This window comes from Rhodanobacter sp. FW102-FHT14D06 (genome assembly GCF_043950705.1).
Classification (GTDB): Bacteria; Pseudomonadota; Gammaproteobacteria; order Xanthomonadales; family Rhodanobacteraceae; genus Rhodanobacter.
The window spans coordinates 2,388,446-2,445,170 of sequence record NZ_CP170722.1; the positions used below are offsets into that span (position 1 = coordinate 2,388,446).

At 64.3% G+C, this 56,725-nt stretch carries 47 protein-coding genes (2 of these 47 cut by a window edge); 25 read left to right on the plus strand and 22 right to left on the minus strand.

The annotated features are described in order from the left end of the window. The 3 genes in view from ACFCQI_RS10700 to ACFCQI_RS10710 are tightly spaced (at most 43 nt apart) and all read left to right on the plus strand, a layout consistent with a single transcriptional unit that may run on beyond the window. Positions 1 to 65: the end of an aromatic ring-hydroxylating dioxygenase subunit alpha gene (locus tag ACFCQI_RS10700; RefSeq protein WP_395116493.1), read on the plus strand. 1,006 nt of this gene lie to the left of the window's left edge; the window shows 65 of its 1,071 coding nt (coding positions 1,007–1,071); the start codon falls outside the window, past its left edge; the stop codon is at positions 63 to 65. Positions 66 to 108: 43 nt separating this feature from the next. Then, positions 109 to 1,419, plus strand: a complete 1,311-nt coding sequence (locus ACFCQI_RS10705; protein WP_395116495.1) for an amino acid permease — start codon at positions 109 to 111, stop codon at positions 1,417 to 1,419. Between the two features lie 4 nt (positions 1,420 to 1,423). Further along, a complete protein-coding gene (locus ACFCQI_RS10710) occupies positions 1,424 to 3,484 on the plus strand; it encodes an FAD-dependent oxidoreductase (protein WP_395116497.1) in 2,061 nt (686 codons plus the stop codon). An 84-nt stretch (positions 3,485 to 3,568) separates the two neighbouring features. Here ACFCQI_RS10710 and ACFCQI_RS10715 read toward each other — a convergent pair whose 3' ends face one another. The 5 genes from ACFCQI_RS10715 to rfbB all read right to left on the minus strand — a co-directional run bounded on the left by ACFCQI_RS10715 (position 3,569) and on the right by rfbB (position 8,667). Continuing rightward, positions 3,569 to 4,981: a mannose-1-phosphate guanylyltransferase/mannose-6-phosphate isomerase gene (locus ACFCQI_RS10715; RefSeq protein ID WP_395116499.1), complete on the minus strand. Its 1,413-nt coding sequence runs from the start codon at positions 4,979 to 4,981 to the stop codon at positions 3,569 to 3,571. 248 nt (positions 4,982 to 5,229) lie between these two features. After that, complete coding sequence (gene rfbD, locus ACFCQI_RS10720; protein ID WP_395116501.1) at positions 5,230 to 6,180, minus strand: dTDP-4-dehydrorhamnose reductase; 951 nt, start codon at positions 6,178 to 6,180, stop codon at positions 5,230 to 5,232. Then, positions 6,177 to 6,734: a dTDP-4-dehydrorhamnose 3,5-epimerase gene (rfbC, locus tag ACFCQI_RS10725; RefSeq protein ID WP_395116504.1), complete on the minus strand. Its 558-nt coding sequence runs from the start codon at positions 6,732 to 6,734 to the stop codon at positions 6,177 to 6,179. Before rfbC ends, rfbD begins: the two co-directional genes overlap by 4 nt. Further along, positions 6,731 to 7,621 carry a glucose-1-phosphate thymidylyltransferase RfbA gene (gene rfbA, locus ACFCQI_RS10730; protein WP_395116506.1) on the minus strand — a complete coding sequence of 297 codons (891 nt, stop codon included), beginning with the start codon at positions 7,619 to 7,621 and terminating at the stop codon, positions 6,731 to 6,733. Before rfbA ends, rfbC begins: the two co-directional genes overlap by 4 nt. After that, on the minus strand, positions 7,618 to 8,667 hold the full coding sequence (gene rfbB / locus ACFCQI_RS10735) for a dTDP-glucose 4,6-dehydratase (RefSeq protein ID WP_395116508.1): 1,050 nt from the start codon (positions 8,665 to 8,667) through the stop codon (positions 7,618 to 7,620). Before rfbB ends, rfbA begins: the two co-directional genes overlap by 4 nt. A 190-nt stretch (positions 8,668 to 8,857) precedes the next feature. Here rfbB and ACFCQI_RS10740 point away from each other — a divergent pair, with 190 nt between their 5' ends. The 6 genes from ACFCQI_RS10740 (at position 8,858) to ACFCQI_RS10765 (ending at position 16,911) form a co-directional block, all read left to right on the plus strand. Beyond that, positions 8,858 to 10,021, plus strand: coding sequence for a trans-sulfuration enzyme family protein (locus tag ACFCQI_RS10740; protein ID WP_395116510.1), 1,164 nt, complete (start codon positions 8,858 to 8,860; stop codon positions 10,019 to 10,021). After that, positions 10,021 to 10,878 carry an ABC transporter permease gene (locus ACFCQI_RS10745; RefSeq protein ID WP_395116512.1) on the plus strand — a complete coding sequence of 286 codons (858 nt, stop codon included), beginning with the start codon at positions 10,021 to 10,023 and terminating at the stop codon, positions 10,876 to 10,878. The genes ACFCQI_RS10740 and ACFCQI_RS10745 overlap by 1 nt, the downstream gene beginning before the upstream one ends. Beyond that, complete coding sequence (locus ACFCQI_RS10750) at positions 10,868 to 12,262, plus strand: ABC transporter ATP-binding protein (RefSeq protein WP_395116514.1); 1,395 nt, start codon at positions 10,868 to 10,870, stop codon at positions 12,260 to 12,262. The genes ACFCQI_RS10745 and ACFCQI_RS10750 overlap by 11 nt, the downstream gene beginning before the upstream one ends. Positions 12,263 to 12,370: 108 nt before the next feature. After that, entirely contained in the window at positions 12,371 to 14,089 is a 1,719-nt protein-coding gene (locus ACFCQI_RS10755; RefSeq protein ID WP_395116516.1) for a sulfotransferase, read from the plus strand. A gap of 247 nt (positions 14,090 to 14,336) precedes the next feature. After that, positions 14,337 to 15,902 carry an acyltransferase family protein gene (locus ACFCQI_RS10760; RefSeq protein ID WP_395116518.1) on the plus strand — a complete coding sequence of 522 codons (1,566 nt, stop codon included), beginning with the start codon at positions 14,337 to 14,339 and terminating at the stop codon, positions 15,900 to 15,902. A 193-nt stretch (positions 15,903 to 16,095) separates the two neighbouring features. After that, entirely contained in the window at positions 16,096 to 16,911 is an 816-nt protein-coding gene (locus ACFCQI_RS10765; protein ID WP_395116520.1) for a phytanoyl-CoA dioxygenase family protein, read from the plus strand. A 221-nt stretch (positions 16,912 to 17,132) separates the two neighbouring features. Here the strand turns inward: ACFCQI_RS10765 and ACFCQI_RS10770 are convergent, their stop codons facing one another. From ACFCQI_RS10770 to ACFCQI_RS10795, 6 genes are all read right to left on the minus strand, one after another. Beyond that, entirely contained in the window at positions 17,133 to 17,723 is a 591-nt protein-coding gene (locus tag ACFCQI_RS10770; protein ID WP_395116522.1) for a hypothetical protein, read from the minus strand. A 129-nt stretch (positions 17,724 to 17,852) separates the two neighbouring features. Continuing rightward, positions 17,853 to 18,974 (minus strand): NAD-dependent epimerase/dehydratase family protein, encoded by a 1,122-nt coding sequence (locus ACFCQI_RS10775; RefSeq protein WP_395116524.1) that lies wholly within the window; start codon positions 18,972 to 18,974, stop codon positions 17,853 to 17,855. A gap of 27 nt (positions 18,975 to 19,001) precedes the next feature. Next, positions 19,002 to 20,924 (minus strand): rhamnan synthesis F family protein, encoded by a 1,923-nt coding sequence (locus ACFCQI_RS10780; protein ID WP_395121339.1) that lies wholly within the window; start codon positions 20,922 to 20,924, stop codon positions 19,002 to 19,004. 59 nt (positions 20,925 to 20,983) lie between these two features. After that, complete coding sequence (locus ACFCQI_RS10785) at positions 20,984 to 22,927, minus strand: rhamnan synthesis F family protein (protein WP_395116526.1); 1,944 nt, start codon at positions 22,925 to 22,927, stop codon at positions 20,984 to 20,986. 427 nt (positions 22,928 to 23,354) lie between these two features. Then, positions 23,355 to 24,299: an electron transfer flavoprotein subunit alpha/FixB family protein gene (locus ACFCQI_RS10790; protein WP_395116528.1), complete on the minus strand. Its 945-nt coding sequence runs from the start codon at positions 24,297 to 24,299 to the stop codon at positions 23,355 to 23,357. Between the two features lie 157 nt (positions 24,300 to 24,456). Continuing rightward, positions 24,457 to 25,203, minus strand: a complete 747-nt coding sequence (locus ACFCQI_RS10795) for an electron transfer flavoprotein subunit beta/FixA family protein (protein WP_395116530.1) — start codon at positions 25,201 to 25,203, stop codon at positions 24,457 to 24,459. 225 nt (positions 25,204 to 25,428) lie between these two features. On the opposite strand from ACFCQI_RS10795, the gene ACFCQI_RS10800 reads away from it, so the two are divergent. Together ACFCQI_RS10800 and ACFCQI_RS10805 are read left to right on the plus strand one after the other, a co-directional pair. Continuing rightward, a complete protein-coding gene (locus ACFCQI_RS10800; RefSeq protein WP_395116532.1) occupies positions 25,429 to 26,481 on the plus strand; it encodes a glycosyltransferase family 2 protein in 1,053 nt (350 codons plus the stop codon). Further along, the gene (locus tag ACFCQI_RS10805) at positions 26,474 to 27,406 is read left to right on the plus strand and encodes a glycosyltransferase family 2 protein (protein ID WP_395116534.1); all 933 of its coding nucleotides are present in this window, start codon (positions 26,474 to 26,476) and stop codon (positions 27,404 to 27,406) included. Before ACFCQI_RS10800 ends, ACFCQI_RS10805 begins: the two co-directional genes overlap by 8 nt. 160 nt (positions 27,407 to 27,566) lie before the next feature. Here ACFCQI_RS10805 and ACFCQI_RS10810 read toward each other — a convergent pair whose 3' ends face one another. Next, positions 27,567 to 29,177, minus strand: a complete 1,611-nt coding sequence (locus ACFCQI_RS10810; protein WP_395116536.1) for a 4Fe-4S dicluster domain-containing protein — start codon at positions 29,175 to 29,177, stop codon at positions 27,567 to 27,569. 336 nt (positions 29,178 to 29,513) lie between these two features. Here ACFCQI_RS10810 and ACFCQI_RS10815 point away from each other — a divergent pair, with 336 nt between their 5' ends. From ACFCQI_RS10815 to ACFCQI_RS10850, 8 genes are all read left to right on the plus strand, one after another. Next, complete coding sequence (locus ACFCQI_RS10815; protein ID WP_395116538.1) at positions 29,514 to 30,914, plus strand: amidase; 1,401 nt, start codon at positions 29,514 to 29,516, stop codon at positions 30,912 to 30,914. A gap of 192 nt (positions 30,915 to 31,106) precedes the next feature. After that, positions 31,107 to 32,018: a sulfate adenylyltransferase subunit CysD gene (cysD, locus tag ACFCQI_RS10820; RefSeq protein WP_395116540.1), complete on the plus strand. Its 912-nt coding sequence runs from the start codon at positions 31,107 to 31,109 to the stop codon at positions 32,016 to 32,018. Next, positions 32,018 to 33,886 (plus strand): adenylyl-sulfate kinase, encoded by a 1,869-nt coding sequence (cysC, locus tag ACFCQI_RS10825; RefSeq protein WP_395116542.1) that lies wholly within the window; start codon positions 32,018 to 32,020, stop codon positions 33,884 to 33,886. The genes cysD and cysC overlap by 1 nt, the downstream gene beginning before the upstream one ends. Positions 33,887 to 33,965: 79 nt before the next feature. Next, positions 33,966 to 35,066, plus strand: coding sequence for a glycine cleavage system aminomethyltransferase GcvT (gene gcvT, locus ACFCQI_RS10830; protein ID WP_395116544.1), 1,101 nt, complete (start codon positions 33,966 to 33,968; stop codon positions 35,064 to 35,066). An 84-nt stretch (positions 35,067 to 35,150) separates the two neighbouring features. Further along, on the plus strand, positions 35,151 to 35,546 hold the full coding sequence (gcvH, locus tag ACFCQI_RS10835) for a glycine cleavage system protein GcvH (protein WP_395116546.1): 396 nt from the start codon (positions 35,151 to 35,153) through the stop codon (positions 35,544 to 35,546). 129 nt (positions 35,547 to 35,675) lie between these two features. After that, on the plus strand, positions 35,676 to 35,972 hold the full coding sequence (locus tag ACFCQI_RS10840; RefSeq protein WP_395116548.1) for a hypothetical protein: 297 nt from the start codon (positions 35,676 to 35,678) through the stop codon (positions 35,970 to 35,972). Positions 35,973 to 36,155: 183 nt separating this feature from the next. After that, positions 36,156 to 36,707, plus strand: a complete 552-nt coding sequence (gene metJ / locus ACFCQI_RS10845) for a met regulon transcriptional regulator MetJ (RefSeq protein ID WP_395116550.1) — start codon at positions 36,156 to 36,158, stop codon at positions 36,705 to 36,707. Between the two features lie 331 nt (positions 36,708 to 37,038). Next, entirely contained in the window at positions 37,039 to 38,058 is a 1,020-nt protein-coding gene (locus ACFCQI_RS10850; protein WP_395116552.1) for an energy transducer TonB, read from the plus strand. A 276-nt stretch (positions 38,059 to 38,334) separates the two neighbouring features. Here the strand turns inward: ACFCQI_RS10850 and ACFCQI_RS10855 are convergent, their stop codons facing one another. Further along, positions 38,335 to 39,615, minus strand: a complete 1,281-nt coding sequence (locus tag ACFCQI_RS10855; RefSeq protein ID WP_395116554.1) for a serine hydrolase domain-containing protein — start codon at positions 39,613 to 39,615, stop codon at positions 38,335 to 38,337. A gap of 55 nt (positions 39,616 to 39,670) precedes the next feature. Here ACFCQI_RS10855 and ACFCQI_RS10860 point away from each other — a divergent pair, with 55 nt between their 5' ends. Further along, the gene (locus ACFCQI_RS10860; protein WP_395116557.1) at positions 39,671 to 40,258 is read left to right on the plus strand and encodes a LemA family protein; all 588 of its coding nucleotides are present in this window, start codon (positions 39,671 to 39,673) and stop codon (positions 40,256 to 40,258) included. Positions 40,259 to 40,308: 50 nt separating this feature from the next. Next, positions 40,309 to 42,186, plus strand: a complete 1,878-nt coding sequence (locus ACFCQI_RS10865; RefSeq protein WP_395116559.1) for a M48 family metallopeptidase — start codon at positions 40,309 to 40,311, stop codon at positions 42,184 to 42,186. Positions 42,187 to 42,295: 109 nt separating this feature from the next. Here the strand turns inward: ACFCQI_RS10865 and ACFCQI_RS10870 are convergent, their stop codons facing one another. After that, positions 42,296 to 43,918, minus strand: a complete 1,623-nt coding sequence (locus ACFCQI_RS10870; protein WP_395116561.1) for a GMC family oxidoreductase — start codon at positions 43,916 to 43,918, stop codon at positions 42,296 to 42,298. A gap of 79 nt (positions 43,919 to 43,997) precedes the next feature. Here ACFCQI_RS10870 and ACFCQI_RS10875 point away from each other — a divergent pair, with 79 nt between their 5' ends. Further along, positions 43,998 to 45,263, plus strand: coding sequence for an NTP/NDP exchange transporter (locus ACFCQI_RS10875; protein ID WP_395121340.1), 1,266 nt, complete (start codon positions 43,998 to 44,000; stop codon positions 45,261 to 45,263). A gap of 28 nt (positions 45,264 to 45,291) precedes the next feature. On the opposite strand, the gene ACFCQI_RS10880 is transcribed toward ACFCQI_RS10875, so the two are convergent. Both ACFCQI_RS10880 and mtgA read right to left on the minus strand, forming a co-directional pair. Next, entirely contained in the window at positions 45,292 to 45,720 is a 429-nt protein-coding gene (locus ACFCQI_RS10880; RefSeq protein ID WP_395116563.1) for a CBS domain-containing protein, read from the minus strand. An 84-nt stretch (positions 45,721 to 45,804) separates the two neighbouring features. Continuing rightward, a complete protein-coding gene (gene mtgA / locus ACFCQI_RS10885; protein ID WP_395116565.1) occupies positions 45,805 to 46,533 on the minus strand; it encodes a monofunctional biosynthetic peptidoglycan transglycosylase in 729 nt (242 codons plus the stop codon). Between the two features lie 83 nt (positions 46,534 to 46,616). On the opposite strand from mtgA, the gene ACFCQI_RS10890 reads away from it, so the two are divergent. Continuing rightward, entirely contained in the window at positions 46,617 to 47,516 is a 900-nt protein-coding gene (locus tag ACFCQI_RS10890; RefSeq protein ID WP_395116567.1) for an Hsp33 family molecular chaperone HslO, read from the plus strand. A 9-nt stretch (positions 47,517 to 47,525) separates the two neighbouring features. On the opposite strand, the gene ACFCQI_RS10895 is transcribed toward ACFCQI_RS10890, so the two are convergent. Continuing rightward, positions 47,526 to 50,426 carry an EAL domain-containing protein gene (locus ACFCQI_RS10895; RefSeq protein WP_395116569.1) on the minus strand — a complete coding sequence of 967 codons (2,901 nt, stop codon included), beginning with the start codon at positions 50,424 to 50,426 and terminating at the stop codon, positions 47,526 to 47,528. 275 nt (positions 50,427 to 50,701) lie between these two features. On the opposite strand from ACFCQI_RS10895, the gene ACFCQI_RS10900 reads away from it, so the two are divergent. Beyond that, positions 50,702 to 51,622, plus strand: coding sequence for a hypothetical protein (locus ACFCQI_RS10900; RefSeq protein ID WP_395116571.1), 921 nt, complete (start codon positions 50,702 to 50,704; stop codon positions 51,620 to 51,622). 111 nt (positions 51,623 to 51,733) lie between these two features. On the opposite strand, the gene ACFCQI_RS10905 is transcribed toward ACFCQI_RS10900, so the two are convergent. The 5 genes from ACFCQI_RS10905 to ACFCQI_RS10925 form a co-directional block, all read right to left on the minus strand. Beyond that, positions 51,734 to 52,642 carry a DUF4097 family beta strand repeat-containing protein gene (locus ACFCQI_RS10905; protein WP_395116573.1) on the minus strand — a complete coding sequence of 303 codons (909 nt, stop codon included), beginning with the start codon at positions 52,640 to 52,642 and terminating at the stop codon, positions 51,734 to 51,736. Between the two features lie 20 nt (positions 52,643 to 52,662). After that, positions 52,663 to 53,091, minus strand: coding sequence for a hypothetical protein (locus tag ACFCQI_RS10910; protein ID WP_395116575.1), 429 nt, complete (start codon positions 53,089 to 53,091; stop codon positions 52,663 to 52,665). Further along, the gene (locus ACFCQI_RS10915; RefSeq protein ID WP_395116577.1) at positions 53,088 to 53,633 is read right to left on the minus strand and encodes an RNA polymerase sigma factor; all 546 of its coding nucleotides are present in this window, start codon (positions 53,631 to 53,633) and stop codon (positions 53,088 to 53,090) included. The genes ACFCQI_RS10910 and ACFCQI_RS10915 overlap by 4 nt, the downstream gene beginning before the upstream one ends. Before the next feature lie 175 nt (positions 53,634 to 53,808). After that, positions 53,809 to 55,593, minus strand: coding sequence for a phosphoenolpyruvate carboxykinase (GTP) (locus ACFCQI_RS10920; RefSeq protein ID WP_395121341.1), 1,785 nt, complete (start codon positions 55,591 to 55,593; stop codon positions 53,809 to 53,811). 122 nt (positions 55,594 to 55,715) lie between these two features. Then, entirely contained in the window at positions 55,716 to 56,294 is a 579-nt protein-coding gene (locus ACFCQI_RS10925; protein ID WP_395116579.1) for a TetR/AcrR family transcriptional regulator, read from the minus strand. A 113-nt stretch (positions 56,295 to 56,407) separates the two neighbouring features. Here ACFCQI_RS10925 and ACFCQI_RS10930 point away from each other — a divergent pair, with 113 nt between their 5' ends. Then, positions 56,408 to 56,725, plus strand: the 5' portion of a protein-coding gene (locus ACFCQI_RS10930; protein ID WP_395116581.1) for an alpha/beta fold hydrolase. Its footprint extends 582 nt past the window's final position; only the first 318 of its 900 coding nucleotides appear in the window; its start codon is at positions 56,408 to 56,410; its stop codon lies beyond the right edge, outside the window.

Consider the following 56,725-nt stretch of genomic DNA (forward strand, 5'->3'; position numbering starts at 1 on the left):
GCGTGTGGCATTTCCAGAACCTGTTGCGCGCGGCATACGCGGGACCGGCCGGCGAGTCGGCATGAGCGCGCCGGCCGTGGCGGTGGCGGGATGGAGCAGCTAGCCGCCATGCACGATCGCCAGCGGATCGGCTTCTGGACCTGTACCGCGCTGGTGGTCGGCAACGTGATCGGCATGGGCATCTTCCTGCTGCCGTCCTCGCTGGCGCCGTACGGGTTCAACGCGCTGATCGGCTGGGGCATCACCCTGCTCGGTTGTCTCACCCTGGCGCGGGTGTTCGCGCACCTTTCCGCGGCGCTGCCGGGCGCGGACGGTCCCTACGGCTACGTGCGCGAGACGCTCGGGGACCTGCCAGCCTACATGGCGATGTGGGCCTACTGGGTTTCGCTGTGGCTGACCAATGCCGCGCTGGCCACCGGCGTGGTCGGCTACCTCACCGTGGTGGTGCCCGGCCTCGCGGAGGTGCCGTCGATGGCGTTCGCGCTGGCGCTGGTGTGGCTGTTCGTGCTGGTCAACCTGCTCGGCGTGCGCACCGGCGGCGTGGTGCAGATCGTCACCACGGCGCTGAAACTGCTGCCGATGCTGGCGATCGCCGCGCTCGGCGGCTGGGTGCTGCTCAGCTCGCCGGGCAGCTACGTGGCGCATCCGCCGACCACGCCGGTGAGCTTCGGCGGCGTGATGGCGGCCTCCACCATCGCGCTGTTCGCGATGCTCGGCATCGAATCGGCCAGCATTCCGGCCGAGCGCGTCGACGACCCCGGTCGCACGATTCCGCGCGCGACGATGGCCGGCGCGGTGGTGGTCGCGGCAATCTACCTGGTGGTCTGCGCGGTGCCGCTGCTGCTGATCCGGCAGGACGTGCTGGCCAGCGCCGGCGCGCCGTTCGCGTTGTTGATGGAACAGTTCGGCGCGGCCGGCTCCGGCCGCTGGCTGGCACTGTTCGTGGTGGTCAGCGGGCTTGGTGCGCTGAACGGATGGACCCTGCTGGCCGGCCAGCTGACCCGCACCATGGCTGCCAACGGCGTGCTGCCGTCGCTGCTCATGCGCGGCAACCGGCACGGTGCGCCGACGACCGCGCTGGTGGTCACCGGCGTGCTTGCCTCCGTGATGGTGTGGATGAGCTACAGCAGTTCGCTGGTGGCCGCGTTCACCTTCATCACGCTGCTGGTGACCGCAGCGAACCTGCCGCTGTACCTGGCCTGCGCGCTGGCGCTCGCGGTGTTGTGGCGGCGTGGTGCCGCGCCGTGCCGCGGGCGTGGCGTGCTGCTGGTCGCCGTGATCGCCACGCTGTACGTGGTCTATGCCTTCATCGGCATCGGCGGGGCGCCGTTCGTCTACGCCCTCGGCCTGATCGCGGCCGGGTTGCCCCTGTATTTCTTCATGCGACGTCGTGGCGCGACCGCGGCGACCAAGGCCTGAACCCATGCGCGACCCGCGTTACGACCTCCTGTTCACCCCGCTCAAGATCGGTCCGGTGACCGCGAAGAACCGCTTCTTCCAGGTGCCGCATTGCAACGGCATGGGCCACGCGATGCCGCTGGCGCATGCGGCGATGCGCGAGGTGAAGGCCGAGGGCGGCTGGGCGGTGGTCTCCACCGAGGAGTGCGAGATCCACCCCAGCGGCGATCTCACCCCGTACGTCGAGGCGCGGCTGTGGGACGACCGCGACATCCCCGCGCTGGCGCTGATGTGCGACAAGGTGCATGCGCACGGCGCGCTGGCCGCGCTGGAACTCACCCACAACGGACCCACCGCCTCCAACCTCTATTCGCGCGAGGTGCTGATCGCGCCGTCGCACCAGCCGACCAAGTACGGCTACCCGCACCAGGCGCGGGCGATGACGCAACACGACATCCGCGAGTACCGCCGCTGGCATCGCGAGGCGGCGATTCGTGGCCGGCGCGCGGGCATGGACATCATCTACGTCTATGCCGCGCACGACCTGTCACTGGCCATGCACTTCCTGCAGCGCCGGCGCAACCAGCGCAGCGACGAATACGGCGGCTCGCTGGAGAACCGCGTGCGGCTGCTGCGCGAAGTGCTCGAGGACACCAAGGACGCGGTCGGCGACACCTGCGCCGTCGCGCTGCGCTTCGCCACCGAGGAATTGCTGGGCCCCGGCGGCGTCGAACTGGCCGAGGCGAAGGAGATCGTGGGCATGCTGGCCGAGTTGCCCGACCTGTGGGACGTGAACCTGGCCGCCTGGTACAACGACTCGGTGCCCTCGCGCTTCGCCGCCGAAGGCGCGCAGGAGCCGTTCATCGACTTCGTCAAGCAAACCACCAGCAAGCCGGTGGTCGGCGTGGGCCGCTTCACCTCGCCGGACACCATGGTCTCGCAGCTCAAGCGCGGCGTGCTCGACATGATCGGCTGCGCGCGGCCGTCGATCGCCGACCCGTTCCTGCCGCGCAAGATCGAGGAAGGTCGCGTCGAGGACATCCGCGAATGCATCGGCTGCAACATCTGCGTCTCCGGCGACATGACGATCTCGCCGATCCGCTGCACGCAGAACCCGACCATGGGCGAGGAGTGGCGCAAGGGCTGGCATCCGGAGCGCATCGCGCCGAAGCGTTCGGCGGCGCGCGTGCTGGTGGTCGGCGCCGGCCCGGCCGGACTGGAAGCGGCGCGTGCGCTGGGCCAGCGCGGCTACGAGGTGAGCCTGGCCGAGGCGCGCAAGGAGCTCGGCGGCCGCGTCACCCGCGAATCGCGCATGCCGGGCCTGGCCGAATGGGCGCGCGTGCGCGACTGGCGCGTCGGCCAGATCCGCAAGCTGGCGAATGTGGCCGTCTATCTCGATTCCGCACTCACGGCGCAAGACGTGCTCGACTTCGGCGCCGACCACGTGGTGCTGGCCACCGGCTGCCACTGGCGCCGCGACGGCTACGGCCGCAGCCACGGCGCGGTCATCGACGGCTTCCCCGACAACCCGCGCGTGTTCACGCCCGACGACCTGATGGACGGCCGTCTGCCCGAGGGCCGCGTGGTGGTGTTCGACGACGACGGTTTCTATTACGCGGGCATCGCCGCCGAAACCTTGCGCCTGCGCGGTTGCGAGGTGACGTATCTGACGCCGGAAGACAGCGTCGCGCCGTGGAGCCAGCACACGCTGGACTACCGGCATATCCGCAAACGGATGGCCAAACTCGGCATCGAGGCGATCGTGTCGCACGACATCGTCGACTACGCCGGCTGCACGCTCAGCGTCGAAAACGTGTGGGACCACCAGTGCCGCGACCTGGCCTGCGACGCCATCGTCACCGTGACCGCCCGCCTGCCGGACGATGCGCTGTACCAGCAACTGCTGGAACGCGAAGCGGAATGGCCCGCCGCCGGGCTGCACTCGCTGCGCTGCATCGGCGACGCCGAGGCCCCCGGCCTGATTGCCCATGCGGTCTACGCCGGCCACCGCTACGCGCGCGAACTTGAAGAACCTGTTGCCGCCGGCGTCCCGTTCAAGCGGCACTTCCACGTCGCAGAGACATAGGGGCGCACTTTGTGCGCGTTGCCTTTGCGCACGTGACGAGGAGCATCGCGCACAAGGTGCGCTCTTGCAGAGTCCTGGGTGCCCTCACGCCCGGCCGTAAACGTCGTCGTAGCGCACGATGTCGTCTTCGCCGAGATAACTGCCGGATTGCACCTCGATCAGTTCCAGCGTCACCTTGCCCGGATTGCGCAGACGGTGCTTGCTGCCCAGCGGAATGTAGGTGCTCTGGTTTTCGCCGAGCAGGAACACCTTGTCGTCGCAGGTGACTTCGGCAGTGCCGGAGACCACGATCCAGTGTTCGGCGCGATGGTGGTGCTTCTGCAGGCTCAGCGAGGCGCCGGGCTTGACCTGGATGCGCTTGACCTGGAAGCGCTCGCCCGCCTCCAGCGAGTCGTAATTGCCCCACGGGCGATGCACCACGCGATGCAGCGAATGCTCGCTGCGGCCGGCGGCCTTGAGCTGTTCGACGATCTTCTTCACGTCCTGTGCGGCGTCACGGTGCGCCACCAGGGTGGCGTCCGGCGTGGTCACCACGATCAGGTCGTCGACACCGACGGTGGCAAGCAAGTGGCGATCGTGCGAGCGGAGCAGCGAGTTGCGCGTGTCCACGGTCAGCGTGTCGCCCTCGCGCAGGTTGCCCGCGGCGTCCTTGTCGCCGGTGAGCCACAGCGCCGACCACGAGCCGATGTCGCTCCATCCGCAGCTGACCGGTACCACGGCGGCGCGCGCGGTCTTTTCCATCACCGCGTAGTCGATCGAATTGTCCGGCACCTGTGCGAACGCGTCGCGATCGATGCGCACGAAGTCGAGATCGGCCGTGGCCTTGGCATGTGCTGCGCGCACGGCCTCCAGCATCGCCGGCGCGTGTGCGGCCAGCTCCTCCAGATAGCGTGACGCCCTGAACAGGAACATGCCCGAGTTCCAGTCGTAGCCGCCGTCGGCGAGGTAGGACTCCGCCTTGGCGAGACTGGGCTTTTCGACGAACTGCCCGACGCGGAAACCATGCCCGTCGATCGCCTCGGCACGGCGGATGTAGCCGAAGCCGGTCTCCGGGCGATCCGGGCGGATGCCGAACGTGGCCAGCCAGCCGTCCTTCGCCAATGGCATTGCCTGCGCCACCGCCGCGGTGAATGCGGTAGTGTCGCCGATCAGGTGATCGGCCGGCAGCACCAGCAGCAATGCGTCGGGATCGTGCTGCAGTGCCTGCAGCGCGCCCAGCGCGATCGCCGGCGCGGTGTTCCGTGCCAGCGGTTCCAGCACGATCGTGGCGCCTTCGATGCCTGCTTCCAGCAACTGGTCGGCGGCGAGAAAGCGATGATCCTCGCTGGCCACCACGATCGGCGCGGCCACCTCCGGCAGCGCGCGGGTGCGCGCGACGGTCTGCTGGAACAACGTGCCCTTGCCGGCCAGTTCGAGGAACTGCTTGGGCAGGTTCTTCCGCGATACCGGCCACAACCGGGTGCCGCTGCCGCCGCTGAGGATCAGGGGAATCAACATGAGTTCGACGTTCCTGGCCGGATGTTACGTGTAGGAGCGCACCCTGTGCGCGATGTATCTTCATCACGTCACGAAAAGCGTCGCGCACAGGATGCGCTCCTACGCAGGGAGAGCTGTGCGGATTGCTCATTATGCCGCAACGTTCCCGCCGCGTAGGGCGGACACTGCCCGCCGGCAGGCCTTCGCGGGCCTGCGCGAAAGCGGCGGACAATGTCCGCCCTACGCGACAACGCGCGACAGCAATCGGATTACGGCGACCGGGGACCGTCGAACTTGCTGCCGAGCTGATCCATCACCCGGAGCATGCCGTCGCGCCAGTCTGGCAGCGGCGAGGCAAACCGCCGCTGAAAATCGGTGTTGTCCAGCAACGACCACGCCGGACGCACCGCCGGCGTCGGGTAGTCGGTGGTGGCGATCGCCACCACATGCGGCGGATTTGGAAGCAGCCCGCGTACTCGCGCTGCGTCGAAGATTGCACTGGCGAAACCGTGCCATGTCGTCGCGCCGCCGGCGACCAGATGATGCGTGCCGATGAGCGATTCACGTGCCGCGCGATCCGACGTCATCCAGCGATCCAGCGCGGCGAGCGTGCCGTCGACGATCAGCCCGGTATCGGTCGGTGCGCCGTGCTGGTCGGCAACCACGCGCAGCTCGTCGCGCTCGGCTCCGAGGCGCAGCATGGTGCGCAGGAAATTGTGCCCGTGCGCCGCGTAGACCCACGCGGTGCGGAAGATGAAATGGTCAGCACCGCTTTCCTGCAACGCCCGTTCGCCCACCAGCTTGCTGCGGCCGTAGGCGCCGAGCGGACCGGTTGGCGCGTCGACGGCGTAGGGTTGCGACTGGTGGCCGTCGAACACGTAGTCGGTGGAGTAGTGGATCACCAGCGCACCATGCGCTGCCGCCCAGCTGCCGAGCACGCCGACCGCCTCGCCGTTGACGCGAGTGGCCAGCGCTTCTTCCTGTTCGGCACGATCCACCGCGGTATAGGCGGCGGCGTTGACGATGACGTCAGGGCGCAGGTGATCGAGCACGGCGGGGAGCGATGCGGGGTCCGACAGGTCGGCGATCTTGCCGAGGCCGCCGGTCGTCAACACGCCATCACGGCATGCCGCGGCCAGCTCGCCGCGCGCGGCCAAACCGCCTTGATCGAGGAACGTACGGCCCAACTGGCCATTGGCGCCGAGCAGCAGAATCTTCATGACACGTAGACCGGCAACCGCTCCGGCGGCACATCGGCAAGCAGCGGCGTCTTGCCGTCCTTGTCCGACAGCAAGGGCGCGCTGACCGGCCAGTCGATGGCCAGCGCCGCATCGTTCCAGCGGATGCCGGCGTCGGCCTTCGGGTCGTACAGCGCGGTGCACTGATAGGTGAAGGTGGCGAAGTCGGAGACCACGCAGAAGCCGTGCGCGAAACCTTCCGGTATCCAGAAGTGGCGGTGGTTGTCGGCGGTGAGCATCACGCCGACCGATTGTCCGAACGTGGGCGAGCCGCGGCGGATGTCCACCGCCACGTCGTAGACCTCGCCCTCGAGCACGCTGACCAGCTTGCCCTGCGGATTCGGCCACTGGTAGTGCAGGCCGCGCAGCACGCCGCGGGCCGAGCGCGAGACGTTGGATTGCACGAAGCGGTGGTCGACGCCGGCCGCGCGGTACTTCGCTTCGTTGTAGCTTTCGTAGAAGAAGCCGCGGGCATCGCCGAACACCTGTGGTTCGAGGATCAGCACGCCCGGCAGAGCGGTTTCGATCACCTTCATCGTGCGAGTCCCTGCGTGGTCAGCTGTTGCAGATATTGTCCATAACCGGTCTTGGCCAATGGCGCGGCCAGTGCGAGCAACTGCTCGGCATTGATCCAGCCGTTGAGATAGGCGATCTCCTCCGGGCAGCACACCTTCAGACCCTGTCGATTCTCGATCGTTTGGATGTAGTTGCCCGCCTCCATCAGCGACTCGTGCGTGCCGGTGTCCAGCCAGGCGAAGCCGCGGCCCAGCTGTTCCAGATGCAGTGAGCCATCGTCGAGGTAGCAGCGGTTGAGATCGGTGATCTCCAGCTCGCCGCGCGGCGATGGTTTCAGCGCGGCGGCGTAATCGCACACCCGCGCGTCGTAGAAATACAGGCCAGTCACGGCATGGTGCGACTTCGGTGCAGTCGGCTTTTCCTCCAAACCGATGACCTTGCCGGTGGCGTCGAACTCGGCCACGCCGTAGCGCTCCGGGTCCTTCACCCAGTAGCCGAACACGGTGGCGCCGTGCTCGCGCGTGGCGGCGCGCTTGAGTCGCTCGGTAAAGCCGTGGCCATAGAAGATGTTGTCGCCCAGCACCAGGCAGCTCGGCTTGCCGTCGATGAAGTCGCGGCCGATGGTGAACGCCTGCGCCAGCCCGTCGGGCGAGGGCTGCACTGCGTAGCGGATGTCGATGCCCCACTGCGAACCATCACCGAGTAGCCGCTGGAACATGTCCTGCTCGTGCGGCGTATTGATCACCAATACCTCGCGGATGCCGGCCAGCATCAACGTCGCCAGCGGGTAGTAGATCATCGGCTTGTCGTACACCGGCAGCAGCTGCTTGCTGATCGCGCGGGTGATCGGGTGCAGCCGGGTGCCCGAGCCCCCGGCGAGGATGATGCCTTTCTGCGTTGTGCTCATGCGCCGAGTCGCTCCATGCGGTAGCTGCCGTCGAGTACGCGCTGTACCCATGGCTGATGCGAGAGATACCAGTCGACCGTCTGCGCGATGCCGCTTTCGAAGGTCTGCGAGGGCCTCCAGCCCAGCTCGGCCTGCAGCTTGCTGGAATCGATCGCGTAGCGGCGGTCGTGGCCGGGGCGATCCTTGACGAAGGTAATCAGGGACTCGCGCGCACGACCGTCGGCCAGTGGCCGGCGTGCGTCGAGCAGGGCGCAGATCGCCTTCACCACGGTGATGTTCTCGCGTTCGGCATTGCCGCCCACGTTGTAGGTTTCGCCCACCCGACCGGCTTCCAGCACACGGCGGATCGCGCTGCAGTGGTCGCCCACGAACAGCCAATCGCGGATGTTCAAGCCGTCGCCGTAGACCGGCAGCGATTCGCCGGCCAGCGCCTTTGCGATCACCAGCGGGATCAGCTTTTCCGGGAATTGGTACGGCCCGTAATTGTTCGAGCAGTTGGTGGTGAGCACCGGCAGGCCGTAGGTGTGGTGGAACGCACGCACCAGGTGGTCGGAGCCGGCCTTCGACGCGGAGTACGGCGAATTCGGCGCGTACGGCGTGGTCTCGGTGAACTTGCCCTCGGCACCGAGCGAGCCGTACACCTCGTCGGTGGACACGTGCAGGAAGCGGAAGCCCTCGCGGGCAGCACCATCGAGACCGCGCCAGTAGTCGCGGGCGCATTCCAACAGACCCAGCGTGCCCACCACGTTGGTCTGTACGAAGTCAGCCGGGCCGTCGATGGAGCGGTCCACGTGCGACTCGGCGGCGAAATTCACGATGGCTTCGGGCTTGTGCTCGTTCAGCAGCCGCGCCACCAAGGTACGGTCGCCGATGTCGCCGTGTGCGAAAACGTGACGCGCATCACCTTGCAGCGAGGCCAGCGTGTCGAGGTTGCCGGCGTAAGTAAGCTTGTCCAGGTTGACCACCTGCAGGCCGTCGGCCACTGCCTGCAGCACGAAATTTGCACCGATGAAGCCGGCGCCGCCGGTGACTAGCAGCGTTCTCATGAATCACTCATTCCTTGGGTGAGGAGGCGCCTATTGTGCCATGAAGTCCGCGCAAGCCGGCACGCAGCGCAGCAACAGACCGATCGGGAAGCAGTCAACGTTAAGGCAAAGCATGACGGCACAGGTACAATACGCGACCCCTCACGCGGCGCAGGCATTGACCGACGCTGCCCTGCTAGCGATGCCTGTTATGCCCAAAAATAAGCCTGTCACCCCTCATGGACTCGGAACGCGCGCAATCCACGCCGGCCAGCACCCCGACCCGTCGACCGGTGCCATCATGACGCCGATCTACGCCACCTCGACCTACGTGCAGGAGAGTCCCGGCAAGCACAAGGGCTACGAGTACTCGCGCACGCAGAATCCTACGCGGATGGCTTACGAACGCTGCGTGGCAGACCTTGAAGGCGGCGTGGCCGGTTTCGCGTTCGCCTCCGGCCTGGCGGCGGCGGCGACCGTGCTGGACCTGCTCGACTCCGGCAGCCACGTGATCGCGATGGATGACCTGTACGGCGGCACCTACCGCCTGTTCGAGCGGGTGCGCCGGCGTTCGGCCGGGCTGGACTTCAGCTTCGTCGACCTGAACGACACGGCGGCACTGAAAGCGGCGCTGAAGCCGAACACGCGGATGATCTGGGCGGAGACGCCGACCAACCCGATGCTGAAGCTGGTCGACCTGGCCAAGGTCGCCGCGTTCGCGAAGAAGCACGGCCTGATCCTGGTGGTCGACAACACCTTCTGCTCGCCGATGGTGCAGCGGCCGCTGGAATACGGCGCGGACCTGGTGCTGCATTCGGCCACCAAGTACATCAACGGCCACTCCGACATGGTTGGCGGCATTGTCGTGGCCGGCAGCAAGGAACTGGCCACCCAGATGGCCTTCCTGCAGAACTCGGTCGGCGCAGTGGCTGGCCCGTTCGATGCCTTCCTCGCCATGCGCGGCCTGAAGACCCTGCACCTGCGCATGCAGGCGCACTGCGCCAGCGCGCTGGAACTGGCCAAGTGGCTGGAGAAACACCCGGCGATCGAGCGGGTAATCTACCCCGGCCTCAAGAGCCACCCCCAACACGCACTGGCCAAGCGCCAGATGCGCGGCTTCGGCGGCATCATCACGATCGAGGTGAAGGGCGGTCTGAAAAAGGCCCGCCGCATGCTGGAACGCTGCGAATTGTTCTCGCTGGCCGAATCGCTCGGCGGCGTCGAGAGCCTGATCGAGCATCCGGCCATCATGACGCATGCCTCGGTGCCGGCAGCCAACCGCAAGCGGCTGGGCATCAGCGATGGGCTGGTGCGGCTGTCGGTCGGGGTGGAGGATGTTGTCGATCTACGCACAGAACTGGAGGGCGCGTTGTAATGAATTCAGCGCCGCAATTGGGGCGTAGTGACGCCACTGCGCTGCAGGAACACCGCCGCTGGGAGAGCCCGTTCGCTGCGCTGATCCGGAACAAATCATTGACATGGGAATTGGCCAAACGAGAAGTATTGGGTCGCTATCGTGGAGCTAGCTTCGGCATGGCTTGGTCGGTCATCAGTCCGTTCCTGATGCTTGCTGTTTACGCGTTCGCGTTTGGCACGGTAATGAAGAGCCGCTGGCCACAACAATCTGGTGGCGATCACGCATATGCAGTGATCCTGTTTGTTGGCTTGATCGTGCATGGATTTCTGGCTGAGTGTCTTACCCGCGCGCCAACTTTGATCGTAGGCAATACGAATTTTGTCAAACGCGTCGTATTCCCGATCGATATACTGCCTTGGCCAATGATGTTTTCGGTACTGTTCCATGCTCTGATAAACGCAGTCGTGTTGGCGGTGCTGATCCTGGTGCTGGAGCATCAGTTACACCTGACCATGTTGCTGCTGCCCCTGATCTTTGTTCCATTGATATTACTTGCCATGGGGTTATCCTGGTTTCTAGCCTCGTTGGGAGTCTATATTCGAGATATCAATCAGGTCATGCCGGTGGTAGCAACAGCCTTGTTATTTCTGTCTTCGGCGATCATTCCGGTCAGTGTCCTGCCGCCGAGCCTTCAGACAGTATTCCATCTCAATCCGCTGACCTTTTTCATTGATCAGGCGCGTGTAGTGGTACTGGCTGGCGGCTGGCCGAATTGGGGCGTGCTGTCATTGGCGACGATGGGTGGGTTTCTGGTCGCTTGGCTTGGACACGCCTGGTTCATGGTGACGCAGCGGGGTTTTGCTGATGTCCTCTGAGCCAATCATTGAAGTGCGTAACATGGGGAAGGCTTATCCAGTCTTTGATAAGCCACATCATCGATTGATACAAATGCTGTCAGGTGGAAATCGGCGTTGGTACCATGAGTTTAATGCGTTGCGTGGTGTCAGCTTCAATGTTCATCGTGGCGAGACCATCGGCATCGTCGGTCGCAACGGCTCAGGCAAGTCCACCTTGCTGCAAATTATCTGTGGCACCCTAGCTCCGTCGACTGGCGAAGTTCATGTTCGTGGGCGCATCGCTGCTCTGCTCGAACTTGGTGCCGGTTTCAACCCCGAATTCACTGGACGCGAAAATGTCTATTTGAATGGTTCAGTGCTAGGCCTTACTCGAAGAGAAATTGACGGGCGTTTTGCCGAGATTGCGTCATTTGCTGACATCGGAGAGTTCATCGAACAGCCAGTCAAGAATTATTCCAGCGGGATGTACGTTCGCCTGGCGTTCGCCGTAGCGATCAATGTTACGCCGGATATCCTGATTATTGATGAGGCGCTTTCGGTTGGCGACGAAGCATTTCAGCGGAAGTGCTTCGCACGTATCGAAGAATTGAAGTCTGGTGGATGCACCATATTATTTGTATCACATGCGGCCGCGAGCGTGATCCAGTTGTGCGATCGTGCAATTTTCCTGGACGGTGGAGAGAAGCTTTTCTCAGGGCCGCCCAAGGACGTTATTGCGGCCTACCAACGGCTACTATATGCGCCATCTGAGCAGCGGGACTCGATGCGCAAAGAACTGCTGGCGAAGCAGGACTGTGAAGGAGACGATTATTCTCGGGAGTCAGCAGCTTGCAAAGATGGAAATGGTCGAGAAGACGCATTTAATTTGATGGTTACAGCATCTGATCTTTCAGAAGTGGAGCGCTACGATCCGGGTCTTCAGTCCGAAAGTACATTGGAGTTTGCCAGTCGCGGAGCGATTATCGATGGACCGCATGTCGTTAATACGTCAGATAGAAAGGTCAATGTCCTTGTCCCGGGCAACGAATATATATACAAATACTCAGTTGATTTTACCATGGCATCCACAAATGTTAGTTTCGGCATGATGATAAAATCGATTACTGGTGTGGAACTGTTTGGTATGTCTTCGCACGCGGACGGGCGCTCCATTCCTTATGTAAGTGCGGGTCAAAGATTTGATGTGGAATTTCGTTTTTGTTCAAAGTTTCTGCCAGGCACCTATTTTATCAACGCAGGATGCATGGGGTGTTCGCAGGATGGTGAGGCAAGTTTTCTGCATCGGATCATTGATGCCGTGCTTTTTAGAGTGGAAATGAAAGCTACCGATCGTAGCAAAGCGGGGTTCTACGACCTGTCGGCGGAACCATCATGTCACATTACGGCAAGGGCTGAAGCATAGAATCATTTGCATTATACGGAGGCCTGTTCAGTACTGGAATCTTCAATACATTCGCCGTGGACGGCCATCTCGGACGCTTTGTAGTTTGAGTTCAATGAGATCTAGGTCATGAGTAAAAATAAACCCGGCGTGGCCATTTTGGTGATCGGCGCGCCGCGCAGCGGCACATCTGCCGTGAGCAACGTGCTCTCTGAATTGGGCGTTGATTTTGGCGATCGGGAGAGGTTTGTCGATCCCGAGATTCATCGACACAACCCGATCTTCTTCGAGCTGCAGAGTCTGAACCATCTTAATGACGCCATCTTGGCGGAACTTGGTTTCAAGTATGCGGATTTCGACTACTTCCCAGACCTTGCACAACCGGATGCGAACGAGCTTCGGCCATTAGTTTTACGTGCGCAGAGGTTGATCGAGGAGGAGTTTAGCCGCCGATTGTTAATCGGAATGAAGGATCCACGTTTTACGTTCACTTTGCCTGTGTGGGAAGCGGCCTTGGGTGAGATGAACTATCGAGTCAAGTACATACTTATGGATCGTGCCGTTGCAGACGTTATAGACTCCAATGAGCATGTCAATCGATATGGCATAGGGCACAACCGGAGGATTGCACGGATTTCGTTTGAGTTGGCAGCCGCCCGCCTGGAAGGTAAAGAACATTTGATTGTCAGCTATGACCGATTGATTGAATCACCTGCCGATGAAGCGCATCGCATTGGCAGCTGGTTGGGCGTGGCCGATGTTGGTTCGTCCGCGGATGCTGCCGAGGTCATACATAAGAGCTTGCGTCATCAGCATACGCCAAGGTCGGTACAGACGCCGAATGATCGAACAAACGAGAGCATTGAAGAAGGGGCTGACCGATATCGGTCTTTTCGCGCGTTGCTGGAACAAAACGGCATACTCGATTTGATCAGTTCTCGTCGCGACCAAGTCCGCGCTTTGGAGGCGCGGGCCGCGTTTGCTGAAAGCCGTATGCAGGCGGACTCCGCTCTGCAGAGCGAAATTGCTTCGCTGGCTGGAAAAATCGAAGTTCAGACGGAGGCCTTGGCGCTGTTGACCGGAAATTTGAGTCGACAAGATCAGCTGCAGCAGGCGTTGGTGGCCAAGTCAGTGGCTCATGACGAGCTTGTGCATCAGCGCGATGACCTACAGCAGGCGCTGGTGGGCAGGTCAACGGCACATGACGAACTTGCGCATCAACGCGACGACTTGCAGCAAGCGCTGGCTGCCAAGTCAACAGCTCATGACGAACTGTTGCGTCAGCAAGACGACCTGCAGCAGGCGCTGATGGCCAAGTCAACAGCTTACGACGAACTGTTGCGTCAGCAAGACAACCTGCAGAAGGCACTGATGGCCAAGTCAACCGCGCATGAAGAGCTTGTGCATCAGCGCGACGAGTTGCAGCAAGCGCTGGCTGCCAAGTCAACAGCTCACGACGAACTGTTGCGTCAGCAAGACAACCTGCAGCAGGCACTGATGGCCAAGTCAACCGCGCATGAAGAGCTTGCGCAGCAACGCGATGACTTGCAACAGACGCTTGAGCGCAAATCGGCGGCGAACGATGCGCTCTTGCGCCAATACGATGATTTGTTGCAGGAGCAAAACTTGGTAGCAGCAAGTGTCGCTCAGTTAAACAACGTGCTGGCGGCACAGCAAGACAAGGCAAAACAGTCGGCGGCGATGATCATTCAGTTACAGTATGATGTAGCCGATCGCGAGGCGCGGCTAGCAACGGTGGAAGTGCTTTGTCGCAGTCGCCGGTGGCTGTTGAAACGGGCTTGGCAAGCGAGTTTGCATCGAACTCATAAGCCCGACTCTGATTTTTGATCTGTTTCAGCTTACCTGTCACCCTCTGTCATCGTCTTTACAAACATCCACGGGCCGGATCATGTGCGTTCAAGTGCTTTCGTGGTACTTGACTGTGTTGCGGTCGGGATGGCTGACAATATGTGAGTGCGACTATATTAGCAATTGGCTCACTACGTTTTCGCTGAACCCGCTGTCACTTCTTTTGTGATAGAGGTGCAATCGCATGATTTCATACTGACCAAGACAGGTATCGGCGCATCGTACGATGAATGACACTGCACTAGCCAATGAATTCCCGCAGTCGGCAACGCAGGCGCCTCGGGCGTTGCGTACGACTCAAACAATGATCTACCCACTGCAATATTTACGAGCGATAGCTGCGTTCTGTGTGGTTTTATGCCACGCATCGTATTACGTACTTCAAGCACGCGGCGACGGTAGAATGTGGGAGATATTCGCTCGGGCAGGAACGCTGGGCGTATTTCTGTTCTTTGCAATATCTGGTTATCTGATGGCGCATTTGGCTGAAAATGCGTCGAGTATGCGTTTTCTGGCTCACCGATTGATCCGCATCTACCCGATTTATTGGTTATGTGTATTGGGCGTCGTTGTGGTCAGTTTCACATTCGGCCATTTGATCAGGCCTGATCCGCTGGCGCTCATGCTTGTTCCCGGCGCTACTCAGTCCTACATATTAGGCGTCGAATGGACGCTACCGTTCGAGCTGACATTTTATCTGATCGTATTCCTCGTCATTGTGACGGGGTTACGTCGAGCTTTGCCTGCGATTGCGATAGCCTGGGTGTTTCTTATTGAGCTTCTGCTTGTTGCGCGGCCGGATCTGCAACAAGGACAGTTTCCACTGCTACTGAATTTGCCGCTGTCGCAATACAGCATTCCGTTTGCGGCGGGGCTGTTGATTCCACTAGCAATCAAAAGGCGATGGATCGGTCCGGCGACTCCCCTGATTGCTCTTGCCATGCTGGTCACCAGTGAAGCCGCTTCAAGCGTCGGCATGGCGGTATCTTCTGGACTTATGGGTTTTGGCTGCGTGCTGCTCGTCGCTAGCGCAGTACAGTCCGGTATTTCTAGTACGAAGCCACCCAATCGACCGATGCTGGCTCTGGGTGATTGGAGTTATGCCCTCTACCTGTGCCACGTTCCTGTTATTCGGGCCTTGTGCTGGATAGCGCCCAGTTCGGTCATGTCCATGCAACTTTGGTTTGCAGCGCTGGGCGCGCCTATTTTTGTGGCGATCTTGCTGGGCAAGGCGGATCTAGCAATGTACCGGTGGTTTAAATCTCACGTCGATGGATGCCGCCCGATGGTGCGAACGGCGCTTGGTCTGGTTTTCATTGTGTCCATACTGAGCGTCAGTGCCTACAGTTATGCCCAGCTCATCCGGGCTAAACGTCTAAATGCTGCTACCGCCCCGTTGGCAGCTAAGATTGACGCTGCAATGGACGCTAATGAAACAAAATTGGCGTTTGCGGCGCGCAGCGTAGGGTTACACGATGACCCTACCTTGGTCGGCCACTTTGATGGTGTTTATGGTCAGCCAACCGAGGTCCGCGTTCAGGGGTGGGCGGCGGACAGCACCATCAGTAAGCGATCGGTAAGGGTGCTGGTGTTTCACTGTGGTCATTATCTTGGTGTTGTATCGCCGCAAGATAGTCGCTCGGATGTTACCGCGGCCTTGAGAAACGGCAGCAGTCACCAAGGGTTCAACCTCAACGTTCCGATGCCAACGAAATGTGCATCGAGCAGAGTGGATGGATTGATCATGACGGACAGCGGTAGCTTCGCAATAATTGAGGGTCAAATGCGGTAGTGAACTCGTGGACTCGGTTACGGCCAGGTTTGTAGAGTGCGTACGTTGTTTCGATATCTCAGTTGTTGAGATGGGATGATTGGCTGTGAAGATTAGACAAATTCTTTGTTCTGGTTTACCGGAATTATAAATCTACGGATTCGAATGATTCGCTTGAGTCCAAATTAGTCGTTACTGAGTGAGGTGATGTGAGATGGACATCGACATTGAGAAATGGCAGCGCGATGGTTTTTACGTGCTACCGAAGTTTTATAGTCACCAAGAAATCGATAAAGTCGTTGAGGCACAGGATGCTGTTTGGACGCAGTCGCATTCGCGTGTCGTTGTCGATGATAATCGGACGGGTGAAAGGAAAGCGCTCGCTGATGTGGAAAATAGGGACAAGGGGAATCACTGGTTCAAGGTGAATGATCTCTATCTAGAATTAGCGGTGGTTCGCCATATTGGTCTCAACGATCGCATCAGTCCTGTACTTGCGACCCTTCTTGGACAGACGCCAGTGATGTGCAACTCACTGAGCTTCGAGCGTGGCAGCGGCCAGCCAGACCACGTGGATGCGCTATACATGACACCACAGACCGAGGGGCATCTGATTGCCATCTGGGTAGCATTGGAGGATTGCCATTCGGATGCTGGCCCGCTGCGCTATTGGCCGGGCAGCAATGCCATACCCCCCTACAGGTTTTCCAACGGATCCAATCATGCCGTTGAGAGTGAAATGCCAGAATGGAATCGCTATATGGGGGAGCAGACGTCCAGACTTGGTCTCAGTCCAGTGACTTTCGCGGCCAACAAGGGCGACGTATTTGTCTGGAGCGCGTACTTGTTCCACGGAGGTTCCGTGATCAAGGACGGCAGCAGAACGCGAAAGAGCATCGTTTTCCATTACTACAGCGAATCCGATTGCCTGCGATGCAATTGGGAAATGATGGCAGAAGGTGGAGCGCACTGGCTGTACCGGCAGCATCCGCCGATTAACGGCGTTCCGGGTGCGTGGCCGCCGAAATGACAATATCTTGTTCTTGTCCTGAAAGCAGTATCTGAACAGGTGTGACGCTAGGGATTCTTGAAAAGTCCCGATAGGCTTCAAAAAAAGGAACGTCGTCCAACATCGGCGTTCCTTTTCTTGATCCGGCCCAGATAGGAGCACGCTGGGCAGGTATCCATCATGTTGGCCTTAAGATATTGGCTTATCGAGTAAAACCAGCACGGATGTATCCGTGACCAGAATCAATGCAGCGTGAACGTCTGGTGCAAATCGCAGATGTTTGCTGGATTGGACGGATCGGCGACAAGCATGGAATAGCTACCGGCAGCTACTTCATGAAAGGAGATATTTACTTCGAAGCCGTAATTCGATTCTGCATTGCTGCCAAGGGCTTTGGCGACATCCGCGCGCTGGACGGAAGTGTGGATTGGGGTGGAGTACGACTGTGTCGAGCCCTTCAGGACGAGCAAAGCCCTGCCGGCTGCATGGCCTTGTCCGTCGCCGGCCCAGCCACCAAGGGCCGCCGATCCATCTGCGTTAAAGATCTTGGTATTTGCAGCAGGTTGACCGTTGATATCGTCGAGCGCGCATTGCTTGTTATCGCCCTCGGGGGGAATGCTTGGCGTGTAAGCGCTGAACGTAGACAACTCGCCAGGAGCTTTGAGCGATTCCGCTTCACCGGCGGCAACATTAGTGGCGGAGCTGGGAGCACCTGGAATGGCGGCTTGTTCTTGATTCGGGGCACCCTGTGAACACCCTGTCAATGCGAGGGCGAGCAGTACCCCCCCGAGATAGGTGTGGGTGGTGCGCAGTATGCGATGACGGTTCCTCATGGTCTTTCCTCTGCAATTGATGGAGAGTTCTGGTTTCGAATGTGAACGAGTGTGGCGGCATAGAGTGCTTGGCCCGCGCATTCAGCAGAGCGAACGCTTTTTGGCAACTTGGACACACGTCGAACGGGCTTACAAGAGCGGAAGCTGCTGCTGGTCGATCCAGGAGCAAAGTGCTTGCACTCCTCGCTCGACATCCCACTGTGGGGACCAGTCTAGCTGCTCGCGTGAGCGGGTGATGTCACAGGATGCAGCGCGGACGTCTCCGTTGCGGAAAGCACCATTGACCACGGGATTCGGGGCACCATAAATCCGGGCAATGCTGGTCGCAAGTTCCCTGATCGTCGTCGCCCGGCCCGAACCGATATCGTAGGCAGCGTTGGAGGGGATCGGCTTGCAGGCCATGCCGGTCACTGCGCGAGCCACGTCGTCGATATAGACAAAATCGCGAACAATCTCTCCGTCTTCGTAAAGGGGGATGACCTTGCCGGCTTTGGCCAGCCTGGCAAATAGGGACACAATCCCAGTGTAAGGATTGGTCAAGGATTGCCCCGGCCCGTAAACGTTCTGCAGGCGCAACAAACCGACTTCGACGTCGAAAGATAGTGCCCAGGCGCTGAGGATCATCTCTTGGGCAAGTTTTGTGGCGCCATAGATGCTAGTGGGATGTGCCACGGTACGTGTGGCTTCGAAAGGAAGGCACGTCAGGCCCGGAAAATCCCACACTCCGGCCTCCAGCTGCGCCAGTCCACGTTGTCCTGGGTAGCTGATGGTCCCAGACATATCCTGCCACGCACCTTCTCCATACACGGCGCGGCTCGATGTAAGAACAACGCGGCGCGGAAGACATTCATGCCGGACCAGCGCATCGAGCATTTGTGTGGTACCCACCACGTTGACGCTTGCATGCCGGGTTCCCTCGGTGAGGGATTGTCCCGTGCCAGTTTCAGCCGCGAGATGAATGACCACATCGGGCCTGATGCGGGATAGCAACTCGTCCCACATGTCCTGGTGAGTGACATCCCCAACAACCAGTTCCACTGCCGGATCCAGTTTCGAGGGTCGACCGGGGTTCGGGTGAATTTGCGGGTGCATGCTATCGAGTGCGACAACATGAGCGAAATGGCTTTTGAGTTGTGAAGAGATAGCGCAGCCAATAAAGCCCGCTCCTCCAGTTACCAAACAGGTTTGAGTCAAAGTCTGTGCTCCACAATGAACTGCTAGATGGTTGTCAATGCGTCTCTTGCGTTGCATTGTCTGGCATCGTCCTGGCGACGTCGCTTACGGAACCTTGATAAAGCGGCGGGAGCGATGGATGATCGAACGCTTCACGGAACCGAGGAATTCACCGAACGCCTGGCGTAGCGGTGGTACAGGCCGAATGGCGTTGACAACAGCATCGACAGCGGGTGACGATCGATAATTCGCACGCTTGAAGCTTTCGAGGATGTGGCTCTGGTAAGTGAAGTGCGAGTTCGGCAATAGCGACGTCAGCTTTTGCAGTTTGTATTCCAGGATCACGAAGTTCCAATTGGCAAGATGCGAGCTGAGAATCTGCTCTGTCGTGTAACGTGCATCCTGGGCGGCATAACAGATGAGTCTTTCCAGTGCATGGCCAAGGCTGCCATTCAGAGGGTAGGGCTCGGCCTCGAAATCGCTCCACTGCCAAGGATGTTCAAACAGCTTGCGCAGCGCTTTTGGTCGAAACCAGAACATGCTGCCAAAGGTGCCAACTGGCGTATCCGCATCGAAATGTACGTTGATATCGAGCATCTTGGCCACGGCTTCCACTCTCGGCCGGTTGCCGGACCAGGCGTGACCTAGCGTTCCGAACGAGATGTGGACTATCGGTGGTACGGCAACGCCGATCCACGGCTTGTCGTGAAACATGTCCAGCACATTGGTGGTGAAGCCAGGACTGTTCAGCAGGTTCTCGAACATGTGCCGTTTGAATACGTTAGCCCGCCCGGTAGCGAGATGCGGCGTTTTTTTCGTGTGCAGTCGGCAAACCAGGTCATAGTGATCATCGAGAAACAGGTCGCGACACGTGATGAAGAGCGAAGACATGTCCCGACCGCGGTTCTGCTCGACGACGCGGACAATGACCTTGCCGATGTTCTTCCGGCCAGTGACGGTTTGCTCGATGATCGCCTTCTTTTCTGTGGTTTCCGTGGTGGCGATAAAATCATAGGTACACGGGATCGTATCCGTGAGTGCCAGGAGCTCTTCCAGCATGTCGGTGTAGTAGACGTGGGCGCAAACGGCGATGTTGCCGTAGTGTGGCGCGGGATCGTCTTGCTTGATCCGGACGTCGGGCAGTACGCTGGTGAGTGCCGCGTTGGTGTTGAGTGTACGCAACTCTGCGGTACGGACAACATTGCGCCAAATCAACGAACGATCGTAGTTCGATGTTTTCTCGAGTACCTGCAGCGCCCGTGGAAGGTCGCCTGCGTAGTGCTCAAGTAGTCGGGGGTCGTGAAAGAACGCCCTGCGCTTGAGTAGCGGATTGCGATCAATCAGGGTTTCATCGATGTCGAGCATCGCGGGGTAATGCGTCCCGTATTTGCGGCAATCGAGATAACAATCGCCTATGTAACCGAGCTTGGTGAAGTGTTCAGTGAAGACAGCCTCATGGCTGAGTACGGCAGCCTCGTAAGTCGTATTGCCTTCAAGTTTGTTCCAGTACTGCCTGAACGATTCCGATTGAAGCATGTTTCGCCGCACGGCGATGAAATTTGAGTTCAGGTGATAGGGAAGTCGCCCATCGCCCGTAAACGGGTTGGGTGTCATTTCCATATGTGCCGTGATGCCCCAGAAGTCACAAGAGCGCGCCTCCATCGTGCTGAACAGTTCAGAAAACGGAAACACCGGTCCATAGCAGGTGTGGTTGACCATCAGGACTTCGTCGTAGAGACCCTCGCGATTGAAGTCGATCTTCTCAAGGCCCTCTTTGTAGGCCAGCACGTCAAAACCCTCGTTCGGACGCACAATCGTCTCGCTGACGATGCCGTGCAGTGCCGCCTCGGCTTCCTTGGTCAAGGGGCCATTGGAAAGGAATACGATATTCTCGACAAACTTCCCGAGTTCCTTCAGGAAGAAGATCACATAGTCATCAACGACGCCTTGCTCGTCGTAGAAGGAAAACAGGCATACTCTGCGCATGGTGGTCTTCTCCGAAGACATATCTGAATCAATGTTCGACATCACGTTCTATTTTCTCTCATGCATCTTTTGCGTTGGCCGATAGCTATGGCGGCTAGAGATCACTTCGTCGTGGCATGTCTCGCGCGTCTGCCAGCGTGATAAATCGGCCGCAAGATTTTAGCGAGATGGGGCGATCGATAGCTGATCGAGCGTTTGGCAGATAAAAAGAGATTGCCAAAAGCCTGCCGTATGGTCGGCGGTAGATCGACGGCAGTTGCTTGTTTTTCAGGTGGTGTCGAAGCTGTCTCATAAATCGTTTTATAGCCAGTTCTCTTCCATTCTTCGAGAAAATGACACTGGTAGCTGAAGTCGGAATTTGGCAACGCCGCCGACATTTTCTGCACCTTGTATTCAAGCATGGCAAAATTCCAGCTGGCCAGGTGAGGGCTGAGAATCTGCTGTGTTGTATAACGCGCATCCTGGGCTACATAACAAATGAGCCGTTCAAGGACATGGGCCAGGCCGCCATCCACGTGGTGAGGCTCAGCATTGAAGTCGGCCCATTGCCAAGGGTGCTGGAACAATTTGCGCAGTGCCTTCGGGCGAAACCAGAACATGGTTCCAAAAGCACCGACTGGGGTATCGGGATCGAAGTGCACCTTGAGATCAAGCACTTCGGCCAGCTCCTTGGCCCTGATGTCATTTCCAAACCAGACGTGTCCCATCGTTGGATAGGAGATATGTATCAGAGGTGGTACGGCGACGCCGATCCACGGCTTGTCGTGAAACATGTCCAGCACATTGGTGGTGAAGCCAGGACTGTTCAGCAGGTTCTCGAACATGTGCCGTTTGAATACGTTGGCTTGGCCGGCGGCAACCTGCGGGGACTTTTTCGTGTGCAGTCGGCAAACCAGGTCATAGTGATCATCGAGAAACAGGTCGCGACACGTGATGAAGAGCGAAGACATGTCCCGACCGCGGTTCTGCTCGACGACGCGGACAATGACCTTGCCGATGTTCTTCCGGCCAGTGACGGTTTGCTCGATGATCGCCTTCTTTTCTGTGGTTTCCGTGGTGGCGATAAAATCATAGGTACACGGGATCGTATCCGTGAGTGCCAGGAGCTCTTCCAGCATGTCGGTGTAGTAGACGTGGGCGCAAACGGCGATGTTGCCGTAGTGTGGCGTGGGATCGTCTTGCTTGATCCGGACGTCGGGCAGTACGCTGGTGAGTGCCGCGTTGGTGTTGAGTGTACGCAACTCTGCGGTACGGACAACATTGCGCCAAATCAACGAACGATCGTAGTTCGATGTTTTCTCGAGTACCTGCAGCGCCCGTGGAAGGTCGCCTGCGTAGTGCTCAAGTAGTCGGGGGTCGTGAAAGAACGCCCTGCGCTTGAGTAGCGGATTGCGATCAATCAGGGTTTCATCGATGTCGAGCATCGCGGGGTAATGCGTCCCGTATTTGCGGCAATCGAGATAACAATCGCCTATGTAACCGAGCTTGGTGAAGTGTTCAGTGAAGACAGCCTCATGGCTGAGTACGGCAGCCTCGTAAGTCGTATTGCCTTCAAGTTTGTTCCAGTACTGCCTGAACGATTCCGATTGAAGCATGTTTCGCCGCACGGCGATGAAATTTGAGTTCAGGTGATAGGGAAGTCGCCCATCGCCCGTAAACGGGTTGGGTGTCATTTCCATATGTGCCGTGATGCCCCAGAAGTCACAAGAGCGCGCCTCCATCGTGCTGAACAGTTCAGAAAACGGAAACACCGGTCCATAGCAGGTGTGGTTGACCATCAGGACTTCGTCGTAGAGACCCTCGCGATTGAAGTCGATCTTCTCAAGGCCCTCTTTGTAGGCCAGCACGTCAAAACCCTCGTTCGGACGCACAATCGTCTCGCTGACGATGCCGTGCAGTGCCGCCTCGGCTTCCTTGGTCAAGGGGCCATTGGAAAGGAATACGATATTCTCGACAAACTTCCCGAGTTCCTTCAGGAAGAAGATCACATAGTCATCAACGACGCCTTGCTCGTCGTAGAAGGAAAACAGGCATACTCTGCGCATGGTGGTCTTCTCCGAAGACATATCTGAATCAATGTTTGATATCACGTTCTATTTCTCTTTCAATTCGAATCGCTCTGTTAAGGAACGAACAAAAGTCCCTAAGGTGCGAAATTTTGCAAATCGAATCCAACAGCTTGTGAGAGCGCTTGGGAAGCTGGGGTTTCCTAAACCAGCTTGACAGTCCCCCGCTCTGCCGGGGGGTGCTTACCCTTTCCTGGAAGCTCTTGCTTCACCGCATGCCGCCACTATTCCGAATGACGGGATGTTCCACTGTTTCGTAGACTACTTCCCCGTCGGAAGGTGTGACAAAGGGGAAACAAGGCGTTCCAATTTTCACGCCGATCTTGTTTCGATTTATATCGTGAAGGAACTTTCCCCTGCGATCCATAAAATTGCTCTCTTGATCTGTCGCGGCGGGCGCTGTCGATCAGCCCAGCGCTTGTTCCAGCTCCGGAATGATCTTGAACAAATCCCCCACCAGCCCGAAGTCGGCAATCTCGAAAATCGGCGCCTCGCCATCCTTGTTGATCGCCACGATGGTGCCGGCGTCCTTGATGCCGGTGAGGTGCTGGATGGCGCCGGAGATGCCGATGGCCATGTACAGCTCGGGGGCGATGATCTTGCCGGTCTGGCCGACCTGCATTTCGTTGGGGCAGTAGCCTGCATCGACGGCGGCGCGCGAGGCGCCGACGGCGGCGCCGATCTTGTCGGCGAACTTGTAGATGATGTCGAAGTTTTCCTTCGAGCCCACGCCGCGGCCACCGGACACGACCTTGCGGGCGCTCTGCAGGTCGGGGCGGTCGCTCTTGCCCTGCTGCAGTTCGACGAAGCGGGTGTGGGTGGGCAGCGCGGTGTCGACGGTGATGGCCTCGACCGGCGCACTGTTGCTGGCGCTGACAGCGGCGGACCACGACGCGGTGCGGATGGTGGCGACCACGGTGTGTGCCGGGTCGGCTTCGACCGTGATGATCGCGTTGCCCGCGTAGATCGGCCGCTTGAAGGTGTGCGGGGCTTCCACGCTCATCACATCGCTGACCTGGGCCACGCCGAGCAGGGCGGCCACGCGCGGCGCGAGATCCTTGCCGAAGGTGGTGGAGGGTACGAACACGTGACTGTAGCCGGCGGCGGCCTTGGCGATCTGCGGCGCCAGCACGGCGGCCAGCGGGTGTGCGTTCTCGGCGCGGGCGACGGTGAGTACGCGGCTGACGCCGTCAATCTTCGCCGCCTCGGCGGCGATCGCGTCGACGCTGTCGGCCAGTACCAGCACGTCGATCGCTTCGCCTTTCACCGCAGCGGCGGCGCTTACGGCGCGCGCGGTGGAGGGGTTGAGTTTGCCGTCGAGGTGTTCGGAGATGACGAGAATCTTGCTCATGATGATTACCTTTGGCAGTACGTCGAACATGCCTTCGTGCCGTCATTCCCGCGAAAGCGGGAATCCATTTTCCGCACGCCTGAAAGACACTGGATTCCCGCTTTCGCGGGAATGACGGCAAGTGAAAGCGCGATGTTCATATGTGAGGATGGGCAGATCAGAGCAGACCTTTCTGCTTCAGCGCCGCGACCAGTTCGGCCGCGTCCTTCACCATCACGCCCTTGCTGCGCTTGGCCGGCGCGGCGTAGTGCGTGGTTTTCAGGTGGTCGTTCGCTGCCACGCCGAGCGAGCCGAACTCGATCACGTCGATTGGCTTGGACTTCGCCTTCATGATGTCGGGCAGCTTGATGAAGCGCGGCTCGTTGAGGCGCAGGTCGGTGGTGATCACCGCGGGCAACTCGGCCTCGATCACTTCCAGGCCCGCATCGACCTCGCGGGTCACCGTGGCCTTGCCGTCGGCGATCTCGACCTTGCTGGCGAAGGTGGCCTGCGGGCGATCCCACAGCGCGGCGAGCATCTGGCCGGTCTGGTTGGCGTCGTCGTCGATCGCCTGCTTGCCCAGGATCACCAGCCCCGGCTGCTCCTTCTCGATCAGCTTGAGGAACACGCGGGCAGCGGTCAGCGGCTGCACGGCGTCGCCGGTGACCACGTGGATGGCGCGGTTCGCGCCCATCGCCAGGCCGTTGCGCAGGTGCGCGGTGAGATCGGCCGGGCCGATGCCGACCACGATGACTTCCTCGGCCACGCCTATCTCGCGCAGGCGCAGCGCCTCTTCCAGCGCGATGTCGTCGAACGGGTTGGCGGACAGCTTGACGCCGTCGGTGACCACGCCGCTGCCGTCGGGTTTGACCTGGATGCGCACGTTGTAATCCACGACGCGCTTGTAGCCCACCAGAATTTTCATCAGCTGTTCCTTTGAATTGCAGGGCGCCGAGACGCCGGGCGCGATGGATCAGTCCCGCATTCTAACCTGTCCGGGCCATCCATGCGGCAGCGTACGGAATGGGCGGGTTATGCCTTGTCCCGTGAACCACGCAGCCCGCCCGTGGAACCGGGCGAGGCTCATGAAAGATCGCGGCGCATCGACACTATAGAATGCATGTATCCCCGGGCTGTGGGCCTGCCGGCAATGAAGGTGCTCGCAACGCGGCATCGCTTTCGCTGTCCGCCTGGCTTTCCGCGCCAACGAGCGACCATGACGCGATTGCGATTTTCCATCGTGCTTTGCACCTACAACGGCGCCGTCTATCTGCAGCCGCAGTTGGACAGCCTGTTGGCACAGACGCGCCTGCCCGACGAGATCGTGATCGGCGACGACGGTTCGACCGATGCCAGTGTGGCCATGCTGCAGGCGTTCGCGGCGCGGGCGCGGGATGCCGGCATCGAGGTGCAGCTTTTGTGCCACCGGGAGAACCTCGGTTACGTCGACAATTTCTCGGCGGGACTGCGTGCGGCGCAGGGCGATGTGCTGTTCCTGTGCGACCAGGACGATGTGTGGCGGGCCGACAAGCTGGCGCTGATGGCCGAGCGGTTCGAGCAGGATTCGTCCTTGCTGTTGCTGCATGGCGATGCGCGGCTGGTGGATGCCGGGGGCCATTCGCTGGGCTGCTCGCTGTTCGAGGCGTTGCAGATGACGGCGCAAGAGCGGAAAGCCATCCACGACGGGCGCGCGTTCGACGTGGTCTTGCGCCGCAGTTTCGTGACCGGCGCGACGGCGGCGCTGCGGCGCGAGCTGGTGGCGAGGGCGTTGCCGGTAGCCCTCGGCTGGATCCATGACGAATGGCTGGCCGCGGTGGCGGCCGCGGTCGGCCGGGTCGATTCCATCGATCTGCCCTTGATCGACTACCGCCAGCACGGCGCCAACCAGATCGGCATGCGCAAGCGCACCCTGGCGATGAAGTGGCGGGATCTGCTGCTCCCGCGCGGGCGCTTGCTGGCTGATGAGGCAGAGCGCCTGTGGCGGTTGGAGGACTTTCTCCTGCAGGCGAAATTTCACGGCAGTCGCGACCGTGCCGCGCAGGTGCGTGACAAGCGAACCCACTTCGAACGGAGGGTGGCGATCGGCCGCTTGCCGCGCTGGCGTCGGTGGTTGCCCGTGCTGCGCGAGGCGCGAGGCGGTTTTTATCGTCGTTACGGCACCGGCATCCGATCGGTGCTGCGGGATCTGCTGCGCCATGACTGATGCGACCGTCGGCGACGTGTGCGCGGTGGTGGTGAGCTACCGCCCTGAACCGGACGCGATGGTGCGACTGGTAGACGCGGTTATGCCGCAGGTCGGTGCGGTGGTGCTGGTCGACAACGCCAGTGATGGGGACTGGAACCAGGTGCTGGGCCGGCGCTTGTCTGCGCGAGGTGGCGCGATGCTGAGCCAGTCGCGCAACCTCGGTCTCGCCGCGGCGCAGAACGTCGGCATCGCGTGGGCGCGCGAGCACGGTTATCGCCACGTCTTGCTGCTGGATCACGACAGCGAGCCGGCTGAAGGGATGGTGGTCGCGCTGCTGCGCGCGTTGCAGGAGCTTTCGCTGGCCGGCCCGGTGGCGGCGGTGGGCCCGCGCTTCCACGACATGCGCGAGCGTCGCGCCGCGCCGTTCGTGCGCATCGGCTTTCCGTTCAATCGCAAGCTCTGGTGCGATGGTTCGACGCCGACCATCGCCTGCGATTTCCTGATCAGCTCGGGCATGCTGATTCCGCTGGCCGCGCTCGACCGGATCGGCACGATGGATGCGGGCCTGTTCATCGACAACGTCGATCTGGAATGGAGCTTCCGCGCGCGGGCGCGGGGCTACTCGCTGCACGGCGTTTGCGCGTCGACCATGCACCATCGCCTCGGCGACACCCGCCACGCCTTGCCGCTCGGGCTGGGGCAGGTGGTGGTACACGGGCCGTTGCGCCTGTACTACATGATGCGCAACCGGGTGCGGCTGTACCGGATGGCGCATACGCCGCGGGCGTGGGTCGCGCAGGACGTGCCGCGGGTGCTGGTCAAGCTGTTCCTGTTCGGCGTGCTGATCGGGCCGCGTCGGCGCAACCTGCATTGCATGCTGCGCGGCTTGGTCGACGGCATGCGCGGTCGTCAAGGCGAAGCACCGGCCGACCTTCCTGGCTGATCCCGTGTGTTGTCGGCTCTTGATCGAATGTCGAGACAAGAGCGGCGGGCCGTGCCCGCCCTACGATTGTCGCGCGGCCTTATATCGTGATCGCCGTAGGGCGGGCACTGCCCGCCGGCTCTTCTGATCGGGTGCGACCGGATTACCCCCGGGTCCGCACCTACAGGTTCTGGTAATTCGGCCCCGAGCCGCCCTCCGGCGTGACCCAGGTGATGATCTCGTACGGGTCCTTGATGTCGCAGGTCTTGCAGTGCACGCAGTTGGCGGAGTTGATCTGCAGGCGCTTGCCGTGCGGCTGGGTTTCGTCGGCCACCATCTCGTAGACGTTGGCGGGACAGAAGCGGGTGCAGGGGTTGTCGTATTCCTCCACGCAGCGCGTGGCGCAGATGTCGGTGTCGGCCACGTGCAGATGGACCGGCTGATCCTCGTCGTGTTCGGTGGCCGCGAAGTAGACGCCGGCGAGGCGGTCGCGCGGCGGCAGCGTGCGCTGCACGTAGTCGCGCTTCGGCTCTTCGCATTCGCCGAGCTTGTGCAGGGTGGACCAGTCGGCCTTGTTCTTCAGCGTCCACGGCGACAGGCCGGCGGTGACGGTTTCCCAGGCGGCGTTGAGCAGGCCGAACCATAAGCCCTTCTTGAAGCCGGGCTTGACGTTGCGCACTTTCTTCAGCTCGGCCATCACCTCGGAGTCACGCAGTTTCGCGTCGAAGCCGGTGGCGTCGAGACCGCTGGCGGCGAGGTGTTCGGCGGCCAGCATGCCGCTCTTCAGCGCCTGGTGGGTACCCTTGATCTTCGGCACGTTGAGCAGGCCGGCGGTGTCGCCGATCAGGATGGCGCCCGGCATCTCGCACTTCGGCAGCGACTGCCAGCCGCCGGTGACGATGGCGCGCGCACCGGCCGAGAGGATGGTGCCGCCTTCCAGCAGCGATTTCACGCTCGGGTGGTTCTTCCATTGCTGGAACGCTTCCCACGGCTGGTACTTCGGGTCGCTGTAGTCGAGGCCGCTGATGTAGCCCAGCGCGATGCGGTCCTTGTCCAGGTGGTAGAGGAAGCTGCCGCCATAGGTATGCGTGTCGGCGGGCCAGCCGATGCTGTGCACGATCTTGCCGGGCGCGACGCGCCCGGCGGGTAGCTGCCACAGCTCCTTGATGCCGATCGAATAGCCCTGCGGATCGCTGCCGGCATCGAGCCCGAAGCGTTTGACCAGCTGCTTGGTAAGGCTGCCGCGGGCGCCTTCGGCCAGCACGGTGAGCTTGGCCTTGATGTCGATGCCCTCGGTGTAGCCGGGCTTGTGCGTGCCGTCCTTCGCCACGCCCATGTCGCCGATGCGCACGCCGGCGACGGAACCGTCCTCGTTGTAGATGTTGTCGGCGGCAGCGAAGCCGGGGAACACGTCCACGCCCAGCGCCTCGGCCTGCGGGGCCAGCCACGCGCACAGCGCGCCCAGCGAGACGATGAAGTTGCCGTGGTTGCGCATGCCGGGCGGCACCGGCAGCCGGGTGCCGCCGGTTTTCGACAGCAGCCAGAACTCGTCCTTGCCGGCCGGCACGCAGATCGGCGGCGGGTTGTCGCGCCAGCCGGGCAGCAGGGCATCCAGCGGCTGCGGCTCGATCACCGCGCCGGAGAGGATCTGCGCGCCGATGGTCGATGACTTCTCGATCACGCACACGCTCGTGTCCGGCTTCAGCTGCTTCAGGCGGATCGCGAATGCCAGGCCGGCAGGGCCGGCGCCGACCACGACGACGTCGTATTCCATGGTTTCGCGCTCGCTCATGGCGAACTCCTGCAGTGCGGGAAAGGGTGGCGTCTTCGATGCGTCATCGACGCACGATACCCTGCCGCATTGTCCGGGTTCGGGCCATGCAGGGCAACGCGTGCTGCGCCACCGCTTGCAATCGTCGCGGGTCGGGCGGTGATAATCGCAACCGTATTGCCAAGGAGCGTGGGTGGCAGAAATCTTCCGGGCTGCAAAAGCGGCTGCGTGGTCCGTATTTCCGCCGGTTCTTGACCCATGGAACCATCATGGGCCCGCGAACCGTCGAAAATCCGTCCTCGCGCATCCACTTTTTCGCCACGGAAGTTTCTACCACCCACGCTCCTAGGAGAGTTCATGAATTCGATGCCGCCGATCGCCGATATCGACCTGCGCCGCGCATCGCTGTGCCAACTGCTGCACTGGCTCGCCACGGGCAGGGTACGGCCGGAAGCCCTGGCCGATGTCTACCAGCAGGCCATCGAGCGGCTCGATCCCCGGCTCAACTGCTACGTCGACCAGCGCCCCGGGCTGATGCAGGAACAGGCGCACATGGCCGATCGGCGTCGCCGCGACGGCGTGATCGGCCGGCTCGACGGCATCCCGCTGGCGCTGAAGGACAACCTCGACATGGCCGGCTGGCCGACGCGCGCCGGCCTGCCCGGGCGGCGCAAGCCGGCGGCGAACGATGCCCACGTGGTGGCACGGTTGCGCGCGTCCGGCGCGGTGGTGATCGGCAAGACCAACATGGACGAGGGCGCGCTGGGTGCGGCCACCGACAACCCGCATTTCGGCGCCACGCACAACCCGCATCGCCATGGCTACAGTGCGGGCGGCTCTTCCGGCGGCGCTGCCGCGGCGGTGGCCGCGGGCCTGGCGGTGGCGGCGGTGGGTTCGGACAGCCTCGGCTCCATCCGCATCCCGGCGAGTTACTGCGGTATCTACGGGCTGAAGCCCACGCACGGCGAGATCTCCGCCCGCGGCCTGGTGCCGGCTGCGCGTCGGCTCGATTCGGTGGGCCTGCTGGCGCGCAGCGTCGAGGACCTCACCGTACTGCTGCAGGTGCTCGCCGGTTACGACGCCGACGATGCGCGCTCGCGTCGCCGCCGCGTGGCGTTCGCGTTGCCGGACTGGGACCCGGGCCACCTGCGCGCGGGCCTGCTGCCGGATCTGGCGGCGGTCGGCGTGCAGCCGGAGGTGGTCGAGCTGTTCGAGTCCGCGCTGGCCCGGTTGCCGCACGCGCTGAGCGACCGCCGCACGGTCGACTTCGACGACTGGAACTTCGCCCGCACCCGCCGCGCCGGCTTGCTGCTGATGGAGGCGGAAATGCTCGGCACGTTCGCCGAGGATCTTTCGCCTGACGCGAAGCATCCCGTGTCCGACCGCTTCCGGCGCATGCTCGGCTACGCCGCCGGCAAGAGCGCCGCGGATTACGCCACGGCCGACCGCGTGCTGGACGCGGCCACGTTGAAGATGCGCCGGCTGTTCGCCCAGGTCGACGTGCTGGTGCTGCCGACCACGCCGCAAGGCGCGTTTCCGCTGGATGGCCCGGCTCCGGATTCAGCCGCCGACCTCACCAGCTTCGCCAGCCTCGCCGGTTGTCCGGCGGTGAGCCTGCCGATGGGCAAGCTCTCCGATGGCCTGCCGGTGGGCCTCCAATTGGTCGGCCCGCGCGGCTCCGACCTGCGCCTGCTGGAGCTGGCCGCCGCCTGCGCCGCAACGCTGGATGCCGAGCCGGCCTACCCGGTGCTGGAATGATGCGCAGCGAGTAGGGCGGACACCCAACTGCCACCTCGATGCCATCGCCCCGGGCCATATCCATATGCGAACTCCTTTGGCCGTTGGTCCGGGGGCTGCCGTTCGCTCGATCTATACTGCGGGACTCCAGGATGTCGTTCGCCCGGCGGGCGACGTCGTTTCAGCCCTGCCTGCTGCCGAGTTCGCTACCCCATGACGGCTACTGCACCGCGTTCCCATCTCGACGATCTCGAGGCCGAAAGCATCCACATCTTCCGCGAAGTGCAGGCGGCGTTCCGTCATCCGGTGATGCTGTATTCGATCGGCAAGGATTCCTCGGTGCTGCTGCACCTGTTGCGCAAGGCGTTCTATCCGGCGAAGCCGCCGATGCCGCTGCTGCATGTCGACACCACCTGGAAGTTCCGCGAGATGATCGCGTTCCGCGAGCAGGTGGCTGCGGCGGGTGACGTGGAGGTGCTGGTGCACATCAACCAGGATGGCGTGCGCCAGGGCATCTCGCCGCTCACCCACGGCGCGGCCGTGCATACCGACGTGATGAAGACCCAGTCGCTGAAGCAGGCGCTGGACCAGCACGGTTTCGACGCCGCCATCGGCGGCGCGCGCCGCGACGAGGAGAAGTCGCGGGCGAAGGAGCGCGTGTTCTCCTTCCGCAACGCGCAGCATCGCTGGGACCCGAAGAACCAGCGGCCGGAGCTGTGGCGCAACTACAACACCTTCGTGCGCCAGGGCGAGAGCGTGCGCGTGTTTCCGCTGTCCAACTGGACCGAGATGGACGTGTGGCTGTACATCCAGCGCGAAAGCATCCCGCTGGTGCCGCTGTACTTCGCCAGGCCGCGACCGGTGGTGGAGCGCGACGGCGCGCTGATCATGGTCGACGACGACCGCTTCACCCTGCGCGAGGGCGAGAGCGTGCGAATGCGCGAGGTGCGCTTTCGCACGCTGGGCTGCTACCCGCTGACCGGCGCGGTGGAGTCGTCCGCCGACACCTTGCAGAAGATCATCGACGAGATGGCCGCCTCGCGCACCTCCGAGCGGCAGGGCCGGGTGATCGACCACGATCCCTCCGCGTCGATGGAGCACAAGAAGCAGGAGGGTTACTTCTGATGGCCGCACCGGAGAAGGGACTGCTGCGCTTCATCACCTGCGGCAGCGTGGACGACGGCAAGAGCACCCTGCTCGGTCGCCTGCTGTATGACGCCGGCATGCTGCCGGACGACCAGCTGGCGGCGCTGGCACGTGAAAGCCGCCGGCTGCATGTCGATGCCGACGAGGGCGTGCTCGATTTCGCCCTGCTCACCGATGGCCTGGACGCCGAGCGCGAGCAGGGCATCACCATCGACGTGGCCTACCGCTATTTCCACACCGCGCGGCGCAGCTTCATCGTGGCCGACTGCCCGGGCCATGAGCAGTACACCCGCAACATGGCCACCGGCGCCTCCAACGCGGAGCTGGCGGTGGTGCTGGTCGACGCGCGCAAGGGCGTGCTGACGCAGACGCGCCGGCACACTTATATATGCGGCCTGCTCGGCATCCGCCACGTGCTGCTGGCGGTCAACAAGATGGATCTGGTCGATTACCGCCAGGACGTGCACGAGGCGATCGCCGCCGAGTATCGCGAGCTGGCCCGCAGCCTGGGCATCGAACACGTGCATTGCCTGCCGGTGTCCGCGCTGAATGGCGACAACGTCGGCAGCCGCTCGCCGCGCATGCCCTGGTACGACGGCGGCAGCCTGCTGGAGCGGCTGGAGACCGAGGAAGTCGCGCGCTTCCGCGCCGCCGACTTCCGCATGCCGGTGCAATGGGTGAACCGCCCGGACCAGTCGTTCCGCGGCTACGCCGGTACCATCTGCGGCGGCAGCGTGGCGCGCGGCGACGAGATCGTGGTGCAGCCGGGCGTGCAGCGCGCGCGCATCGAGCGCATCGTGACCTTCGACGGCGACCTGGAGCGTGCCGACGAAGGCCAGGCGGTGACGCTGTGCCTGGATCGCGAACTCGACGCCAGCCGCGGCGACGTGATCGCCGACGCGCTGCGTCCGGCGCCGGTGGCCGACCAGTTCACCTGCCACCTCTTGTGGATGGGCGACGGCAACCTGCTGCCCAACCGCACCTACCGGCTGAAGATCGGCACGCGCACGGTCAACGCGCGGATCATGTCGATCAAGCACAAGGTCGACGTGAACAGCCAGGCGCAGCTGGCGGCACGTCATCTCGAACTCAACGAGGTCGGTTACTGCACCGTGGGCCTGGACGACGCGGTCGCGTTCGAGTCGTATGCGACCAATCGCGACCTCGGCGGCTTCATCCTGATCGATCGCCAGAGCAACGCCACCGTGGCCTGCGGCATGCTCGACTTCGCGCTGGGCCGCTCCAGCAACGTGCACTGGCAGCACGTGGACATCGACAAGCGCGTGCGCGCCGCCAGCAAGGGGCAGCACCCCCTGTGTCTTTGGTTCACCGGCCTGTCCGGCGCCGGCAAGTCCACCATCGCCAACCTGGTCGAGCGCAAGCTGCACGCGCTGGGTTACCACACCTACCTGCTGGACGGCGACAACGTGCGCCACGGCATCAACAAGGACCTGGGCTTCACCCCCGCCGACCGCGTCGAGAACATCCGGCGCATCGCCGAGGTCGCCCACCTGATGGTGGATGCCGGGCTGATCGTGCTGGTCAGCGCGATCTCGCCGTACCGCAGCGAGCGGCGCTCGGCGCGCGAGCTGTTCGGCAGCGGGGAGTTCGTCGAGGTGTTCGTCGACGCGCCGCTGGAGGAGTGCGAGCGGCGCGACCCGAAAGGTCTCTACCGCAAGGCGCGCGCCGGCGAGATCCGCAACTTCACCGGCGTCGACGCACCGTACGAACCCCCGCTGTCGCCGGATGTGCACCTGCTCAGCGGCGGCCAGCGCGCCGAACAACTGGCCGAGCAGCTCACCGCGGAACTGCTGGCGGGCATCGACCGCAGCGGCGCCGGCGACTGAGCGTTTTGCCGCACGGCTTGGATTGCCCTGTGCCGACGGCGATAATGGCCCATTCCCCAATCAGCAGGGCGCCGCCGCGATGACCGAGAAGACCGTACTCAACGCCACCCATCGCGCGCTCGGCGCGCGGATGGTCGATTTCGGCGGCTGGGACATGCCGATCAACTACGGCTCGCAGATCGAGGAGCATCACGCCGTGCGCCGCGACGCCGGCATGTTCGACGTCTCGCACATGACCGTGGTCGACCTGCACGGCGCCCGCACGCGCGAATTCCTGCGCCACCTGCTGGCGAACAACATCGGCAAGCTGAAGGTGCACGGCAAGGCGTTGTACTCGTGCATGCTCAACGAGCGCGGCGGGGTGATCGACGACCTGATCGTGTACTACCTCGGCGAGGAGTTCTTCCGGCTGGTCGTCAATGCCGCCACCCGCGCCAAGGACCTGGCCTGGATCGAGCGCCAGGCAAAGGCGTTCGACGTGCAGGTGAAGGAGCGCCCCGACTTCGCGATGATCGCCGTGCAGGGGCCGCAGGCGCGCGCGAAGGTGCTCGGCCTGCTGCATGAGGTCGACCGCCCGCGCATCGAGAAGCTGGGCAAGTTCGCCGCGGCCGCGGCGCAGGGCCCCGGCGGCATGCCGTTGTTCGTGGCGCGCACCGGCTACACCGGCGAGGACGGGTTCGAGATCATGCTGCCGGCAGAGCATGCAGTGGCGCTGTGGGAAGCGTTGCTCGCCGCCGGCGTGAAGCCGGCCGGGCTGGGCGCGCGCGACACCCTGCGCCTGGAAGCGGGCATGAACCTGTACGGCCAGGACATGGACGAGGACGTGACGCCGTGGGAGGCCAACCTGGGCTGGACGGTGTCGCTGGACGAGGGCCGCGACTTCATCGGCCGCGCCGCACTGGAGCAGCAGCAGGCCGCCGGCGTGCCGCGCGTGATGATCGGCGTGGTGCTCGACGAGAAGGGCGTGCTGCGCCACGGCCAGAAGGTGCTGGCGGCGAACGGCGAGGGCGAGATCCTCTCCGGCAGCTTCGCCCCCACCCTGGACAAGGCGATCGCCTTCGCACGCGTGCCGGCCGGCGACAGCGGCGCGCTGCACGTGGACATCCGCGGCCGCGAGGTGGCGGTGCGCCAGGTGAAATATCCCTTCGTGCGCGACGGCAAGCCCTGCGACGGCATCTGATCGCGCGTTGCCCTTTTCCTTACGGCGAATGCCGCTAGAATCCCCACCCGTAACCGTATTTCCACCCAACCACTGGACCCGACCATGAGCGAGATTCCCGGCGATCTGAAGTTCCTCAAATCCCACGAATGGGCCCGCGTGGAAGATGACGGCCTGGTCCGGGTGGGCATTTCCGACCATGCCCAGGGCCAGTTGGGCGACCTGGTCTACGTGGAGCTGCCGGAGATCGGCGCCGCGGTGAAGGCCGGCACCGGCACCGCCGTGGTGGAATCGGTCAAGGCCGCTTCGGACATCTATTCGCCGGTGTCGGGCGAGATCGTCGAAGTCAACGAGCTGCTCAACGACAAGCCCGAGACGATCAACGAGGACGCCTTCGGCGACGGCTGGATCTTCCTCGTGCGTCCCAGCGATCGTGCCGAGCTGGACGAGTTGCTCGATGCCAACGATTACCAGGAACTGATCGAGAACGACGATCACTGACCAGTCCGCTTCGAACCGCGTCGAATGCTCCGGCCGCCACGTGCGGCCGGTTGCATTTCTGGAGCTCGCCTCGGCGTTCGGTGATGTCGATGGAGTGCTCTCTCGGGCGATGCATCGAACTGTCGGATCGTGTTTTCGGGCGAGCGGATGAGCTCGCCTTCGCGTCGCCCGTCGCGAGCATCGGTCGATGCGTTTCGTCTTCGCCCGTCGCGCTTCGGCGCGGCGATCGCCGCGATCGCGGTCATCGACGCCACCGCCGGGCTCCCCTCGGTCGTGTTCCGTTCATTTGCCGGAGACGGCCGGGTCGGGTGGCAATCGAGTGCCTTGGCGGCACTGCGTTCGTCGGCGCAGTGCATTCGGCAGATAACGCCGCGATTTGCAAATATCGCCTGTTTCACGCGGTTTGAAGCGTGTTTCTTGAAATGAGCGATTGAATGGATGGACGTCTAGACGTCCGATGTTGAATATGGTCCTTGTCGGCGCGGCCTTGCCGGCTGCGGCCTGCCGCGGCCATGGCCGTTCGGGATGCCGCCGACGCGTGGCGAAAATCAATTGACAGTTGAAATCTTCGGGGATAGCTTTCGCAGCAGATCACGGGGAATGCGTTTTATGGCGACAACGAAATTCATCAAGCCCTATGTCGAGCACGGTGAAAAAGCCAATGCAGTTCGCAAGATCACTGTCTCGATTCCGCTGCATGTCCTGCGACGGCTTTCTGATTTGCGCACCCACCGACAGGTGAACAATCTTCGGCACGCGACGAACAGCGACTTGCTGGTTGAAGCGTTCCTGCATGCTTTTACTGGGCAACCACTGCCAACTGATGAGGAGCTGAGACGAACCATGGCCACTGCCAAGAAATCCGCTGCAAAGAAACCGGCTGCCAAGAAGGCCGCTGCCAAGAAACCGGCTGCCAAGAAGGTTGCCGCCAAGAAGCCGGCGGCCAAGAAGCCGGCTGCCAAGAAGCCGGCCGCCAAGAAGGCTGCCGCGAAGAAGGCCGTCCGCAAGCCGGCGGCTGCCAAGAAAGCCGCGGTGAAGAAGGTCGCGGTAAAGAAGGTCGCCAAGAAGCCGGCGAAGAAAGCTGCACCGAAGAAGGCTGCGGCGGCGAAGGTGGTCAAGGCCACCAAGACCGCAAAGCCGAAGGCCAAGACCAAGAAGTAAGCTACACGCAACACGCAACAAGGCGACACCCACAACAAGATATGCCATCGACTTCTCCCCCCGCGGTGCCCAGCGCGGGGGGAGCACTTCGAGAAAGTTCGTCCCGGCCTGGCCGGGACGCTTCATTTCCGGGGTACGCAATGAGGCGGGCGACCGTGTCGCCGCCCCTGCCATCTTCGCCGCGCCGACGCGCGCCCACCCGGGGACGCGGCATTGCCGTGCTGCGCCATTGGAGTTACCTTCTGCACATCCGCGCCGCGGCGTATCCGGGGGATCGCCGCTCCTACAGGGGGAAAAAGCGCGGGTATCTGTCGACACTCAGTGAGAGACCATGGATACCCGATATTCACTTCAGACGCGCCGGCGCGCGCGTGGGGCCGTCCGGCCGACCTACATCGCGATCATTGCCGTCTTTGTGCTGCTGGCCATCGGCGCGTGGTTTCTCATCCTCAAGCCGCATCAGGAACTGATGCTGGCCGATTCGGGCGGGCATCCGTCGACGCCGGTCACCGCAGTGACGCGGGCGACGCCGCCGCCGGTCAACGTGGCGGGGATGGACATCAACCAGTTGGTGGATGAAGCGCGTTCGGCCATGGGCCAGCAGCGTTATCTGGCGCCGGCCGGCAACAACGCATTCGAGTTCTACCTGCGTGTGCTGGAGAAGGACCCGGGCAACAAGGTGGCCTCCGATGCGCTGCGCGAGACCTTCCCGTTCGCGGCCAACCAGGCCGAGCAGGCGATCAACTCGCGCGACTTCGGCGAAGCGCAGCGCGAGATCGATCTGCTCTCCAAGGCCGATCCGACCAACTTCACGCTGACCATCCTGCGCTCCAAGCTCGACGCCCAGCGCAAGACGCTGGATCAGCAACAGCAGCAGGCGCTGGATCAGCAGAAGGCTGCCGCGCTGGCGGCGCAGAAGGCCGCCGCCGACAAGGCCGCCGCCGAGCAGCTCGCGCAGCAGCAGGCAGCCCAGGCGGCCCAGCAACAGGCAGCGCAGACGACACAGGCCAAGCCGGCGCCAGGCACGGCGCCGTCGGGCAACAACGCCTCGACGGAGACGGCCGCAGCGGCGCCCACGGGTCAGACTTCCGAAGCAGTGCTGGTGAAGGCCATCGCCCCGCACTATCCACCTTCGGCCGTGCGTGCGCGGCAGCAAGGTTGGGTCGTGGTGGCGTTCCAGATCGACGCGGATGGCACCACCAGCGACATCAAGGTGGTCGACTCCGAGCCGCGGCGCATCTTCGACCGGGCGGCCATGGAAGCCGTGGCGCGCTACCAGTTCACGCCGGCGATGAGAAATGGCGTGCCGGTGGCCAGCCAGCGTACGCAGCGGATCGAATTCAAGCTCTGAGAGGCGGCAAGCCTTTCAGCCTCGAAGCCGGGCGTCACACGCGCGAGCACAGCTCCTCCCCCTGCTGGCAGGGGGAGCCTGGCAACCGAGGGAAGTTCCCCGCGTGAGGGCAAAGTTCTTGTCCTTGTTGCTGGCCTGGTCGTAGTTCCTGGCCTGGTCGGAGCGACCCCATCCGGATTCTCCCCGGCGAGCATGAGAGGGACACAAGCTTCAGGACGTGAGTCGCCCTGCGCGGCCGGGCGCGTTCGACGCGATGCGCTGCCTGCCTGACGTGATTCAGTGCCGCCGGTGCGTCGCCTTGCGAACCTTCCTGCGCGGCGTGGCTTTCTTCGGCGGGCTCTCGATCTGCGCCCAGTCCACGTGCGGCAGGCCGAGCAGATCGTCGAACACCATCGGCATCAGGCCGCTGGGCGTCGGGCCGGTGGAGTTCCACAGGGTGACCACGCCGACGTTGTACTTCGGGAAGAAGCCGATCATGGTGCGATAACCGGCTACCGCACCGGCGTGATAGATCAGGGTTTCGCCGCCGTAGCGGTAGACGCGCCAGCCGAGCGCGTAGTGCGCGTCGGTCAGCCGCGCGCGGCGCCACGGGGAGGAGTGCAGTTCGCTGGGCGTGCTGACGCCGGGTGCGTGCAGCACGTCGAGCAGCGAGCCAGGCAGCACGTCCGGTCGCCCGCCCATCTGCGCGATCAGCCATTTCTCCATGTCGCGCAGGCTGGCGTTGACGCCGGCCGCCGGCGCCACGCGGTAGTAGGTTTCGTTCGGTTCGAACGGTACCCAGCCGTGGCGCGACGCATGGTGTGGACGCGCCCAGCTCTTGCTCGACTCCAGTCCGGCGCGACCGTAGGTGGCCGTGGTCATGCCCAACGGGTAGAACAGGCGTTTGTCGACCAGGTGGTAAAAGAAGTCGCCGGTGCGCGCGAGCACCACGTCGCCGATCATGCTGAAGGCCACGTTCTGGTAGCCGTAGCATTGGCCGACGCCGCAGGTCATGTCCACCTCGTCCAGCTTGCGCACCAGTTCCTGGTAGGGAATGTCGCCCTCGAGCATGTTGTCGAAGGTGTTGCGCGGCAGGCCGATCTTCTGCCCGAGAATGTCGCTGACCGTGGCCTGGTCAGCCTCCTGCATGTTCTTGAGCTTGAAGTAGGGCAGCACGTCGATCAGGCGGGTGTCCCAATCGAGCTTGCCGTCGTCCACCAGCAGGCCGGTGATCGCGGTGGCGAAGGCCTTGGACAGCGAGGCCAGTCGGAACACCGTGGTCGGCGTCACCGGTTCGCGCGTGGCGGCATCGGCGTAGCCGACGGTGCCTTCGAACACCACTTTGTCGTCGACCACCACGGCGGTGACCAGGCCGGCGACGGCGTCGCGCTGGCCCAGCAGATTGAGCCACCGCTTGTAGTCGTCCAGGGTTTTCCGGATGCGTGCCGGCGGCAGCGTCGTTGTGCCCGCCGATGGCGCCGGCGCGGTGGCGGGCATGGCGGTGAGCGGGCGGCAGAAGAGCGCGCAGGACAGGCCGAGGCCGCCGGCGATCACGAGGAAGATCTTGCGAAACGGCATGGTATTCTGGCGGTGTTCCGGCGTGGGGATACGCCTCTGGGTGGAGAACTTGTCGATGGGCCTGATCATTTTTCTGGTTGTCGTCGTCCTGATTGTCTTGTACTTCGTGGCGATCTACAACGGACTGGTTACCTCGCGCAACAGCTACAAGAACGCCTTCGCGCAGATCGACGTGCAGTTGACCCGCCGGCACGACCTGATCCCGAACCTGGTCGAGACCGCCAAGGGCTATCTCGCGCACGAGCGCGGCACGCTTGAGGCGGTGGTGCAAGCTCGCAATGCGGCGGTCAACGGCCTGGCCGGCGCCAAGGCCAATCCCGGCGATCCGGCGGCGATGCAGCAACTGGCCAGCAGCGAGAACGCGCTGACCCAGACCCTGGGCCATCTGTTCGCCTTGCAGGAGGCCTATCCGGACCTGAAGGCCAACCAGACCATGATGCAACTCTCCGAGGAACTCACCTCGACGGAGAACCGCGTGGCGTTCGCGCGACAGGCGTACAACGATTCGGTGCTGACCTACAACAACAAGCGCGAGGTGTTCCCCTCGTCGTTCGTGGCCAACAGCTTCGGGTTTGCCGCCGCCGAGCCGCTGAAGATCGAAGACCCCGCCGTGCGCGAAGTGCCGAAGGTGTCGTTCAGCTGATCGTCGCGGCATCGCGGCCGCGACGCCGCTGACCGTCCGTCGGAGCCTCCATGGATTTCTTCGCCCAACAGGCGCGCGTGCGCGGCAGCAGCCGGCGGCTGGTGATCCTGTTCGTGCTGGCGGTGATCGCCATCGTGGCGGCGATCGACGCGGTGGTCTGGTTTGCGCTGGGCCAGCACCCGGCGCCCGGTGAGCCGCCCGCGTCCAACCTGAACCTGCTGCTGGGCAGCAGCGTGATCGTGCTGGCCGGCATCGGGCTCAGTTCGCTGTTCCGCATCATGAGCCTGTCGGGTGGCGGCAAGAGCGTGGCCGAAAGCATGGGCGCGACGGTGGTGCCGCCGGACACGTCTGATCCCGCGCTGCGCCGGCTGCGCAACGTGATCGAGGAAGTGGCCATCGCCGCCGGCGTGCCGGTGCCGGACATCTACCTGATGGCCGACGAGCCGGGCATCAACGCCTTCGCTGCCGGCTACTCCGCCTCCGATGCGGCGGTGTGCGTGACGCAGGGTTGCCTGGACAACCTCACGCGTGACGAACTGCAGGGCGTGATCGCGCACGAGTTCAGCCACGTGCTCAATGGCGACATGCGGCTGAACATCCGCCTGATGGGCTTGCTGTTCGGCATCCTGGTATTGGCGGTCGTGGGGCGCCGGGTGATCTGGTTCGGCGGTGGCCGCAGCAATCGTCGCGGTGGCGGACAGGTGTGGATGATCGGCCTGGCGCTGATCGTGGTCGGCTACATCGGCTATTTCTTCGGGCGGCTGATCCAGGCCGCGGTGGCGCGCTCGCGCGAGTCGCTGGCCGACGCATCGGCCGTGCAGTTCACCCGCCAGGCCGACGGCATCGCCGGCGCGCTGAAAAAGATCGCGATCCTCAGCGAGGGTTCGCAACTGCAGGCAGCCAACAAGCAGGAGGTGGCGCACATGCTGTTCGGCGAGGCCGGCAGTTTCAACGCGCTGTTCGCCACCCATCCGCCGCTGCTCGAGCGCATCCGCGCGCTGGAACCCGGCTTCAAGGAGGCCGACCTGGCGCGCATGGCGGCGGGGATGCAGCGCGAAGCGGCGTCGCCGCCGGCGAGCGCACCGACCGCCGCCTCGGGCGTGCCGGGGTTGTCGTTGCCGCCGGTGCTGACCGGCGTGCTGGCCGGCGGCGTGGCGGCGGCTGCTCCGGCCTTCCGGCGTGCCGCGGCCGTGCAGCAGGCGATGCCGGCGAGTTTGAACGATGCCGTGCAGCAGCCGGAATCCGCGCTCGCGGTGATGCTGGCGCTGGCGCTGTCACCAGCGGCCGAGTTGCAGCCCGCGCAGCGCCGGATCGTCGCCGATGCGTTCGGCGATGACGTGCAGCGCGCCGTGCAGGCGCAGGCTTCCGCCGTGGCCGCACTGGCGCCGATCGCCCGCCTGCCGCTGGTTTCGCTGGCGTTTCCCGCGCTCAGGCAACTGCCCGACGGGCGCCAGCAGACCCTGGTGCGCACGCTCGACGATCTGGTCAAGGTGGATGGCCGTGTCGACATCAACGAGTACTGCCTGGCGCGGCTGCTGCGCATTCAGCTGAGCGAGGCACGCGCGCCGCGCAGCGCGCCGGTCGATGGCGTGAAGAAACTGCCGGCCGCGCGTGACAGCGTGATCCTGGTGTGCACCGTGGTCGCCGCGGCCGGCTGCTCGGACGAGGCCGGCGCAAGGCGCGCGTGGCTGTTCGCGATGCAGCAGGCGTTTCCCGGCGAGGCGATCGAGTGGGTGCCGCCACCGGCGGCCTGGCAGGCGTCGTTCGAGCGCGCGCTGGACGATCTGGACGGCCTGAGCCCGATGGCCAAGGAACTGGTGATCCAGGCCTTGCTGCGCGCGGTCCATGCCGACGGCCAGATCAGCGTGGAGGAGGCGGAACTGCTGCGGGTGATCTGCGCCAGCCTGCATTGCCCGCTGCCGTTGTAGGGACGCGCCGATGCGCGCGATGCCCGTTGCCTTTGCAGGAGCGCACTTGTGCGCGATGCTTTCGGTCACGTGACGGAAAGCATCGCGCACAAGTGCGCTCCTGCAGTGCTCAGCGGAGGATCAACGCGCTGGCGCGCTCGGCGATCATGATGGTGGGTGCGTTGGTGTTGCCGGTCGGCAGGGTGGGCATCACCGAGGCGTCGACCACGCGCAACCCATCCACGCCGCGCACGCGCAGCTCGCTGTCGACCACGGCGCGATCGTCCTTGCCCATGCGGCAGGTACCGACCGGGTGGTAGATGGTTTCGGCCTTGCGCCGGATGAAGTCGGCGTATTCCTCGTCGGTGTGGATGCGTCGCTCGGGGAACACCGGCGCGCCGCGGTGCGCGGCGAACGCCGGCTGGTCGAGGATCTCGCGCGACAGCCGTGCTGCCTCGATCATCATTTTCAGATCGTGGCCTTCCGCGTCGCCGAGGTAGTTGGCGTGGATCGCGATCGGTTGTGCGGGATCGGCCGAGTGCAGGCGCAGTCGGCCGCGGCTGCGCGGGTGCAGATGGCATGCATGCAACGTGTAGCCGTAGCCGGGCAGGCGGTGGCGGCCATGGTCGTCGAGCAACGCCGGCACGAAATGGAACTGCAGGTCGCAGCGCGCGTCGACGGCGAAGCGGCTGCGCACGAAGCCGCCGGCCTCGGCCACGTTGGAGCTGCCCGGTCCGTCGCGGTGGCGCAGCCAGCGCCAGCCGGCGGACAGTTCGTTGAGATGGTCGTAGCTGAGCTTGCCGGGGTTGCCGTCCAGCGTGCAGATATCCAGGTGATCCTGCAGGTTGGCGCCGACGCCGGGCAGGTCGGCGTGCACCGCGATGCCGTGCTCGCGCAGGTGATCGGCGGGGCCGACGCCGGACAGCATCAGCAGCTGCGGCGAATTGATTGCACCGGCGGCCAGGATCACCTCGCCAGCTTCGATCCGCTCCGCTTCGTGCCGGCCCTGGCGCAGTTGCACGCCGACCGCGCGTCCATGGTCCAGCAGCACCCGCTCGACCAGCACGCCGGTACGCACATGCAGGTTCGTCCGCTGGCGCACCGGTTTCAGGAACGCCGCGGCACTCGAGCAGCGCGCGCCGTTGCGCTGGGTCACCTGGTACAGGCCGAAGCCGGCCAACTGGTCGCCGTTGAAGTCGTCGTTGCGCGGATAGCCGGCGCTGCCCGCCGCATCGATCAGCGCGATGGACAACTCGTTGCGATGGCGCAGATCGGACACCCCCAGCGGGCCGCCGCTTCCGTGCAACTCGCTGGCGCCGCGGCTGTTGTCCTCGCTGCGCAGGAACCACGGCAGCACCTCGCGCCACGACCAGCGCGGATCGCCGCTGGCTTCGGCCCAGCCGTCGTAGTCGGCTGCCACGCCGCGGATGTAGCACATCGCATTGATCGAACTGGAACCGCCGAGGGTCTTGCCGCGCGGCCACCACAAGCGGCGCTGGTTGAGCGCGGGCTCCGGTTCGGTGCGGTAGTTCCAGTTCAAGGCGCGGTTGTTGGCCAGCCGCGCGATGCCTGCCGGCATGTGGATCAGCGGGTGCCAGTCCGTCGGCCCGGCTTCCAGCAGCAGCACGCGCTTGCCCGGGTCGGCGCTGAGCCGGTTGGCCAGCACGCAACCGGCCGAACCGGCGCCGGCGATGATGAAGTCGTAATGGTCCAAGTCTTCCCCCTGCGCCTGCCTGGCGATGCGCGATCGCATGCTAGGCTTGCCGCGCCCCACGCTGGATGTGCCCGTGAGTTTGCCCCGCCAAGCCGTTGTGGAACAAGCCGCCGCGCCGCTGCTGTCCGCGCTGGCGTTCTTCTTCGTGATGACGTCGTATTACATCATCCGGCCAGTCAGGGACCAGCTGAGCGGCGCCGTGGGTTCGCAGTCGCTGCCGCTTTTCTACGGCGCGGTGCTCGTGGTGATGCTGCTGATCACGCCGGTGTTCGGCATGCTGGTGGCGCGCTTCCGCCGCCGTTCGCTGCTGGTGTGGAGCTACAGCTTCTTCATCGCCTGCCTGCTCGCGTTCGTGCCCGCGTTCATGGCGCAGGCGCAGATCGGCGCGCGCACGTTGGGCGTGGTGTTCTTTGTCTGGGTCAGCGTGTTCAACCTGTTCGTGGTGTCGCTGTTCTGGAGCTTCATGGCCGACATCTTCTCCAGCGGCCGGGCGCGCCGGGTGTTTTCGTTGATCGCACTGGGCGGCATGGCGGGCGCCATCTTCGGGCCGCTGGTCACCAAGTTGCTGGTGCACCTGGTGGGGGTGGCGCCCTTGCTGGTGGTGTCGTCGCTGGCACTGGGCGTGTCGCTGATCCTGCTGCTGCGGATCTCCGACAGTCACGACCGCCGACCCGGCAGCGACGGCAACGAGGTGATCGGCGGGTCGCTGTGGGCGGGCATTCGCCAGCTCTGGTCGCAACCTTTCCTGCGCTACATGGCCTTGCTGATGCTGTTCGGCGACGGCATCGGCACGCTGGCCTACGCGCTGGTAGCCGATTACGCGAAGGCCAACTTCGCCGACGCGGTGGCGCGGACCGCGTTCTACAACAACCTGGATCTCGCCACCAACCTGCTCGGTGCCGCCTTGCAGCTGAGCGTGACGCCGTGGCTGCTGGTCCGTCGCGGCGCCGGCTGGGGCCTGGTGCTGCCCGCGCTGGTGAACGTGGCGCTGCTGGGTGCGGTGGCGCTGATCGGCAGCGGCAGTGTCTCGTTCTTCGGTCACAGCCTGCCGCTGCTGCTGGCGGTGATGCTGGTGATCACCCGCGGCTTTGCCTACGGCATGACCAAGCCGGCGGTGGATGCGCTGTACACGCGGGTGCCGCGCGAGATGCGCTACAAGGGCAAGAATTTCGTCGAGACCGCGGTGTGGCGCTTCGGCGATCTGGTGGTGACCAGCGCGGTGAACGGTCTGCGTGCGCTGGGCCTGGGCGTGAGCGGCCTGGCTTTGGCCGGCGCCGGCGTGGCCGCACTGGCAACCATTGCGGCGCGCCGTGCCGGCTGGTCGCCGGACCTGGCGCCGGACGACCAGGCACCCGTAGAGAAGGCGGCGAAAGCGCCGGCGTGAGTCGATGCTTTCCCCACAACCCCGGCGTTCAGCCCGTGATATAGCGCTCCAGATGCTCGATCTGCTCGGCCTGCGCGTCGATCACCGCCTTGACCAGATCGCCGATCGAGATCACGCCGACCAGCTTGCCGTCCTCGACCACCGGCAGGTGGCGGATGCGACGGTCGGTGCACAGGCGCATGCAGTCGAACACGTCGGTGTCCGGGCCGACCGTGATCGGCGTGCCGGACATGATGTCCGACACGGCGGTCTGCGAGGAGGACTTGCCCTGCAGGATCACCTTGCGCGCGTAATCGCGTTCGGAGACCACGCCGACCAGTTCGCCGTTGGCCAGCACCAGCAACGCGCCGATGCGGTGTTCGGCCATCTGCTTGATCGCCTCCAGCACCGGGGCATCGGGTGCCACGCTGAAGATGGTGCTGCCCTTGGTTTGCAGCAGGTGCCTGACTTGACTCATCTCGGGTCTCCTGGCGGTGGCCTTCGGTTGTCCGGGTCGAGTCTATCGCGCGGCGGCGTTGGGGTGTAGTGACGGGCCCTGGCGCTATTTCGGCGGCGGCGCGTCGAGGTAGTCCGGCCCGCCCAGTTGCTGCATCTGCTGCTCGATCCATGCGGTGCGGCGCTGCACGTACGCGCTCGGGCGGTCGACGTGCAGCCGGCGCGGGCTGGGTAGCACCGCCGCCAGGCGTGCGGCCTGCGCCGGCCCCAGGCGCGCGGGCGAGGTATGGTAGTAAGCCTCGCTGGCCGCGCCCACGCCGTAGATGCCGTTGCCCAGCTCGGCGATGTTCATGTACACCTCGAGGATGCGCCGCTTCGGCCAGGTCAGCTCGATCAGCACGGTGAAGTACGCCTCCAGTCCCTTGCGCACGAAGCTGCGGCCGTTCCACAGGAACAGGTTCTTGGCGGTCTGCTGGCTGATCGTGCTGGCGCCGCGCAGGCGCTTGCCGTCGTCGGCCGCGTCGATCGCCTTGTTGATGGAGTCGAAATCGAAACCGTGGTGGTAGGGAAACTTCTGGTCCTCGCCGGCCACCATCGCCAGCGGCACCCAGGGCGAGACCCGCTTCCACGGCACCCAGTGCTGGCGCAGGCGGAAACTCATGTCCCCGTGCAGCCATGCGCCGACCTGGCGTTCGACCATCACCGCCGAGGTCAGCGGCGGCACGAAGCGCAGGATCAGCACCGCCAGCCAGGTCGATCCCAGCCACGCCATGGCGAGGATGCCCAGGCAGCGAAGCAGCTTGCGCCATCGGAGTCGGCGTGACGGTGAAGACATGGCTGCAGTATACGAGGCGTTGTGCCGGTGCCGTGCCGACCCCATCTGTGCCGTTTACCTGCCTGCCTCCGCGAGAACCGATCATGCCCGTGCCGTCCGACGACGACGTGATGTACCGCTTCCTGCTGCCGCGTGCCGGCGTGCGCGGCGCGCTGGTGCGCCTGGGCGCGTCATGGCGCGAGGTGGCGGGCCGTGCCGACTATCCGACGGCGTTGCGGGCGCTGCTGGGCGAGACGCTGGTGGCCAGCGCGCTGCTCACCGGCAACATCAAGCTCGATGGCGCGTTGTCGATCGAATTGAAGAGCGCGTCCGCACTGCGCCTGCTGTTCGCCGAGTGCGACGACGCCGGACGTCTGCGCGGGCTGGCACGCTGGCGCGAGCCGTTGCCCCAGCCGCTGGCGCTGAACGACCTGGCCGAGGCGATCATGGCAATCACCATGGGCAACGTCGAGCGCGGCCAGCGTTACCAGGGCCTGGTCGAACTGCGCGACGCCGGCCTGGCCGCGTCGCTGGAGAACTACTTCCGGCAGTCCGAACAGTTGCCCGCGCGATTCCTGCTGGCCAGCGATGCGACGCAGGCGGTCGGCCTGATGCTGCAGAAGATGCCTGACGAGGGCGGCCACGCCGCGGACATCGACGAGGACGCCTGGAACCGCGTGCTGCAGCTGACCGCGACGCTGGGCGTCGACGAGCTGCTGGCCACCCCGGCCGAGCCGCTGCTGTTTCGCCTGTACCACGAGGAGTCCGCGCGCCTGCTCGAAAGGCGCGCGCTGGCGTTCGGTTGCAGCTGCAGCCGCGAACGGGTCAGCGCCATGCTGCGTTCGCTCGGGCGCGACGAAGTGGAGGCCGCGCTGGCCGCGCGTGACGGCGAGATCGAGGTGGTCTGCGAGTTCTGCGCGCAGCGCTATGCGTTCGACCGCATCGACGCCGAGCACCTGCTGAGCGACAGCGCCGCCCCCGGCGCGCCGGGCACGGCGCAGTAGGGACTCCGCTCAGGCCGGCAGCAGCGGGCTGTTGGCGGCCAGCCAGGTGCTGGCCGGCTGCGGCGAGGCGAACAGGAAGCCCTGGCCGTAGCGGCAGCCGACCCGCAGCAGCGCCTGGCGCTGCGACTCCTGCTCGATGCCCTCGGCGATCACCTTCATGTGCAGCGAATCGGCCAGCACCTGGATGGCGCGCACCAGGGCCAGGCCCTGGGTGTCGCTGTCGTCCGGCGGCAGCTCGACGATGAAGGAGCGGTCGATCTTCAGGCTCTCGAACGGGTACTGGTGGAGATAGCTCAGCGAGGAATAGCCGGTGCCGAAATCGTCCAGCGCGATGCCCACGCCGTGGTTGCGCAGGTTTTTCAGGATGCGCTTCACCTGGGTGGGGTTTTCCAGCAGCGCATGCTCGGTGACTTCGATGCGGATGCAGTGGCTGGGCACGGCGTACTGGTCGAACAGCGCGAGCAGGCGCTGGTCGAGGTCGACCGAACGGAAGTGCCGCCCGGACACGTTGATGCTGATGAAACCCTCGGTGCCGATCAGGCGCACCGCCTGGATGCACACCTGCTCGAAGATCTGCCAGTCGATCGCCTCGGCGCAGCCGCATTCCTCGGCGATCAGCAGGAAGTCGTGCGGCGGCAGCAGGCCGCGCTGCGGATGGTGCCAGCGCAGCAGCGCCTCGTAGCCGACGATGCGGCCGTCGGAGAGCTCGACGATCGGCTGGTAGTACGGTTCGAACTCGTTGCGGCCCAGCGCGTGGCGCAGGTCGCTCTCCATGTCCAGCAGGGACAGTGCCTCGCGGCGCAGGCGGTCGTCGAACATCGCCGCGCGATGGCGGCCACCGTCCTTGGCGTTGTACATCGCCGCGTCGGCGTCGCGCAGCAGTTCCTCCGGCTGGCGATAGTGCGGGGCGGCAAGCGCGATGCCGATCGAGGCGGAGGTGAAGATCTCCTTGGTGCCCAGCCGGAACGGCGTCTGCAGCTCGTGGATGATGCGTTCGGCGATCAGCGAGGCCTTGTCGGTCTCGGTAATGCCCTCCAGCAGCACGGCAAACTCGTCCCCGCCGAGCCGCGCGACCACGTCGCGGGTCTTCAGGCAGGCGCGGATGCGGCCGCCGACCTGGAACAGCAGGTCGTCGCCGATCAGATGGCCGACCGAGTCGTTGATGACCTTGAAGCGGTCCAGGTCGATGAACAGCACCGCGAACCGCTCGTCACGGTTGGCCGCGTAGCGCTGCATCGCCTGTTCCAGCCGCTGCAGCAGCAAGGTGCGATTGGGCAGGCCGGTAAGCGAGTCGTGCAGGGTCTCGTACTTCAGCCGGCGCTCGACCCGCTCGCGTTCGGCGATCTGTTCGCGCAGGTCGCGGTTGGCCAGCGCCAGCGCGCGGGTGCGCTCGGTGACGCGGCGCTCGAGCCCGGCGTTGGCCTGCTTGAGCGAATGGGCCGCCTGCTTGCGCTGCAGCGCGTTGGCCACGTGGTAGCTGACGAAGGTCAGCAGCTCCTGGTCGCGCTCGCTGTAGTTGTGCGCCGGCGAATAGCTCTGCAGGGTAAGCACGCCCTTGGCCTTGCCGCCCCAGATCAGCGGCACGCCCAGCCAGCACACCGATGGCGCGCCGAAGTGGGCGATCTCGCCTGCGGCGTGCAGCTTGTCGATCAGCTCGGGGGTGGCCAGCAGCGGGCGGGCGGTGCGCAATACGTACTCGGTGGCGCCGCGGCCGTGCACGCGCGCCGGGCGCACGCGATCGACCTCGTCGACCGAATAGGGGAACGTCAGCTGGTCGGTCTCCTCGTCCAGCAGCGCGATGTAGAAGTTGCGCGCGTACAGCAGGCCGCTGATGACCTGGTGCACGGCGGCGTAGAACTTGTCCAGGCTTTCCGAGGTGCTGGCCAGTTCGGCGATGCGAAACAGCGCCGCCTGCAGGCGCTCGCCGCGCTGGCGCTGCAGCACCTGCTGGCGCAGCACGCGATTGGCCTCGCGCAGCGCCGCGGTGCGGTCGGTGACGCGGCGGCCCAGCTCCAGGTGCGCCTCGCGCCGTTCCAGCGCGGTCTGCACGTGTTGCGCCACGTAGTTGAGCAGCTCCATGTCGTGCCGCGAGTAATGCGTGTCCGAGCGGTAGCTCTGCACCACGATGCCGCCCGCCACGTGCCCGTCGCGCAGCATGGGCACGCCCAGCCAGTCCTCGCAGCGCGCGCCGAACAGGCGGAAACGATCGCCGATCTGCTGTACCAGGTCGTCGAGCGAACCCATCATCGGACGCCCTTGGCGCAGCAGGTTCCAGGTCAGGCTGTATTCCATCTCCTGCAGCGGCATCGGCTGGTTGAGCACGGGAAGGTCGGTGTCGACGATGTCCACGCAGTAGGTGAAGCGGATCTGGTCGGTGGCCGGGTCGTACAGCACGATGTAGAAGTTTTCCGCGTACATCAGGCTGCTGACGATCGCGTGCAGCGAGCGCATCATCTGCGGCATGTCGTGCTCGGCGCTGGCCTGGTCGGCGATCGCGTACAGCGCGCGCTGCAGGCGTTCGGCCAGCGCCAGACGGGAGATCGCCTCGTACAGGCGGCTGGTCTCGGCCAGCTGGCGCAGGCGGATGTCCGCCAGGCGGCCCAGCCATAGCAGCGAGTCGCGCGCAGCGGGAGGCGGCGGGGTCTCGTCCCACGTCATCGACAAGGTGCGCGTGGCCTGCGGGTCTTCGGCCAGGTCCAGCCATTTCTCGTCGGGGGCGCCATCTTCGTCGCGGGCGCGCCAGTGCAGGCGGCCGCGGATGCCGAGCTGGTCCAGCATCAGCTCGCAGATTTCCATCACCCCGGTGGCGTCGACTGCCTCGAACAGGCGTTCCACGGCGCCGTTCAGGGTCGCGACATCCCGGGCCGCGTGCGGCGGCTGGGAGGGTCGGATCGTCGGGCTGGCGCTCATGGCTGGTGGTCGATTCCGGAACGATTTGACGCGTCGACGTCAAAAGGCCTTTATACAGGGTGGGCCGCCGCTCCTGCCAGCGGGATCATAGCGGGAACCTGGCCCGGTCGAACGGGTCAAAGCTTGACACAGCAACCCATGCAACTGTGCGCTGGGGCGGGTTTTGGGCTGTTAGCAAAACGTAAAATGCGCTACCATCCCGATCGCACGACATCATCAATGCGAGCCGTGTTCGGATGATGGTTCCATCAGTCTTGGAGTTTCGTTCAAAAGCCATGCGTCGCCTGCCTGCCATGCTGTCGATTTTCCTGCTGCCGCTTGCGGCCGCCGGGCAATCCGTGGGCGGCGATGCGGCGCAGGCCGCGCAGTTGCTGGCGCAGCCGCAGAACGGGGCGCAGTTGACGAATGCCGACCCGGCCAGTTCCGGCGTGAACGTCCCGTTGTGGCGTGACAGCCATGGCCGCATGCTGATGCTCAAGGCCGATCGCGGCACCACGAACGACTCCGCCACGTCCCTGTATTCGCCGCTGTTGCTGCAGCCGCTCGATGCCGGCAACGCGATGGCCGCCGGCCTGCAGTACGGCGTCGGCCCGTTGCAGGCGCATGCGCAGGTCAGCCAGCGCTCGTGGCTCAACCACGGCACGCGGGTGTTCGGCAGCGAAGTGGGTGCCACCTACGACGCCGGCGATTACAGCGTCGGCGTGAGCGTGGGCGCCACCAGCACGCCCCACCGCAATGCGCCGCTGCCGCGCGTGCTGCCGGGTGCGGCGCCGGGCGGCCTGTACAGTTTCGACAGCAGCAACCAGCTCAATGCACGGGGCCGGCTGGCCCTGGGCAAGCAGACCGGCATCGACCTCGGCGCCAGCGTGGGCCGCGTGCATCTGCTGCCGGGCAACCTGCTGGGTGTCAACGTGCTCGACCAGAAGGCGCTGAGTTTCGGCGTCGACCACGGCCCGTTGAGCGGCATGCTCACCGGTCGCACCATGCAGCCCGAAGCCGGCGTGCCCGGCAGCCTGTACGGCGATCGGCGCTGGAACAGCATCGACCTGGGCGTGACCTGGCGCCTGCCGTGGCGCGGCTCGTTGAGCGTCGGCGCGCAGAACCTGTGGTCGTCCGGCACGCCGGCGAACACGCCGGTCGGCCCGGAGCCGGACCAGTCGCGCACGCCTTACGTGCAATATCACCAGGATCTCTGAGGCAGGAGTGAGCGGAGAGGAGTGAGAAACGAGAGAAATGCGCGCAAGCTGCAGCTCTTCTCTCACTTCTCACTTCTCACTTCTCACTTCTCACTTCTCACTCCTATCCGCTCACTCCTGCTTCTTGACGCGCAGGTCGCCGCTGAAGGTCTCGAGGTGGATCTTGCCGTCGCCGGCGCCGATGCTCGTGTCGAGCGAACTGCCGGGGCCGCGCTCGGCTTCGATCGGCTTGCCGAAGTCGCTGCGCAGGTCGCCGCTGAAACTGCTGGCGTGCAGCTTGGCCGAGGTGTCGGCCGGCAGGCGCAACTGCACATCGCCGCTCATGCTGTCGATGTCGATGCTGCCGCCGGCGGCCAGCTTGCCGGACAGCTGCACGTCGCCGGAGACGGTGCTCAGGGTGAGCGTCTGCCACGGCCCGCCGCCGGCCTGGATGTGGCCGGAGATGGTTTCCAGCTTGGCCGTGCGGCCCAGGGCCGGGGCCAGGATCTCGCCGCTCACGGTTTGCAATGCGGCCTTGTCGGCCTGTCCGGAAAGCTCGATGCCGCCGCTGACACTATCGACGTCCAGCGCAGGCGTGTTCGCGTGGATGCGGGCGTTGCCGCTGATCGTGTTGACCTTGATGTCGCCGCCGGCAAGGCCGTCGATCACCAGCGGCGCGCTGATCACCTTGACGTCCAGCGACGCGCCGCGCGGCACGTGCAGTTCCAGCGTGGTGGGCGCCATGCGGCTGTCGCCGCCGAAGTTGAACCAGCCCGAGCCCGAACCGCCGCGCGGCTCGACCTTGATCGACAGCCGGTCGTTGTCGCCGGTGATCTGCAGCGGCTTGGCGCCGTCGCCGAGTTCGCCGCCGACCTGGACTTCATTGCGATCCCAGGCGGTGACATTCACCGAGCCGGCGATATTGCTGATGCTGATCCGCGTATCGGCGCTGGCGGCGTGCTGCAGTTGGATCGGCGTGCCGGCCAGTGCATCGCCGATGCACAGGCACAACAGCAGGGGCAGGCAGTGGGCGGTTTTCATGGGTTCTCCTCGGATGGTCATCAGCCGGCGCGGTCGGCCAGCTGGCGCAATTGCGCCTGTTGTCGTTCGGTGTGGCGCAGGAGCCGTTGCAGTGCCGCGGAATCCGGTGCCTGTTCGATCGCCAGCTGCAGTTCGAGGCGAGCGGCGTCCAGTTCGATGGCGGCGCCGGCCAGGCGCGGATCGGCGGGCTTCCAGCTGGCCTGGCGGGTCGTGCCGGCCGATTCGGCAGGTGCGGTGGGTGTGAACCACTGATGCCAAGCCATACCCACGACCAGCAGCAGCGATGCCGCCACGGCAGCGCCCGCCAGCATGCGCCGCCATGTCGCCCGGGCGGGCGGATCGGCGACGGCCTGGTCCAGCGCCGCGTCGATCGCCGGCCACAGGTCGCGGCGCGGCACATGCGGTTGCTGCAGCTCGCGCATCTGGCGGCGCCATTCGAATTCGTTCATGCGTTTTCTCCCAGCGTCTTGCGCAGCAGCTGGCGTGCGCGATGCAGTTGAGCCTTCGAGGTGCCCACCGCCATGCCCAGTTCGTCGCCGATGTCCTCGTGCCGCCAGCCTTCGATGTCGTGCAGTACCAGTACGGCGCGGGCGCGCGGCGGCAGCCTGCCGATGGCTTGTTCCAGTTCGTGTCGCTCGGCCGCGCAGAACGGCGTCTCGCCACTGTCCGGCAGGTGCTCGTCGTCCACTACGCGCACCGGATCGGCGCCGCGCGCGCGGATGTCCATCAGCGCCACGTTGACCGCCAGGCGATACAGCCAGGTGCCGAAGGAGCTTTCGTGGCGGAAGCCGGGCAATTTCTGCCAGGCGCGGATGAAGGCGTCCTGGGTGAGATCCTCCGCCCGCGCGTGGTCGTAGCCGGCCAGCCGGTGCAGCGCGCCGTAGACGCGGCCGACGTGCAGCGCGTACAGGCGCTGGAAGGCGCGACGGTCGCCCGCGGCTGCGGCGCGCACGTCGTCGCCGTCATGCGCGGCGCTGGAGACAGGCGGCATCAGGCTTCCGGAGGCAGGGCAGGCGGCGATCATCTTGCCAGCTTGGATGCCGCGGGGTGCGAAAGGGTTTGAAGCGGACGGGCCGCGCGGGCCCGTCCTTCGGGAGCGGCGAGGAAAACCACGAGCGTGGTTTTCCCGGTCGCGAGTCCGGTACGTGCCCGGACTCGCGCGTGCATCAGGACACGGCGGCCCGCCGCGCCGGCTTGGCGGTATCGGCCTGCAGCGCCTGCGCCACGCGTTGCTGCTCGCGGCGCAACCGCTCCGGCAGGCGCGGCGCGAAGGTTTGCAGGTAGGCGTCGATGGCTTCCAGCTCCGCCTGCCATCCGGCTACGTCGACCGCGAGCAATTCGTCCAGTCGCGCAGGCTCCAGCGCCAGTCCTTCCAGCTTCAGTTCGCCGGCCGCCGGCACGATGCCGATCGGGGTCTCGACGCCTTGGACATGGCCTTCGGCGCGGTCGATCATCCACTCCAGCACGCGCAGGTTCTCGCCGAAGCCCGGCCACAGGAACTTGCCATCGGCGCCCTTGCGGAACCAGTTGACGTGGAACACCTTCGGCAGCTTCGCGCCGGGCCGGTCGAACGACAGCCAGTGCGCGAAGTAGTCGCCGTAGTGATAGCCGCAGAACGGCTTCATCGCCATCGAGTCGCGACGCAGCACGCCGACCGCGCCGGTGGCGGCGGCGGTGGTTTCCGAGCCCATCGCGGCGCCCATCAGCACGCCGTGGCTCCAGTCGCGCGCCTCCATCACCAGCGGCAGCAGCGAGGGGCGGCGGCCGCCGAACACGATCGCGCTGATCGGCACGCCTTGCGGCGCCTCGGCCTGCTCCGACCAGGTCGGGCACTGCTTCGCGCTGACCGTGAAGCGCGAGTTCGGGTGCGCGGCCGGGCCGTTGGCCGGGTCGTACGGACGTCCCTGCCAGTCGGTGACCGGGGTGCCGGGCAGGCCTTCCCACCACGGCTGGTTGTCGGCGGTGACGGCGACATTGGTGAAGATGGTGTCGTGCGAGATGCTCTGCATGGCATTGTGGTTGGTGGCGTCGCTGGTGCCCGGCGCCACGCCGAAGAAGCCGGCTTCCGGGTTGATCGCGTACAGCCGCCCGTCCGCGCCGGGGTGCATCCAGCAGATGTCGTCGCCCACCGTCCACACCTTCCAGCCGTCACGCCGGTAGCCTTCCGGCGGAATCAGCATCGACAGGTTGGTCTTGCCGCAGGCGGAGGGGAACGCGGCGGCGACGTAGTGCGTCTCGCCGCGCGGGTTCTCGATGCCGACGATCAGCATGTGTTCGGCCAGCCAGCCTTCCGTGCGCGCCTGGTTGCTGGCGATGCGCAGCGCGTGGCACTTCTTGCCCAGCAGCGCGTTGCCGCCGTAGCCGGAGCCGTAGGACTTGATCGAGAGTTCGGCGGGGAAGTGCATGATCCAGCGACGCTCGGGATCGAGCTCACCGACCGAATGCAGCCCCTTCACGAACGTACCTTCGCGCTCGATCCGCGCCTGCGCGGCGGCGCCCATGCGGGTCATGATCTTCATGTTGGCGACCACGTACGGGCTGTCGGTGATCTCCACCCCGCAACGCGACAGCGGCGAGTCGATCGGGCCCATGCAATACGGGATCACGTACATCGTGCGGCCTTCCATGCAGCCGTCGAACAGCGCGTCGATCTTGGCGTGCGCCTCGGCCGGGTCCATCCAGTGGTTGTTCGGGCCGGCGTCCTCGCGCTTGGGGTGGCAGACCAGGGTCAGCTGCTCGACGCGGGCCACGTCCTTCGGATCGGAGCGGTGCAGGTAGCACCCCGGATGGGTGGTCTGGTTCAGTTCGATCAGGGTGCCGTCGGCCAGCATCTGCTGCACCAGCGACTGATATTCGTCCTGCGACCCGTCACACCAGTGAATCCGCGCCGGGCGGGTCAGTGCCGCCACCTGGTCGACCCATTGGGTAAGCGCTTCCAGCTTGCTGGTCATCATGTCCCTCGAAAGGCTTGTTGAAAAACGGAAGCGGCACGGTAGTTTGCGTGCACTGGTATTGCAAGGATGGGCGCAGCAACGGCAGCGCCGGAGGGCGCCGCGTGGCCGTTTGCGCAGCGCTACACCGGGGTGAGCGTGGCGATCATGTGTTCGACGTAGGCGTCGAACTCCTCGTGACTCAGGCGCGGCAGGCCCAGGGTGAAGTTCAGTTGCAGGAAGCCGACGTAGGCGGCATAGGTCAGCCGCGCGCGGTTCAGTGCCTGCGCCGGCGGCAGGCCGGCCTCGCGATACACGGTGGTGAGGAACTCCATGCGTCGCTGCGAGACGCGGGCCATCACCGGCACCACCTGCGGATGGTCCAGTGCCTTGAGCAGCGCGGCATAGACGCGATGCGGCTGCAATTCGTGCGCGACCCGGCGGAACAGCTCGGGCAGGCGCTGGCGCGGGTCGGCGATCTGCTCGATCTGGCCGATGATCTCGCGTTCGCCGTACTGTTCCCAGCGTTCCATGGCCGCATTGAGCAGCGCTTCGCGGGTACGGAAATGCCAGTAGAAGCTGCCCTTGGTCACCCCGAGCTGGCGCGCGAGGGCTTCCACTGCCAAGGCTCCGACGCCCTGGTCGGCGATCATCTGCAGGGCGGCCAGTTCCCAATCTTCGGCCGACAGGCGCGTGCGTTCCGGCTTGCTGCTGACATTCATGTCCGTATGGTAGCGACAGCCCGGGCATTTGTAATGGGGCGGCGTCGATCGGCGTGCGCCGCGGCCCGGCGAGCGGTTGACGGCCATCGCACAGGCAATCCATACTCTCCCGTATGGTCAATCCGATCCCGATGCCCCATACCGTCGAACGCGTCGCTGCAGGCGACCTGCGCCTGGCGGTGGAAACCTGGAACCCGCAGGGGACGCCGGGCCTGCTGTTCGCGCACGGCTTCGGCCAGACTCGCGGGGCGTGGAACGCCGCCGCCGCGGCGCTCGCCCGGACGGGTTGCCGCTGCGTCGCGTTCGACGCCCGCGGTCATGGCGAGAGCGATCGCGTGGACGCCGCGACCGGCTATCACATGGACCAGTTCGCCGACGACCTGTTGCGCCTGGCCGCCGCGCAGCCGCAGCCACCGATCCTGGTGGGCGCC

Excerpts from the sequence above, each read along its gene's own strand:
- ACFCQI_RS10815 (WP_395116538.1), top strand. The coding sequence starts at position 29,514 with ATGAATTCGATGCCGCCGATCGCCGATATCGACCTGCGCCGCGCATCG.
- mtgA (WP_395116565.1), bottom strand. The coding sequence starts at position 46,533 with ATGTCTTCACCGTCACGCCGACTCCGATGGCGCAAGCTGCTTCGCTGC.
- ACFCQI_RS10715 (WP_395116499.1), bottom strand. The coding sequence starts at position 4,981 with ATGTTGATTCCCCTGATCCTCAGCGGCGGCAGCGGCACCCGGTTGTGG.
- rfbC (WP_395116504.1), bottom strand. The coding sequence starts at position 6,734 with ATGAAGGTGATCGAAACCGCTCTGCCGGGCGTGCTGATCCTCGAACCA.
- ACFCQI_RS10805 (WP_395116534.1), top strand. The coding sequence starts at position 26,474 with ATGACTGATGCGACCGTCGGCGACGTGTGCGCGGTGGTGGTGAGCTAC.
- ACFCQI_RS10775 (WP_395116524.1), bottom strand. The coding sequence starts at position 18,974 with ATGCAACGCAAGAGACGCATTGACAACCATCTAGCAGTTCATTGTGGA.
- ACFCQI_RS10750 (WP_395116514.1), top strand. The coding sequence starts at position 10,868 with ATGTCCTCTGAGCCAATCATTGAAGTGCGTAACATGGGGAAGGCTTAT.
- ACFCQI_RS10880 (WP_395116563.1), bottom strand. The coding sequence starts at position 45,720 with ATGAGTCAAGTCAGGCACCTGCTGCAAACCAAGGGCAGCACCATCTTC.
- ACFCQI_RS10710 (WP_395116497.1), top strand. The coding sequence starts at position 1,424 with ATGCGCGACCCGCGTTACGACCTCCTGTTCACCCCGCTCAAGATCGGT.
- ACFCQI_RS10740 (WP_395116510.1), top strand. The coding sequence starts at position 8,858 with ATGCCCAAAAATAAGCCTGTCACCCCTCATGGACTCGGAACGCGCGCA.
- ACFCQI_RS10910 (WP_395116575.1), bottom strand. The coding sequence starts at position 53,091 with ATGAACGAATTCGAATGGCGCCGCCAGATGCGCGAGCTGCAGCAACCG.
- ACFCQI_RS10860 (WP_395116557.1), top strand. The coding sequence starts at position 39,671 with ATGGGCCTGATCATTTTTCTGGTTGTCGTCGTCCTGATTGTCTTGTAC.
- ACFCQI_RS10800 (WP_395116532.1), top strand. The coding sequence starts at position 25,429 with ATGAAGGTGCTCGCAACGCGGCATCGCTTTCGCTGTCCGCCTGGCTTT.
- ACFCQI_RS10790 (WP_395116528.1), bottom strand. The coding sequence starts at position 24,299 with ATGAGCAAGATTCTCGTCATCTCCGAACACCTCGACGGCAAACTCAAC.
- ACFCQI_RS10785 (WP_395116526.1), bottom strand. The coding sequence starts at position 22,927 with ATGCGCAGAGTATGCCTGTTTTCCTTCTACGACGAGCAAGGCGTCGTT.
- ACFCQI_RS10865 (WP_395116559.1), top strand. The coding sequence starts at position 40,309 with ATGGATTTCTTCGCCCAACAGGCGCGCGTGCGCGGCAGCAGCCGGCGG.
- metJ (WP_395116550.1), top strand. The coding sequence starts at position 36,156 with ATGGCGACAACGAAATTCATCAAGCCCTATGTCGAGCACGGTGAAAAA.
- cysD (WP_395116540.1), top strand. The coding sequence starts at position 31,107 with ATGACGGCTACTGCACCGCGTTCCCATCTCGACGATCTCGAGGCCGAA.
- ACFCQI_RS10870 (WP_395116561.1), bottom strand. The coding sequence starts at position 43,918 with ATGCGATCGCGCATCGCCAGGCAGGCGCAGGGGGAAGACTTGGACCAT.
- ACFCQI_RS10780 (WP_395121339.1), bottom strand. The coding sequence starts at position 20,924 with ATGTCGAACATTGATTCAGATATGTCTTCGGAGAAGACCACCATGCGC.
- ACFCQI_RS10900 (WP_395116571.1), top strand. The coding sequence starts at position 50,702 with ATGCGTCGCCTGCCTGCCATGCTGTCGATTTTCCTGCTGCCGCTTGCG.
- gcvH (WP_395116546.1), top strand. The coding sequence starts at position 35,151 with ATGAGCGAGATTCCCGGCGATCTGAAGTTCCTCAAATCCCACGAATGG.
- rfbB (WP_395116508.1), bottom strand. The coding sequence starts at position 8,667 with ATGAGAACGCTGCTAGTCACCGGCGGCGCCGGCTTCATCGGTGCAAAT.
- rfbD (WP_395116501.1), bottom strand. The coding sequence starts at position 6,180 with ATGAAGATTCTGCTGCTCGGCGCCAATGGCCAGTTGGGCCGTACGTTC.
- ACFCQI_RS10745 (WP_395116512.1), top strand. The coding sequence starts at position 10,021 with ATGAATTCAGCGCCGCAATTGGGGCGTAGTGACGCCACTGCGCTGCAG.
- ACFCQI_RS10850 (WP_395116552.1), top strand. The coding sequence starts at position 37,039 with ATGGATACCCGATATTCACTTCAGACGCGCCGGCGCGCGCGTGGGGCC.
- ACFCQI_RS10925 (WP_395116579.1), bottom strand. The coding sequence starts at position 56,294 with ATGAATGTCAGCAGCAAGCCGGAACGCACGCGCCTGTCGGCCGAAGAT.
- ACFCQI_RS10895 (WP_395116569.1), bottom strand. The coding sequence starts at position 50,426 with ATGAGCGCCAGCCCGACGATCCGACCCTCCCAGCCGCCGCACGCGGCC.
- ACFCQI_RS10760 (WP_395116518.1), top strand. The coding sequence starts at position 14,337 with ATGAATGACACTGCACTAGCCAATGAATTCCCGCAGTCGGCAACGCAG.
- ACFCQI_RS10705 (WP_395116495.1), top strand. The coding sequence starts at position 109 with ATGCACGATCGCCAGCGGATCGGCTTCTGGACCTGTACCGCGCTGGTG.
- ACFCQI_RS10765 (WP_395116520.1), top strand. The coding sequence starts at position 16,096 with ATGGACATCGACATTGAGAAATGGCAGCGCGATGGTTTTTACGTGCTA.
- ACFCQI_RS10920 (WP_395121341.1), bottom strand. The coding sequence starts at position 55,593 with ATGACCAGCAAGCTGGAAGCGCTTACCCAATGGGTCGACCAGGTGGCG.
- ACFCQI_RS10855 (WP_395116554.1), bottom strand. The coding sequence starts at position 39,615 with ATGCCGTTTCGCAAGATCTTCCTCGTGATCGCCGGCGGCCTCGGCCTG.
- ACFCQI_RS10795 (WP_395116530.1), bottom strand. The coding sequence starts at position 25,203 with ATGAAAATTCTGGTGGGCTACAAGCGCGTCGTGGATTACAACGTGCGC.
- ACFCQI_RS10915 (WP_395116577.1), bottom strand. The coding sequence starts at position 53,633 with ATGCCGCCTGTCTCCAGCGCCGCGCATGACGGCGACGACGTGCGCGCC.
- cysC (WP_395116542.1), top strand. The coding sequence starts at position 32,018 with ATGGCCGCACCGGAGAAGGGACTGCTGCGCTTCATCACCTGCGGCAGC.
- ACFCQI_RS10770 (WP_395116522.1), bottom strand. The coding sequence starts at position 17,723 with ATGAGGAACCGTCATCGCATACTGCGCACCACCCACACCTATCTCGGG.
- ACFCQI_RS10890 (WP_395116567.1), top strand. The coding sequence starts at position 46,617 with ATGCCCGTGCCGTCCGACGACGACGTGATGTACCGCTTCCTGCTGCCG.
- ACFCQI_RS10905 (WP_395116573.1), bottom strand. The coding sequence starts at position 52,642 with ATGAAAACCGCCCACTGCCTGCCCCTGCTGTTGTGCCTGTGCATCGGC.
- gcvT (WP_395116544.1), top strand. The coding sequence starts at position 33,966 with ATGACCGAGAAGACCGTACTCAACGCCACCCATCGCGCGCTCGGCGCG.
- rfbA (WP_395116506.1), bottom strand. The coding sequence starts at position 7,621 with ATGAGCACAACGCAGAAAGGCATCATCCTCGCCGGGGGCTCGGGCACC.
- ACFCQI_RS10810 (WP_395116536.1), bottom strand. The coding sequence starts at position 29,177 with ATGAGCGAGCGCGAAACCATGGAATACGACGTCGTCGTGGTCGGCGCC.
- ACFCQI_RS10755 (WP_395116516.1), top strand. The coding sequence starts at position 12,371 with ATGAGTAAAAATAAACCCGGCGTGGCCATTTTGGTGATCGGCGCGCCG.